This window comes from Rhodoplanes sp. (genome assembly GCF_013377085.1).
Lineage (GTDB): Bacteria > Pseudomonadota > Alphaproteobacteria > Rhizobiales > Xanthobacteraceae > Rhodoplanes.
The window spans coordinates 1-55246 of sequence record NZ_JACAAX010000026.1 but is presented as its reverse complement, the minus strand read 5'-3'; the positions used below and the strand labels follow the sequence as shown (position 1 = coordinate 55246).

Genomic DNA, 55246 nt, shown 5'->3' with positions numbered 1-55246 from the left:
CCGCCGAGCCGACCATCGAGCTGCTCGCAATGGGGCATTGGCCGGTGCAGAGCGCGCTGAAGCCAGTGCGCGAGGTTCTCGCCAAGTACGACGGCCGCGTGAAGGTCGTCGATCTCGACATCGAAAGCCCCGACGGCGAAAGGCGGGCGAAAGCCGTCGGATTGAAGGGACACATCCCGATCGTGATCCTGATCGCCGGCAGCAAGAGCTTCAAGCGGGCGGACGGCAAGACCATCGAGTTCGTCAACTTCCCGGCTTCGGCCGGCAATCCGATGGGCCTGAACGGCACCTGGAGCGTCGCCGATTTCGAGGTGGCGCTGCGTGCCGCCCTCGGCGAGAAGGCGGACTGACGATGTGCCGCCTCGTGCACTGGCGCTACCTGGCGAACGAGCTGACCTATCGCTGGCGGCGAACCGCGCTTCTGGTCGGCGGCATCGCGCTCGCGGCCACCCTCGTCGTCATGCTCGATGTCCTCGGGCGCTCCTTCGCCGACGTCGCGACCGTCCCGTTCCGCAGCCTCGGCGCAAACCTGATCGTGCAGCGCAACGCCGTCCAGACGTCCGTCCCGAAGCAGATGGGCATCATGCTGCCCTACTCGGCGCAGCCGATCACGCAGGAGGAAGCGACCCGGCTCGCCTCCGAGCCGGGCGTGTCACAAAGCGCCGGCTTCGTGCTGCTCTGGAATCTGGGTGCCGGCCGCTTCTATTCGATCAGCGGCATCCCGCTCGACCCGAATGCTCCCGCGCTCGGTCCGGGCCGGATACGGGAGTGGCTGATCAACGGCCGCCTGCCGGAGGCCGGCAAGCCGGAGATCCTCGTCGAGCGGCACTACGGCGCCTTCTACCGCCTCGATCCCGGCCGCACCGTCGAGATCGGCGGCAAGACCTTCACGGTCGTCGGCGTGATCGACATCAAGGAAGGCAGCCAGATCGCATCGAGCAACTTCTACATGGACATCGGCGAGGCCCGCACGCTCGCCGGGCTGCCCGAGGGGCTGGTCAATCAGGTCTTCCTCGACGTCGCCGACATTGCCGACACCGAGACGGTGAAACAGCGCATTGCCGGCTGGCTGCCGCACGCCTCGGTCGCCTCGCCCGGAACCATGCTGCAACTGTTCGGCGGGGTCTCGCAGACGATCGGCCGCTTCGGTCCGATTGCGGTCGGCGTCGGTGCGGCTGCTGCGCTGGCCTTGGGCGCCATGCTGGTGCTCGGCGTCGTCTCCGAGCGCCGGCGGGAGCTGGCGCTCCTGCGCGTGCTCGGCTGGAGCAGTGGCCAGGTGCGCCGCCAGATGGCCGTCGAGATGACGGCACAGGGGCTCCTGGCCGGGCTGGCCGCGCTCGTTCTCGTCGCGTTCGGCCTCGAGATGCTCGCCCGGGCCACGATCACCCTGCCGGCCAGCCTGGGCGGCGAGAACCCGGTCGATTTCGCGGCCGGTGGCTTTCGCGCCGCCAGCAGTGTCGTTCACTTGCCCGTCGGAACCCGCGTCTGGGACTGGATCTCACCGCCGATCATCGCGGCGGCGGCGTGCGGAGCATGGGGCTGGCTGTGGTCGGGCGGCACCACCAGTTCGAGCCTCTGGGCCGCCATCAAAACGTAGTGACCGGAGGCGCAAGCGCCCCTCACTGCGGGCGCAGCATGCCCCAGCCGATGCGCATCAGCGGCAGGCGGCCCTGCACGACGCGGGTGAAGGTCTGCGGGACCTCGGCCACCAGGTCGGGGAAGCGCGCCTTGATGTCGGGCGGCACCGTCGTCGAGGTGTCGGTGGTCGGCCACAGCACGATCGCGCCCTTGCGGCGCAGCTCGTCGCCGTTGATCCAGGGGGTGCGGTCGGGCGCCGCGTCGAAATAGAAGCTCGGCCGCGACGGCGCCGCGATGGCGACCAGGCTGGCCAGCCGCGGCTCGCCGGCGACGATCGCCAGCGGCTTGCCGGTGCGGCGCTCGAAGGTCTCGCCGAAGAATTTTCCGATCGCATTGGCCGGCTGGGAGATCGGCACGTCCGTCGTGGAGACGAACGGCAGGACCGCGACCGCGGCGGCGGCGATCACGGGCGGCGCCACCAGCAGGAGGCTCCAGGCGATGCTGGTGAGGCCCTGTCGCTGCAGCACGATGGTGTTGCCGGCCAGGACCACGATGGCGAGGCCGGACAGCACCACATAGGGCCCGAGCCCGCCGATCGGCCCGCGGTCGCCCATGAAGGCGCCGATCGTGATCGCGGCGAGCGGCAGTGCCGCGGCAAAGAACAGCACGAAACGGCGCTCCAGCCCGGTGATGGGTTTTCGCGCGAATGTCGGAGCCTTGTCCTTGGGCGGACGCAGGCCGACCGCGATCAAGGCGAGCAGCAGCGCACCCACATGGGCGAGCACCAGGCCGCCCAGGAGCTGGCCGCCCTGCAGCAGCGGATCGAGCGCCGCCACGCCGTAGCGCCCCGTCCACACGCCCCACATGCCCGACATGTCGACCCACAAAAGGTGCGGAAACACGATGACGCCGATCAGGAACAGCCCCACCCAGGGCTCGATGCCGAGCAGCATCTCGCGGCCGCGCCGGCTCGTCCCGGTGAAGATGGCGATGGCCGCGAGCAGGATCAGGCCCGCATACATGGTGAGCAGCAGCAGCGCGAGCCCGACCGCCAGGACATACCAGGCGCTGCGCCGTCCCTCCCCGATCACCCGCCAGTAATGCCGCAGCACGAAGACGGTGAGCGGCATCGCAAGAATGGGCGGCCCGAAATCCGGCGTCGGCACGGTGAGCGCGGCGATGCCGACCATCAGCAGCACCGCCATGGCGGCGTGCTGGGCACCGACGATGGCGCGGCCGAGCGTGAACACGCCCCAATAGGTCGAGATCACGCAGGCCTGCGAGAGCAGATAGACGCCGGCCGTCCCGGCGATCGCGAAGGCGATCTCGGCGAGCCAGCTCGCCAGCGGCGGCCCCCAATAGGAGCCGAGCTGGAACTCGTGGCCGACCGCGATCATCAGCGGCAGATTGCCGGGCGGCGCCGAGTAGAACAGCGTCGGCACCAGCCACCACAGCGTCGCCTGGACGAGCGCGGCCGTCCACACCACGAGGCGCGGATTGGCGCGGATCAGCTCGACGAACAGGGAGACGTGCAACATCGGCGGCAGTTCGTCGCGGTTCGGGCGTCGGGACGGGAGCGGAACGGGATCATGGGCGCCGTCCCCGCGGCGGCACCCTGGCGGCGGCCGTCCGGGGGCGCCGGCCGTGCTCAGCGTGGTAGCAAACCCCGCCCCGTCTAGGAAGCGATCCGGTGCACGCCGGATGCCGCATCGGCGTCCACGGGGCTTGCGCCAGGCTCTTAGGCGGTGGATTCGCCGCACACCGCCCGCACCGGCGCGAAGGAGCGGCGGTGATGCGGGGTCGCACCGAACTCGACCAGGGCCCGCTTGTGCGCGGGGACGCCGTAGCCCATGTGGCGTTCGAACCCATAGCCCGGACAGGCGGCACCGACCTGCTCCATCAGCCGGTCGCGCGTCACCTTGGCGACGATCGAGGCGGCCGCGATGGACAGCACCAGGGCGTCGCCGGAGACCACGGCCTCGCAGTCGCAGCCGGCATCGATGCGGTCGCAGCCGTCGACGAAGACGAGCTTCGGCGCGATCGGCAGCGCCCGGACGGCACGCGCCAGCGCCCACAGCGAGGCCTGGCGGATATTGTCGCGGTCGATGCGGGCGGTCGAGCCGAGCGCGATGCCGACCTCGGCCACGGCGCAGATGCGCTCATAGAGAACGGCGCGGCGCTCCGCCGTGAGCTTCTTGGAATCGTCGAGCCCACGCGGGATTCTCTTCGGGTCGAGGATCACGGCGGCGGCCACCACGGGTCCGGCCAGCGGCCCGCGGCCGGCCTCGTCGCAACCGGCGACCGGCCACAGCCCGCGTTTCAAGGCACGCCGTTCGCGCAAAAATGTCGGGCGCACCGGCTCCTCGGCAAGCGGCAGGCGCGGCGTGGCGGCGGGATCCGGACGGCGACTCATAGTGTGAGGGTGGTCGGAAAGAGCAATGGAGGCAACCGCCCGGACAGGACGGATTTGCCCTTTCGGGGGCGTCGCGCAGCCGGTCCGGCTGCCTTCGGCCCGCCCGATGACACGCTCCGCAGCAAGCCGGCGCAGGCCCGTCTCAGAACATCTCGAGCTGCTTCGACGCTTTTGCGGGCGGCGTAAAATGCTCGACCGTCAGGGCGGTGCGGCGAAGATTGAGGCCGAGCCGGTCGCAGGCCTTTTCGAAGCGGCGGCCCAGCATCCAGGCATAGGGGCCCGAGCCGGTCATGCGCTGGCCGAACTTGGCGTCGTAGTCCTTGCCGCCGCGCATCTGGCGGATCAGCGTGAAGACGTGGCGCTCGCGGTCGGGGAAATGCGTGACCAGCCATTCGCGGAACAGATCGCGCACCTCCAGCGGCAACCGCAGCAGCACGTAGCCGGCGCCTTCGACACCGGCCGCCGCGGCGGCATCGAGGATGCGCTCGATCTCGGCGTCGTTGATGGCCGGCACCACGGGCGCGACCATCACGGTCGCCGGGACGCCGGCCTCGGCGAGCGCCCGCAGGGCGGCGAGCCGGCGCGACGGCGTCGGCGCCCGCGGCTCCATGGTGCGCGCCAGCGCCGGATCGAGGGTCGTCACCGACACGGCGACGCGGACCAGCCGTCGCTCCGCCATGCGCGACAGAATGTCGAGATCGCGACGAATCAGGTCCGACTTGGTGACGATGCCGACCGGGTGGCCGGCCTTCTCCAGCACCTCGAGGATGCGCCGCATCAGGCCGGTCTTGCGCTCGATCGGCTGGTACGGGTCGGTGTTGGTGCCGATCGCGATGGTCTTCGGCACATAGCCGCGCATCGACAGCTCGCGCTCCAGAAGCTCGGGCGCGTCCGGCTTCATGAACAGCTTCGATTCGAAGTCGAGGCCGGGCGACAGGCCCAGATAGGCGTGGGTCGGCCGGGCGAAGCAGTAGACGCAGCCGTGCTCGCAGCCGCGATAGGGGTTGATCGAGCGGTCGAACGAGATGTCGGGCGACTCGTTCCTGGTGATCACCTTGCGGGCCGTGTCGGTCGCCACCGTGGTGGCGAAGGGCGGCAGCTCGTCGAGGCTCTGCCAGCCGTCGTCGAAGGCGACGCGGGCGACCGGCTCGAAGCGGCCGGTCTGGTTCGACACGGCGCCGCGGCCGCGCCGCCGATCCGGCGCGATCGGGGCTGTCGGCGGGGAGGCGGCGTCGGCGCCGAGACGGGGCTCGGTGGGGGCCGGGGCGGGCAGGCGGCGAAGGGCGGAGGTTGCGCTCATGAGCGGAATCTAGTCATCGGACACGAACAAAACAAGAACAATTAACCGTGATGTCGATCCCCCGCCGGGCGCGGAAATTCTCGCGATGCGATCGAGTTTTGGCTGCCGCATCACTATAGTGGCCGCGGGAAGGCAGGGCACGAGGTCATGCTGAGCGTCGTCATTCCGGCCCGCGATTGCGAGCGGCCGCTGGTTCGCACCCTTGCTGCGCTGGTCGGCGCGGCTGTGGCCGGCACGGTGCGCGAGGTGATCGTCGCCGAGGGCGGCTCCCAGGACGATACTGCGCAGGTCGCCGAGATCGCCGGCTGCACCGTGCTGGTCTCGACCGCGCCGCTCGGAGCGCGGCTGCGCGACGCGGTGGCGGCGGCGCGCAGCCCTTGGCTCTTGTTCCTGCGCCCCGGCACCATGCCGGACAGCGGCTGGATCGAGGAGACCACGCGGTTCGTCGAGGATGCCGAGCGGCGCGGCCGCATCGACACGGCCGCCGTTTTCCGGGCCGAGCCGTTGGGGCGCGCCGGGCCGTCGCTGGCCGGCCAGGCGCTGGCGCTGATGCGCGAGGCGGTCCGCCGCCGCCCGAGTCCCGACCAGGGGCTTCTGATCAACAAGCGGTTCTACGACTCGCTCGGCGGCCATCCGGACCAGGAGAACAGCGAGAGCGCCCTGCTGGGCCGGCTCGGCAGCCGCCGGCTGGTGCGGCTGCGCAGCGGGGTGATCTCCCCCGACGAGACGATCCTCTGATATTATTTGACTTGGTCAACTAATTGTCTGATCGTGACACCCGTTCGTATCGCTGCGTGTCGAGCGAGGTGACCATGACGACCAAGACGGCGACGACCGAGACGGCCCTGTCGGCTGCGCCCCCTTCGACAAATCCGCCCCCTGCCCGCCTCGATGCAGTGCGCCGCTTCAACCGGGCCTATACGCGCCGGATCGGCCTCCTGCAGGACGGGCTGGTCGACACGCCCTACTCGCTCACCGAGGCGCGGGTGCTCTACGAGCTCGCCCAAGTCCCCGAGAGGGGGCCCGGCACCACGGCAACCGCGATCGCGACCAGCCTCGGCCTCGACCACGGCTATCTCAGCCGCATCCTGAAGCGGTTCGAGAAGACCGGGCTGGTCGCAAAAAGCCCGTCGCCGCAGGACGGGCGGCAGAGCCTCCTCACCCTCAGCCCCGCGGGACTCGACGCCTTCCGGGACCTCGACCGCCGCTCCGCGGCGCAGGTCGCCGCCATGCTGGCGCCGCTGCCCGAGGCGGCGCAGCAGCGGCTGGTCGCGGCGATGCGCACCATCGAGACGACGATGGCGCCCGACGGCGGAGCCGCGGCCGTCGTGCTGCGCCCGCACCGCACCGGCGACATGGGCTTCGTGCTGGCGAGCCACGCCGCCGTCTACGGCGCCGAGCAGGGCTGGGGCGCGGCCTTCGAGGCGCTGGTCGCGGACATTCTCGCCGACTTCCTCCGCCGCTTCGATCCGTCGCGCGAAAATTGCTGGATCGCCGAGCGTGACGGCACCCCGGTCGGCAGCGTGTTCCTGGTCGACGGCGGCGACGAGATCGCCAAGCTGCGGCTCCTGCTCGTCGTGCCGGAGGCGCGCGGCCTTGGCCTCGGCCGCAAGCTGGTCGAGGCGTGCATCCGCTTCGCCCGCGAGCGGCGCTACCGAAAAATCTCGCTGTGGACCCAGAGCATTCTTGTGGAGGCGCGCGGCCTCTACGCGTCGCTCGGCTTCACCCTGGTGAAGCAGGAGCCGCATTGCGCGTTCGCACACGAGCTGTTGGGAGAAACCTGGGAGCTGGAGCTGGCGTAGCGGGAGGCCCTTCGACCCGTCATTCCGGGGCGCGGAACGGCAGGTCCGCGAGCCCGGAATCCATACGCCCGGTGTTGGTGGCTCACGAGAGGCAGGGGCTATGGGTTCCGGGCTCGGCGCTTTTGCGCCGCCCCGGAACGACAGCCTCTACGCCGTCGCGCCCTTGGACTTGGGGCGGCGCAGATGCTCGTCGAGGCGCGGCATGATCTCGACGAAGTTGCAGGGGCGGTAGCGGTAGTCGAGCTGGTGCACCAAAATGGCGTCCCAGGCGTCCTTGCAGGCGCCCGGCGAGCCCGGCAGGCAGAACACGTAGGTGGCGCGGGCGACGCCGGCGGTCGCCCGGGTCTGGATCGCCGAGGTGCCGATCTTCTGGAAGCTGACCAGCAGGAACAGGCTCGAGAAGGCGTCCATGCGCTTCTCGAACAGCGGCTCGACCGCTTCCGGCGTGACGTCGCGCCCGGTGAAGCCGGTGCCGCCCGTGGTGATCACCACGTCGATCTCGGGATCGGCGATCCAGGTTTCGACCCGGCTGCGGATCGCGGCGATGTCGTCGACCACGATGGCGCGCGCCGCCAGCGTGTGGCCGGCCGCCGTGATGCGCTCGACCAGCGTGGCGCCGGACTTGTCGTCCTCGGGCGTGCGGGTGTCCGACACCGTGAGCACCGCGATCTTGAGCGGGACGAACTGCCGCGAATCGTCGAGGCCGGCCATGCGTGTCTCCGTCGTGCCGGCCCGTCCGCGCCCGACGCTGACGGACCGGCGGCGCCACGATGGCGTGCGCCCTCACGGGCGTCAATCGCCGCGGTGGAAAAGCAGGCGCCGTCAGGCCGGCAGGCGCTCGCGCGGCTGGCCGTCGGCGTCGAAGGCGGTGACCCGGTCGTGCTCGTTGTCGATCAACAGCATGAGATCGAAATACCGGATGGTCGGATAGCCGCCGGTGCGGCGCTTCACGCCCTCGCGCCAAGCGTCGTCGTGCGCCCGCTGCGCCGCCTCGACGGACGGCCAGACATAGATGCCGCCGCCGGTGCCTTCGGCCTCGCCGATCCCCAGCATGAAGTGCTTGCGCACGAGCTCGCGGTTGGCGGTCCATTTCGGGATCGTGGTCTCGGCATCGGCGAGCACGCGGGCGCGGTCCCAACCCGCGGGCGACTCGAAGGTCACCAGCTCGATGATCATGTTTCGTCCTTTGCTTACAAATCTGCAGCCCGGAACGTGTTGCAGGCCGCGATGGTACCCTGCTTGAGCCCGGTCTCGAACCAGCGCTGGCGCTGCGCCGAGCTGCCATGCGTGAACGAGTCCGGCACCACCCGGCCGCGCGCCTGCATCTGCAGCCTGTCGTCGCCGATCGCCGCGGCGGTGCGCATCGCCGCCTCCACGTCGCCCGGCTCCAAAAGCTGCCACTGCTTGTCGGAGCGGTTGGCCCACACGCCGGCAAAGCAGTCGGCCTGCAGCTCGACCATCACCTGCAGGTGATTGGCATCGGCCTTGGACATGCCACGCTGGCGCTCCTGCACCTTGGGCAGGATGCCGAGCAGGTTCTGCACGTGGTGGCCGACCTCGTGGGTGATCACATAGGCCTGGGCGAACTGGCACGACCGCGACCCGGCGTCGCAGCCTTTGAAGCGGCGCTCGATATCGCGGAAGAACGAGGTGTCGAGATAGATCTTGCGGTCGGCCGGGCAATAGAACGGCCCCATCGCGGCCTGCGCCACACCGCCGCAAGCCTGGTTGGTGACCTCGTTGTAGAGCACCAGCACCGGCGCCCGGTAGGTCTGGCCCTCCTTGGCGAAGATGTCCTTCCACTGCACGTCGGCGCTGCCGAGCACCCGGGACACGAACTTGCCCATCTGGTCGTCGGGCGCGCCGGTCTGGCGCTGTTGGGTCGACTGCGGCGCCTCGCGCTGGCTGCCGCCGACCATCTCGGCGCCGCCGATCAAGATGCGGGGATCGATCCCGAGCGCCCAGCCGATCAGGCCCAGCACCACGATGGTGCCGATGCCCAGCCCGCCACCGCCCATGCCCATCGGCATGCCGAAGCCGCCCCCGCGACCGCCCCCGTCCTCGCCGCGACGATCCTCGATATTGTCGCTCTCAGGCAGGTTATCCAAGCGCATCGGTTTGCTCCGTCGCCTCGCGCGGCCGGCGGCCGCGGACTTTTTGGACATGCGCGGCACGCGGCCGCGGATCTCTCGGACATGCGCGTTGGTCGGGCGCGCCGGACAGCGGGTTCGGCCTGCGCGCGGCCGGCCGCGCCCGCGGGTGTCCGACGAGAATATGGTCCATGACAATTTGCGGCGCCAGTCCGCCCCGGGGATTAAGCCGATTTTTACCTTGGGCGGCGATGATCTGCGTGTCGGTTGAAGGTCTCGCGTCGCCGATCGCGTCGCTCAAGTACGAGTTCCGAGTCATGGGTGTTACGCGTCGCGGGGCGTCCGCCAGGACGCCCCGCTTAACTCTCGGGGCAACCCCATCGTTCCGTGTCGTGACGGGCGATTGCGTCGCCGAGATGTCGAAGCTCCCGGCCGCATCGGTGGACCTCGTGTTCGCCGACCCGCCGTACAATCTCCAGCTCCAGGGCGACCTCAAGCGCCCCGACGACTCCCGCGTCGACGCCGTCGACGACGCCTGGGACAAGTTCGAGAGCTTTTCCGCCTACGACGATTTCACCCGCGCCTGGCTCCTGGCGTGCCGCCGCGTGATGAAGCCGTCGGCGACCCTGTGGGTCATCGGCTCCTATCACAACATTTTCCGGGTCGGCGCGATCCTGCAGGATCTCGGCTTCTGGATCCTCAACGACGTGATCTGGCGCAAATCGAACCCGATGCCGAATTTCCGCGGGCGTCGCTTCACCAATGCGCATGAGACGATGATCTGGGCGGCCCGCGACCAGGGCGCCAAGGGCTACACGTTCAACTACGAGGCGCTCAAGGCCGGCAACGAGGACGTCCAGGTCCGCTCCGACTGGACGCTGTCGTTGTGCACCGGCGAGGAGCGCCTGAAGGACGGCGCCGGCAAGAAGCTGCATCCGACCCAGAAGCCGGAATCGCTGCTGGCCCGCGTGCTGCTCTCCTCCTCGCGTCCCGACGACCTGGTGCTCGACCCGTTCTGCGGCACCGGCACGACGGGCGCGGTGGCCAAGCGCCTCGGCCGGCGATTCGTCGGCTTCGAGCGCGATTCGGCTTACGCGGCGGCGGCGGAGGCCCGCATGGCCGGCATCCTGCCGCTGCCCGCCGCCTCGCTCGCATCCTTCCAGACGGCGCGCGAGGCGCCCCGCGTCCCCTTCGCGGCGCTGATCGAGCGCGGCATGGTGTCGCCCGGCACGACGCTCACCGATGCGAAGCGCCGCGTGAAGGCTTTGGTGCGCGCCGACGGCGCCGTCAGCTTCGGCGAGACGGTCGGCTCGATCCACCGCATCGGCGCGCTGGCCCAGGGCCTCGACGCCTGCAACGGCTGGACATTCTGGCACGTCGAAACCCCGAAGGGCCTCGCCCCGATCGACACGCTGCGCGCCGCGTTCAGGGCGGAGCAGGCCGTCGCGGCGGAGTAGGACGCGGCCGAGCCGGCCCCGTCATTTTATCCACCCCCGCTCCCTGGCGGTCTTCTCCCATCCCTCGCAATAGATCGTCGGCAGGTCCGGCAGATCCTCATGCGCCTGTATTCGCAGCCTCTCCGCGATGACACCGGGCACGATGTCGTCGACCGGAATCCAGTTCCACGGCTGGCCTCCCCGGGTGTGATCGAGCGATTCCTGATGGCTCATCCCCCCGTTCTTCTCCCAGATCCCGCGGTCGTCGAGGGCGAGTTCCCACGGCGCGTAATGATAATTCCGCCGCACCCTGCCCACACTCGGCTTTCGGAGAACCTGAAAGAAGTGCAAGCCGTGGCACAATTGTTTCGTGGCCCTCGGGTCATCGGCGATGCACGTGATGCCGCGCCGGCTGCACTCCACGTCGGTGAAGTCCGGATTGTGGGGAACGCAGACCGGCGCGTCGCGCGCCCGGCGCCGGACACAGCGTGTGCAGCCGTCGGACCAGTCCGTGCAATAGGGCGATTTCCAGTCCTTCGCCTCTACGTGTCGTGTCGGCTCGACCTCCGCCTGCGGGCGAATTACGATCGGCGGGCCTTTCCGGAACTGCTCAAATATGCCGGAGGAGGTATATAGGAACGACGTCGCGAGCTGGGGCGGAACCGCGGCGCGCTTCACGCCCGCCGTCTCGGCACGAGCCGCGGAGGACATCGCGCCGACGACAGCCCCGGCGAAGACAAACGCGACAACCGCGAGAACCGAGCCGAGCCGCATTGCGACCCCCATCAACGGGCAGAGCAAGCGGACCCTACTCTAACAGCGCGCGCACAGGGTCGCGATCATGGCGGCAGGTTCTCGGTATTTACGTTACCGTAGGATGGCGCCGAGCGGGCGGCGACGGTGGAGCACCTGAACGTTCCTGGTCACGCCGACCCTGTCGACACTAAATCACTTCGGCATCGACGCCCTTCTTGATGGTTCCGAGCGGCAGGAAGAGCGTCGTCGGTCGGCTCGTGAAGGGACGAAATCCCTGGTGCCGGCAGAACGCGGCGGCATTTTCGTCCTTTGCGTCGACGATCAGCGCGAACGCTTTTACGTCGCCCTTCAGAACGCGGAGAGCCGCATCGGCAAGGAGCACGCTGCCGAGACCTTTTCCGCGAAATCCACGGTCGACCGCGAGCCGGCCGACGAGCACCGTCGGGAGAACCGGGTAACGCGGGAGCCGCTTGAGAATCTCGGGCGGAAGATCGTCGGCGCGAACGCTCGAGGCGGCGAGGGTGTAATAGCCGGCCAACGTGCCGGTGCCTTCTTCGACAGCGACCAGACAACTTGCGACGAGCTTTTTGACGTCCTGAGACGCTCGTGTGCGAAGATATTGGTCGAGCGCATCGACGCCACAGGCAAAAGTCGATCTGTCGTGTGCCCCGAGCGGTTCGATAGTGAAGCGGACCATCACCGGGTCTTGGTGATCAGTTCACGGTGCCGGCGCAGCGACCGCCGAAGCGCGGGCGTCGGCTCGGGCGGATCGATAATCGCCTCGGCGAAGACGCGTTGGTCCTCCAGCGACAGCCGAATGATGTGGGCTTCCTCGATCGTCCGGTGAGCAGCGTCCTGCGCCGCGGCGACCACGAAGTCGCTGACACTGCGGCCCTGAATTTCGGCCGCTCGCTTCACGGCCGCCAAGCCGTCGGGCGAAATGCGCGCTTCCAGTCTTGAGGTGCGATTTTGTTCTCTGGCCATCGGGCAACCTCTCCTCCGCCAAAATGTACGTTCATTTACCGTACATTTCAAGAGATGCAGGCCCGACAGCGAAAATGCCTGACGGTGTGCTCGGTGCGCTGGCGCACGGGATCGACGCCTGCAACGGCTGGACTTTTTGGCACGTCGAGACCCCGAAGGGCCTCGCCCCCATCGACACCCTGCGGGCCGCGTTCCGGGCCGAGCAGGCCGTCGCGGCCGAGTAGGCCGGCGACGGAGAGACTCGTCCGCGGCGGCTGGCGCCGCGGACCGATCGTGACTAACGCCGCAGCGCCCGGAAAATCAGCTCTTCAGGTCGTCCGGCACCTTGCCGCCGTTCTCGGCGAGCTTCTGCATCACCTGCTTGTGGAGCCAGACGTTCATGTTGGCGGAATCGTCGAGGTTGCCGGAATAGCGCAGCTCCTTGGCGAGCTCCTTGCGAGCGGCCAGGCTGCTGTCCAGATCGAGCAGCTTCATCAGATCGACGATCGAGCGCCGCCAGTCGAGCTTCTCCTTGTTGTGCGCGGCGAGCTCGGTCAGAACCGCCGCCACGTCGACCGAAGGCTTCGTCCCTCCGGCCGTTGAAGCCGACGACGAGGACGTCGACGGCGCCGCCGAAGGCGACGACCCGGCCGGGGCCGCAGACGGTTCGGCCGCTTTGGCGTGGCCGAAGATGGTCGACATGATCGTGCCGAAGATGCTCATCGATCGCTCCCTGGTGAACTGGTCCCGAAACAACAACATGCCACACGTGTCGAAATCGAGACTCGACGTGCACGTCGTCTGCGCCGCCGCGAGACCTGGCATGCCGCGGTCCGGATCTGTCGATCATGACCGCAAGTGACCTCGCGTCGGCGCCTGCCGGGGCAGGAGGTTTCACATACCGCCGGGTTCAACGCCATGACCTCGGCGATCCGACAGGCCGCGGCCGATAACGAATGCGTGATGTCGTTCCGCTGAACAGGGCTAGTCGTATCCTCCCCGCACCCGGAATTCGGCGATCCGACGGGTCGGATTCGGCTCTGATCAGATCGTGATCGGCCGATTCGGAACACTGCGGCCCGGCCCGGATCCGAACCTGCCGCAAAATCATCGGCCGCATCCCGCGAATCCAGAGGGCATGGCGGCAATCATAATTTCGGCGCGGATATCGCGAACCCGTCGGGGTCTCGTTACGATCGGGCAGCCGTTCGCACGGCAACGGACAATCGGGAGGAGGACACTCATGGATGCGCGGAAACTCGCGGCCGAGGTGATCGGCACGTTCTGGCTCACCTTCGGCGGCTGCGGCAGCGCCGTCATCGCGGCCGGCTTCCCGGAGGTGGGCATCGGCCTGCTCGGGGTGTCCTTCGCGTTCGGCCTGACCGTGCTGACGATGGCCTATGCCGTCGGCCACGTCTCCGGATGCCACCTCAACCCCGCCGTCACGGTCGGGCTCGCGGCCGGCGGACGGTTCCCCGTCGGGCAGGTCGCACCCTACATCGTCGCGCAGGTCGTCGGCGCCGTCATCGGCGCTGGCGTCCTTTATGCGATCGCCAGCGGCACCGCCGATTTCAGCCTGGCGAAGGGCTTCGCCGCGAACGGATACGGCGATCACTCGCCCGGCAAGTACGGCTTGGTCTCCTGCCTGATCGCCGAGATCGTGCTGACCATGATGTTCCTCTTCATCATCATGGGATCGACCCACGGCAAGGCACCTGTCGGCGTCGCGCCGATCGCGATCGGGCTCGGTCTCACCCTCATCCATCTGATCAGCATTCCGGTCACCAACACGTCGGTCAATCCGGCGCGCAGCACGGGGCCGGCGCTGTTCGTCGGCGGCTGGGCGCTGGCGCAGCTCTGGCTGTTCTGGGTCGCGCCCCTGATCGGCGGCGCCGCCGGCGGGCTGCTGTACCGGTGGCTCAGCGCCGAGCCGTCGGCGCAGGTGACGGGAGACACGGCGCGCACAAGACCATGACGGTCGTCGCGTCGACCGGCGGACCGTCGAACCGCCCGCATCGGCGCGCAAGTGCACGGCGCACGCCGTGAACTCGCACGGCGGCCAAGGCCATCTCGAATCGACGTGACGAGCCGCGCCCGCCATGCGGACGCGGCTCGTCGGCCTCACTTCGCCGCCGTCACCTGGATCTCGATCTTCTTCTCCGGGCCCTGCAGCAGCGCCTCGATGCAGGCGCGCACCGGCGTGGCGCCGGGCACCACCCAGGCGTCCCACACGGAGTTCATCTCGTCGACGGTGCGGATGTCCGAGAGCCAGATGGTTGCGGCGAGCAGCTTCGACTTGTCGGTGCCGGCCTCGGCCAGCAGGGCGTCGATCACACCCAGAATTTCGCGCGTCTGCTCGGCGAGGCTTTGGCCCTTGGTCTTGTCGGCCGTGACGCCGCACAGATGGACGGTGTCGCCGTGGATCACGATCTTGCTCATGCGCGGGCCGACCTGCAGGCGCTTTATCGTCATCGTCGTCTCCGGTTTGTCTTGGTGGGATCGGGTTTCTGCGCGTGCGCAGGCGCATCGCCGGACGGCGCTTCGCCGGGTCGAAGATCGATGCCGGCGTGCGCGATCACCTTGCGCATCAGACTCGGGAAGGCTTCGCCGGCGAGATCCTTTCGCGCGATCCAGCGCATCCCTCCGGGCGCGGCGATGCGGTCGGCCACGTCGGCGACGAACACCAGAAGCTCCAGCGGGAAATGCGTGAACACATGCGTGACCACGCCGGGCACGCGCCGCCATTGTCTTCGCGCGACACCGAGATCGGGGGCGTGATCGAGCGACGTCGCCTCGTCGTGATCGCCGGACCATGCGCCGGTCGGCACCTCGGTCATGCCGCCGAGCAGGCCTTCTGCAACCCGCGTGCGCACCAGCACGGCGCCGTCGGCCCGCACGGCGACGAAGGCGGCGCCGCGACGCAAGAGTCCCTCGCGCTTCGGCGCCTTGACGGGAAACGTTTCGGGGTCGCCGCGGCGGCGCGCCAGACACGGCTCGGCCCACGGACACAGCACGCAGGCCGGCGCCTTCGGGGTGCAGATCGTCGCGCCGAGATCCATCAGTGCTTGAGCGAAGTCGCCCGGCCGGTCGGACGGCTCCAGCGCCTCGGCCAGCGCCGTCACCCGTGGCTTGGCGGCCGGCAGCATCTCCTCGACGGCGTGCACGCGGGTCAGCACCCGCTCGACATTGCCGTCGATCGGCACCACCGGCAGGTCGAAGGCGATCGAGGCGACGGCATTCGCCGTGTAGGCGCCGATGCCCGGCAGCGCCCGCAATTCCTCGACGCTGCGTGGAAAAACCCCGCCGTAGCGGTCCACCAGAACCTTGGCGCAGGCGTGCAGGTTGCGGGCGCGGGCGTAATAGCCGAGCCCGGCCCACAGGCGCAGCACCGAATCGAGCTCGGCCTCCGCGAGGTCGCGGACGGTCGGAAACGCCGCCGTGAACTTCTGGAAGTACGGCACCACCGCCTTGACGGTGGTCTGCTGCAGCATGATCTCGGACAGCCACACGGCATAAGGGTCGGCCTTCACGCCCGGCGGCGCCCGCCAGGGCAGCACGCGGCGGTGGCGGTCGTACCAGCCGAGCAGCGCGGCGGCGAGAGCGCCCGGCGAGGGCTCGGCGGCACGAGCTGCGCGACTTGTCTTTCGCCCGGGGGGTGGCGCTGCTACGGTCATGCCGTTCCTGTGACAGAGGCGCGCGCCATGAACAAGCCGGCCCGGTCCCGCCCGCGCCCCCTCGCCGACCTGATCGGCCCTTGCCTGTCGCCCGCCTTCGCACGGCGCGGCTTCGCCGCCACCGAGATCGTCACTCATTGGGACGACATCGTCGGGGCCGAGGTGGCGGCCATCGCCGAGCCGATGAAGATCGAATGGCCGCGCCGGCGCGACGGCGCCGAGCAGGAGCCCGCCACCCTGGTGCTGCGGGTCGAGGGCCCGGCCGCCATCGAGATCCAGCACATGGCCGGCGTCATCGTCGGCCGCATCAACCAGTTTTTCGGCTGGCCGGCGATCGGCCGGCTGGCGCTGCGCCAGGCTCCGCTGGTGCGGCAGGCGCGCAAAAAGCCCCGCCCGGGCCTCGATCCCGCCGCCGTGGCGGCTGCCGCGGCCGCCCTGCCCCCGTTCGCCGACGACGGGCTCAAGGCCGCCCTCGCCCGGCTCGGCGCCGCGGTCAAACGCCGCTGAGCCAGGGTCGCCGCATCGGGTGGCCCGAAGCCGCCCACAACCCGGGCGTTCAAGCGAATGTAAGCGTGGCAATATTGCCACAAATCGCGGCCAGATTGCCTCGGAGCCCTAAACCCGCTAGCCACGCTCGCGGCTGCGCCGACCCGTCGACGTCACGCAGACCGTCTCCGCAGCGACCAGAGCCGAAGAGGATGACCGTGCCCGTCACACGCCGCGAACTCGTCACCAGCGCCTCCTGCCTCGCCGTCGCCGCAGCGATCGGCGCCCCCGTCGCGGCCCGCGCCGACACGGTGGACGTGACGGAGCTGATGCAGCCGAGCAAGCTCGGCGACGTCACGATGGGCGATGCGAACGCCCCCGTCACCATCGTCGAATACGCGTCGATGACGTGCACGCACTGCGCGCACTTCACCCGCGACGTGATGCCGAAGATCAAGGAGCGCTACATCGACAGCGGCAAGGTCCGCTACATCCTGCGCGAGTTCCCGCTCGATCCGCTGGCCGCCGGCGCCTTCATGCTGGCCCGCTGCGCCGGCAACGACAAGTACTACCCGCTGGTCGAGATGCTGTTCCAGCAGTTCGACAAATGGGTGGTGCAGAACCCGATTCCGCCGCTCCTCGGCATCGCCAAGCAGGCCGGCTTCACCCAGCAGAGCTTCGAGGCCTGCCTGCAGAATCAGACCCTGCTGGACGGCATCGACGAGGTGCGCAAGCGCGGCTCGCAGACCTTCAAGATCGAATCGACGCCGACCTTCTTCGTCAACGGCGAGCGCGTCGTCGGCGCCCTGCCGCTCGACGAGTTCAGCAAGATCATCGACAAATATCTCAAGTCGTGACAACGCCTTGAGGCCGACCTGCGGATGTGGCCCGCCGTCCCGGAGACGGCGGGCCATCCGTTTCGGATAGCCCTGGCGGGGGACAAAGGTCTGGACAAGCCGGCCGCCCCTGTTGCCTTCGCGGCTGCGATCCATTCATTCTCCCGCGCGATGCGGCAGACCTCGACCAATCCGGGCCCGGGCCCGTTTGTGACGTGCCCGCGGGCGTTGCCGCCGCGCCGGGCCGCCGCTGCGCGTTCCGCCGCTGCGCGGGCCGCCGTTGCGCGGGCCGCGCCGGGAGCTCTCGGATCATGAAGTTCAAGCGACTGCGACTGATCGGCTTCAAGTCATTCGTGGAGCCGACCGACTTCGTCATCGAGCCTGGCCTGACCGGGGTGGTCGGGCCGAACGGCTGCGGCAAGTCGAACCTCGTCGAGGCGCTGCGCTGGGTGATGGGCGAGGCGTCGCACAAGGCGATGCGCGCCGCCGACATGAACGACGTGATCTTCTCGGGCAACCAGAAGCGCCCGGCCCGCAACACGGCCGAGGTGCAGATCCTGATCGACAACACGACCCGCACGGCGCCGGCCCAGTTCAACGGCGACGACACGCTCGAAGTGTCGCGCCGCATCGAGCGCGAGCAGGGCTCGGTCTACCGGGTCAACGGCCGCGAGGTGCGGGCCCGCGACGTGCAGATCCTGTTCGCCGACGCGTCCTCCGGCTCGCGCTCGCCAGCCCTCGTCCACCAGGGCCGCATCGGCGAGATCATCCAGGCCAAGCCGGAGCAGCGCCGCCGCGTGCTGGAGGAAGCCGCCGGCATCTCCGGCCTGCATGCGCGCCGCCACGAGGCGGAGCTGCGGCTGCGCGCCGCCGAGCAGAACCTGCTGCGCCTTGAGGACGTCATCGGCCAGCTCGTCCAGCAGATCGACTCGCTCAAGCGCCAGGCCCGCCAGGCGGTGCGCTACCGCGCGCTGTCGGGCCATGTCCGCAAGGCCGAGGCGACGCTGTTCCATGTCCGTCATCGGCAGGCGACCGACGAGGTCGCCGCCGCCGAGGCTGCCAAGAACACGGGCGCCAGCGAGGTCACGGCGCGCACCGCCCTGCAGGCCGAGACCGCGACCCGGCAGGCTCTCGCCGCCGCCGCGCTGCCGCCGCTGCGCGACGCCGAGGCCAGGGCCGCGGCCGCGCTGCAGCGACTCGTCTCGGCGCGCGACGCGCTGGAGCGCGAGGAGGCCCGCGCCAACGAGCGCATGGCCGAGCTCGGCCGCCGCATCGAGCAGATCGCCCGCGATCGCGACCGCGAGGCGCAACTGCTCGCCGACGCCGACGGCACCATCGAGCGGCTCGACGCCGAGCGCGAGACGCTGGCGACCGATCTCGAGGCCGCCGCCGAGCGCCGCGCCGAGATCGACGACCGGGTCGCCGAGGCGGATGCGGTCGTCGCCGCGACCGAGAAGCAGCTCGCCGAACTGACCGCGGCGCTGGCCGAGGTGACGGCCCGGCGCCGCCAGCTCGAAGGGGCCGTGCGGGCGCAGACCGAACGCGCCAGCCGCACCGAGACCGAGCTTTCGAGCGTCACGGCCGACCTCGACCGGATGATGGCGGAGGCCGCCGACGCGGTCGATCTCGACGCACTGGCCGAAGCCGTCGAGGCTGCCCATGCGGCGTCGAGCGAGGCCGAGGCAGCCTCGGTGCGCGCCGAAGCGGCGCATTCGGCGGCCCGGCAGGCCCTCGACGTCGCCCGCCAGCCGCTCGCCGAAGCCGAGCGCCGCGCCAACCGGCTGGAGACCGAGGCGAAGACGCTCGCCAAGGTGCTGCATGTCGACGCCAAGCAGCTCTGGCCGCCCGTCATCGACGCGCTCGAGGTCGACAAGGGCTACGAGACCGCGCTCGGCGCCGCGCTCGGCGACGATCTCGATGCGCCGGTCGAGCCGACCGCGCCGATCCGCTGGTCGCTGGCCGCCGGCGACGGTGCCGATCCGGCCCTGCCGGAAGGCGTCGAGGCGCTGGCGGCGCATGTCACGGCCGCCCCCGACGAGCTCCGTCGCCGCCTCGCCCAGATCGGCGTCGTCACCCGTGCCGATGGGCCGCAGCTCGCCGCCCTCCTCAAGCCCGGGCAGCGGCTCGTCTCGCTCGACGGCGATTTCTGGCGCTGGGACGGTTTTGCGGTCGCGGCGCATGCGCCGACCGGAGCGGCCCGCCGGCTCGCCGAACGCAACCGCCTCGCCGATGTCGAGGCCGAGCTGGCGCTCGCCCGTGCCGAGGTCGAGACCCGCCGGGAGGCCGTCGAGGCCGCCCGGGAGGAGGTCGCGGCCGCGGCGAGCCAAGAGACCGCCGCACGAGGCGCCCGCCGTGACCTGCAGCGCGCAGCAGACAGCACCCGCGACCGCCATGCCGCCGCCGAGCGCGAGCTCGGCCGGCTGACCGCCCGCCGGGCTGGGCTGGTCGAGGCGCAGTCGCGACTCGCCGCCACCCGCGACGAGGCCCGCGCCGCCGCCGAGGAGGCCGCCGCAACCCTCGAGGAGCTCGACCCGACCGACCGGATGGAGGCCGATCTCGGCGATCTGCGCACCCGCGCCGGAGTCGAGCGCGCCGCCCAGGCCGAGGCCCGCGCCGCCGCCCAGGCGCTCGCCCGCGAGATCGACCTGACCACCCGCCGGCTCACCACCGTCACGGGCGACATCACGGCGTGGCGCACCCGCAAGGGGAGCGCCGGTGCCCAGATCGAGACGCTGGCGGCCCGCCTGGCCGAGACCGAGCAGGAGCGCGAGACGCTCGCCGACGCGCCCGCGCAGTTCGCCCTCAAGCGGCGCTCGCTGATCGGCGAGGTCGAGGAGGCCGAGGCCGAACGCCGCGCCGCCGCCGACGCGCTCGCGACCGCCGAGACCGACCAGAAGGACGCCGACAAGGCCGCCAACGCGGCGCGTGACGCCATGGCAGACGCCCGCGAGCAGGCGGTGCGCGCCGAGGAACGCCACGAGGCCGCCAAGCGCCGGCTCGCCGACGTCGCCCGCGAGATCCACGACGTGCTGGAGGTCGAGCCCTCGGCCCTGCTGGGGCTCGCCGAGCTCGCCCCCGAGGCCGCGCTGCCCGACCTCGCCGAGGTCGAGGAGAAGCTCGACCGGCTGCGGCGCGAGCGCGAGCGGCTCGGCGCCGTCAATCTGCGCGCCGACGAGGAGTTGCGCGAGGTCGAGCAGCAGCACACCACGCTGACCTCCGAGCGCGACGATCTGATCTCCGCCATCAAGCGGCTGCGCCAGGGCATCCAGAGCCTCAACAAGGAGGCGCGCGACCGCCTGATCGCCTCGTTCGAGGTGGTCAACGAGCACTTCAAGCGGCTGTTCTCGACCCTGTTCGGCGGCGGCACGGCCGAGCTGCAGCTCACCGACAGCGAAGACCCGCTGGAGGCCGGCCTCGACATCCTGGCCAAGCCCCCGGGCAAGAAGCCGGCGACACTGTCACTCCTGTCCGGCGGCGAGCAGGCCCTGACGGCGCTCGCCCTGATCTTCGCCGTGTTCCTCACCAATCCGGCGCCGATCTGCGTGCTGGACGAGGTCGATGCGCCGCTCGACGATCACAATGTCGATCGCTTCTGCGATCTCCTCATCGAGATGACCAAGTCGACCGACACCCGCTTCGTGATCATCACCCACAACCCGATCACGATGGCGCGGATGAACCGGCTGTTCGGCGTCACCATGGCGGAGCGCGGCGTGTCCCAGCTCGTCTCGGTCGACCTCGAGTCGGCTGAGAAGATCATCGAGCAGCAGGTGGCGTAAGCGCAGGCGGAAGCCCGCGACGCGCTCGATCGTCATCGTCCGCGCCGGCGGATGATCAAAAATCCGCGACCGCCGCGGTCTCGATCGCGCCGCCGAGCGATGTGGACGCCGCCTTCGCCGACCTGACGCCAAGCTTACATCGCAATGCAGCGAGGCCTTTGCTCGCCTCGCATTCACGCATCGAAATGACAGCGCCGGAACCGGCTCGTTCAGTGGCGGTTCACCTGAGCGTGTCAGACTGCGATAGGGGCGAGGCGACAAGAACCCTCGGAGAACAACAGACGATGCGTTTCTGGCAAAACAGGCTGCGCGGTGGCTTCGCGTTTGCGGCAGCGATCGCGGCCATGGTGATGTTTCTCGGCGGCGCTCCGGCGGAAGCTCAACGCATGGGCGGCGGCGGCTTCCGCGGCGGCGGTGGCGGTTTCCACGGTGGCGGCGGCTTCCGCGGCGGCGGTTTCGGTGGCGGTGGCTTCCGGGGCGGTAGCTTCGGTGGCGGCGGCTTCCGGGGCGGCTTCGTGCCACAGCGGATGGGCGGCGGCTTCGTCGGCGGCCAGCGCTTCTACGGCGGCGGCGCCCGCTTCGTCGGTGGTCCCCGCTTCGTCGGTGGCCAACGCTTTGTCGGTGGCCAACGCTTCTATCGGGGCGGCTTCTACGGTCCCGGCTGGCGGCGACCCTATTGGGGCGGCGGCTGGCGCTATCGGCGTCCGTGGGTCGGCCCGGCCTTCGTCGGTGCCGGCATCATCGGAGCCGGCTATTACGGCTCGTGCTGGCGCTGGCAGCCGACCCCATGGGGCTGGCGTCGCGTCAATGTCTGCGGCGTCCCGACCTACTCGTATTACGGCGGCGGCTACCCCTGGGGGTGGTGAGCCGGAAGAAGCAGGTACTGACCTGGACCTACGAGAGCCCTTCGGGGCTCTCTCTTTTTGCCCGCAGGGCTGCGCCTGAAATTCGGGCACCGAACCTTGAACCGGGCACCGCGATCGGCCGACCAAGCCTGTGTCGTCCCGGCCCGGGTGCGAGCCGTTTCGAAAGAAACGTCGCCCGCCCGCTCCTCCGCTATACTGGCCGACGTTTTCCAGCCGTGCGTCGGTCCGCGACGCCCGGTGCGCCCTTCCTGGAGCCCGCTTTCTGGAGCCCGCCCATGTCCACTACCGCCTGGATCGTCCTCGGAGCGATCGTCGTGCTCGTCCTGTGGGTCGTGACGGTCTACAACGGCCTGGTCGCGATGCGGCAGCGCGTCGGACAGTCCTTCGCCGACGTCGACGTGCAGCTCAAGCAGCGGCACGACCTGATCCCCAACCTGGTAGAGACCGTGAAGGGCTACGCCACGCACGAGCGCGGCACCCTCGAGGCCGTCGTCGCAGCCCGCAACCAGGCGATCTCGGCACAGGCCCAGGGACCGAGCCAGCAGGTCGCCGCCGAGAACCAGCTCACCGGGGCGCTGCGCCAGCTCTTCGCGCTGTCGGAGGCCTATCCCGACCTCAAGGCCAACCAGAACTTCCAGCAACTGCAGACCGAGCTGTCCGACATCGAGAACAAGCTCGCCGCGAGCCGCCGCTTCTTCAACAACGCGGTGAGCGAGTACAACACCGGCATCCAGCAGTTCCCGGCCGCGCTGTTCGCCGCCTCCTTCGGCTTCCACCCGCAGACCTTCTTCGACGTCGGCGAGGAGCGAAAGACGCTCGAGCAGGCTCCGCAGGTGAAGTTCTGATCCTGTCATTCCGGGGCGCGGGCGCCAGCCCGCGAGCCCGGAATCCATATTCACAGACAGGGATTATGGGTTCCGGGCTCGCCGCTTCGCGGCGCCCCGGAACGACGAGGCAAGAAGCGCCATGGCCTACGGGCTCTACTCCCATATCCAGTCGAACCGGCGCCGCTCGGTCGTCCTGCTGATCGGGCTGTTCGGGCTCGTCTACGTGTTGGTCTTTGCCGGCGCGCTGGCGGCCGAGGCGCTGACGGTCGACGCCTCGCTGCCCTGGCTGCTGGCCAAGGCGCGCGCCGATTTCGTCAAGGCCGTCCCCTTCGCCACCATCGGCACCGCGATCTGGATCGCCATCGCCTGGCGCTTCCACCAGGCCATGATCGACGCCGTGACCGGGGGCCACGACGTCACCCGGCAGGAGCAGCCGCGGCTCTACAATCTTCTGGAAAACCTTTGCATCTCGCGCGGCATCCCGATGCCGAAGCTGAAGATCGTCGAGGACGACGCCCTCAACGCCTTCGCCACCGGGCTGAACGAGAAACAGTATTCCGTCACGGTGACGACCGGCCTGCTGGACCGGCTGGACGACGCCGAGATCGAGGCGGTGCTGGGCCACGAGCTGACCCATATCCGCAACGGTGACGTGCGCCTGATGGTGATCGCCGTGATCATCGCCGGGGTGATCTCGTTCGTCGCCGAGCTGGTGTTCCGCATCGGCCTCAACACCCGCTGGAGCTCCTCACGGTCGAGCAGCGACAGCGACCGCGGCAAGGGCGGCGGCGCGGCGGCGCTCGCCATCGCGGTCGCGCTGCTGGCGGTCGCCTGGCTGTTGTCGTCGGTGATCCGCTTCGCCCTGTCGCGCTCGCGCGAGTTTCTGGCCGACGCCGGCTCCGTCGAGCTGACCAAGAACCCCGACGCCATGATCTCGGCGCTGCGCAAGATCGAGGGCCGCGGCGAGCTGCCGGGCGCCACCTCGGCCGTGATGGAGCTGTGCGTCGACAATCCCCGCTCGGGCTTTGCCGACGTGTTCGCCACCCACCCCTCGGTCGACAGCCGGGTGGCGGCGCTGGTCAAGTTCGCCGGCGGCCACGACCCCGGCCCGATCGCCCTGCCGCCGCTCGACGACGGCGCCGGCGAGGCCGATCAAGCCGGCGGACCGGAGGACGGCGCCGGCCCGCGTCACGGCCCCTGGGGCGACGCACCCGGGCCGGCGCCGCCGCCCGGCGCCCCGCAGCCGCCGCCCTCGCCCTTCCCGCTGCCGGGCCAGAACCCGGGCCAAAACCCCTTCCCGATCCCCGGCCCGTGGGGACCGCGGCGCTGAGCCGGCCGTGGCTCCGGCCGACGCGCGATTTTGCCGCCACCGTCGTGTCGCTGTTGCCGAATCCCTGGCACACTGCGGTCGTTGCGCATGCGCGCGCGGGCGCGCTGGCGTAACCTTGCGCCACTGATTCGTTCTCATTGCGGAAGGATCGACATGGCGAGCCCAGCCGTCGTGCTGGTGGGGGCAGACAAGGGCGGCGTGGGCAAGACGACGGTCGCCCGCACGCTGCTCGACTACCTGCTGGCCCGCAAGCTGCCGACCCGCGCCTTCGACACCGAGTCCCCCAAGGGGACGCTGAAGCGCTTCCACCCCGACGTCACCGAGATCGTCGACATCACCACGGTCGCCGACCAGATGCGCATCTTCGACTCGCTGTCGGACGCGCAGGTGACCGTGATCGACGTGCGGGCCGGGCTGCTGACCCCGACGCTCAAGGCGCTGCGCGACATCGGCTTCACCGACGCCGCCCGCAAGGGCCAGATCAGCCTGACGCTGTTCCACATCCTCGGACCGTCGATCTCGTCGCTCGAGGAGATCGCCGAGACGGCCGAGAGCGTCACCGGCACGCGCTACCACCTGGTGAAGAACTTCATCAACAACACGTCCTTCTTCGAGTGGGACCAGGCCACCTACGAGAACTATTTCAGCCGCCTGCAGGGGGTGGCCGAGATCACCATCCCCAAGCTCAACGAGATGGCGGCCGAGCAGGTCGAGCTCGCCTCGGTGCCGTTCCTCACCTTCGTGGCCAACAAGACCTCCAAGGGCGAGTCCGCCGCCTATTCCTTCGTGCTGCGCGGCTATGTCCGCCATTGGCTGAGCCACGTGTGGGCCGAGTACGACCGCATCAAGCTGTCCGACCACCTCGGGCCGCGCGACGTGGTGCCGCTGCGCGCCGGCCAGCAGGGCTGACGACCGCCGGAAAATCCTCGCCTCACCCCAAGACCCTGCCGGCTGTTTCCCGGTGGAGAACGCCGCCCGCGGGGCCGCCCCGCGCGGCCCACGGCTTGCATCGCTGCCCAGCGGCCGCAATAACACCCCGCGACCGCGCCGGCGTCGGGGCGGAGCCGGAGCCGGAGCCGACACAGCCGCGATGCACGATTTCCTCTACAACCTCGTCCGCCCAGCCCTGCGGCTCATCGATCCCGAGCAGGCGCACCGGCTCGCCATCGTCACGCTCAAGCGCGGCTTGCTGCGGCCGACCGCGGCCGCGGACGACCCGATCCTCGCAACCCGGGTGTGGGATCTCGACTTCCCCAACCCGATCGGCCTGGGCGCCGGCTTCGACAAGCATGCCGAGGTGATCGACGCGATGTTCGGCTTCGGCTTCGGGTTCGTCGAGGCCGGCACCGTGACGCCGCAGCCGCAGCCGGGCAACACCGGGCAGCGCCTGTTCCGGCTCGACGAGGACGAGGCGGTGATCAACCGGTTCGGCTTCAACAGCGAGGGGCTCGACGCCTTCGCCGAGCGCCTGAAGGCGCGCCACGCCGCCGGCGCCCATCCGCGGCGCGGCATCGTCGGCGCCAATATCGGCAAGAACCGCACGACCGAGGACGCCGCCGCCGACTACGAGACCTGCATCGCCGCGGTCGCGCCGCTCTGCGATTACGTCGTCGTCAACGTCTCCTCGCCCAACACGCCCGGGCTGCGCGGCCTGCAGGCGCGCGCCCCGATCGAGGCGCTGGTCGGCCGCGTGCTGATCGCCCGCAACCGCGCCGCGGAGGGATTGCGGCGGCCGCCGCCACTGCTCCTGAAAGTCGGCCCCGATCTCGACGAGGACCAGATCCGCGACATCGCCGAGGTGGTGGTCGACACCGGTGTCGACGGGCTGATCGTCGGCAACACCACGGTGACGCGGCCACCGAGCCTGCGCAGCCCCTGGCGCGACGCCGAGGGTGGCCTCTCGGGCCGCCCCCTGATGGGGCTGGCGACCGAGTGCCTGCGATCGATGTACCGCCACACCGACGGAAAGGTGCCGATCATCGGCTGCGGCGGCGTCTCCAGCGGCGAGGACGCCTATGCGAAGATCCGCGCCGGCGCCGCGCTGGTGCAGCTCTACTCGGCGCTGGTGTTCAACGGCCCCGGCTTCGCCGTCACCATCAAGCGCGACCTCGCCGCCCTCTTGCGCCGCGACGGCTTTGCCAGCGTCGCCGACGCGGTCGGGGCCGACCACCGCTGAGCCGGGCGGCCTGCTTCCATCCTCACCGCGGCGGGGTGCCGTTGGCTGAAAGGACCTCGCCGGCCAGATAGAGCGAGCCGGTGATCAGGACACGGGGCGGCGGGTCGAGGTCGAGCGCACCGATGCGGGCGAGCGCCTCGTCGAGGCCGACGCAGGTATCGGCCGGCAGGCCGAGGCCGCGTGCCGTCGCGACAATGTCTTCCGGCGGCAATCCCTTGTCCTGGTGGATCGGCACCGCGATCAGGCGCAGCGCGAGACCGACGAAGTTTTGGAGGAAGCCGGCAACGTCCTTGGTGGACAGCATGCCGACCACCAGCACCAGCGGGCGCGACACGCGCTCTTCCAGGTCGCCGAGCGCCGCCGCGACGGCACGGCCGCCCTCGGCATTGTGGCCGCCGTCGAGCCACAGCTCGCAGCCGGCCGGTGCGGCGGACACCAGCGCGCCGGCGGTGAGGCGCTGCATGCGGGCCGGCCACTCGGCCTTGACGAGCCCCTGCTCGAAGGCCGCGACCGGCAGGCCGAGCCCGGCCACCCGCAGCGCCGCGATCGCCGTGCCGGCATTGTCGAACTGATGGCGTCCGAACAGCCGCGGCGCCGGCAGGTCGATCAGCCCGTCGGTATCCTGAAAGACCAGGCGGCCGCGCTCCTCCGCCGCCACCCAGTCCTGGCCGGCGACATGCAGGGCGGCGCCGACCGCCTCGCCGCGCTCGATCAGCACATCGCGGGCGACGTCGATCTGGCGGGCGATCACGGCCGGCACGGCGCGCTTGAAGATGCCGGCCTTCTCGAATGCGATCTTCGCAATGGTGTCGCCGAGGAACTCGACGTGATCGAGCGACACCGGCGTCACCACGCTGGCGAGCGGCCGCTCCACCACATTGGTGGCGTCGAGCCGGCCGCCGAGCCCGACCTCGAGCAGCAGCACGTCGGCCGGATGACGCGCGAACAGCATGAAGGCCGCCGCGGTCTCGATCTCGAACACCGTGATGGGCGCGCCGGCATTGCGCTGCTCGCAGAATTCGAGAACCTCGGAGAGCTCATCGTCGGAGACCAGCGTGCCGCCATCGGGGCCGGCGAGGCGGAAGCGCTCGGCGAGCCGCACCAGATTGGGCGAGGTGTAGACGTGGACGCGCCGCCCGGCGGCCTCCAGCATGGCCCGCATGAAGGCGACCGTGGAGCCTTTGCCGTTGGTGCCGGCGACGTGGATCACGGGCGGCAGCCGCCGCTCCGGATGATCGAGCGCGTCGAGCAGCCGCCACATGCGGTCGAGCGTGAGATCGATGCGGCGCGGATGCAGGGCGAGGAGTCGCGCCAGAATCGCGTCGACCGGGGCGGTCATGCGGCCGGCCACGACGTCTGACTCGTCATGCCCGCGCTCGTCGCGGGCATCCCCGGTTTTCTGCTCGACGGCGCGAAGGCGTGGATGGCCGGGACGAGCCCGGCCATGACGGCTGTGGAGAGGTCGGCATGCATCGCGATCGGCATCATGCGCCGCCAGCCGATCGTCGGCGCGTCCCTCACGTGACGGGCTCGGGCGGCTGCACAGGCTGCTCGGTGACGGCCGGCAGATTGGTGGGCGGCTCGGGCGCCGGTGACTTGGTGAGCAGCCGGCACAGGCGCGCGATGGTCGGGCGCAGCTCGTGGCGGTGCACCACCATGTCGACCATGCCGTGGGCCTTGAGATACTCGGCCTTCTGGAAGCCGTCCGGCAGCCGCTCGCGGATGGTCTGCTCGATCACGCGCGGGCCGGCGAAGCCGATCAGCGCGCCCGGCTCGGCGATGTGGACGTCGCCCAGCATCGCATAGGACGCCGTGACGCCGCCGGTGGTCGGATTGGTGAGCACGACGATGTAGGGCTTCTTGGCCTCGCGCAGCCGTTGCACCGCGACCGTGGTGCGCGGCATCTGCATCAGCGAGAGAATCCCTTCCTGCATGCGCGCGCCGCCCGAGGAGACGAACAGCACGAAGGGCGTCTGCTTGCCGATCGCGGTCTCGATGCCCGTGATGATCGCCTCGCCGGCCGCCATGCCGAGCGAGCCGCCCATGAACTCGAACTCCTGCACGCCGATCACCACGGGCATGGCTTCGAGCTTGCCGAAGCCCAGCTTGACGGCATCGGTGAGGCCGGTCTTGGCGCGGGCGTCCTTGAGACGGTCGGTGTAGCGCCGCGCATCGCGGAACTTCAGCGGATCGATCGGCACGGGCGGCACGCCGACATCGAACCAGGTCTCGTTGTCGAACATCGACTTGAGGCGCGCCGTCGCGCTCATGCGCATGTGATAGTTCGAGCCGGGAATGACGAACTGGTTCGACTCGACGTCCTTGTAGAAGACGAGCTGCCCGGTCTCGGGGCACTTGATCCAGAGATTTTCCGGCACCTCGCGGCGATTGAGGAAACCGCGGATTTTCGGGCGGACGACGTTGGAGATCCAGTTCATGGCAGGCCTGTGTTTGCTCGGCGGCTCACTCGGCGGCAGGACGCTGGGCACGGCGCACGCCGGCGGCGAGCTCACGCACCAGACGCTCGGCCGCCTCGACGGTCGCGGACGTCGCGGCGTCGTTTGCGTCGAGGCTTCCCTTGATGGCGGCGACCAGCGCCGAGCCGACCACCACGGCATCGGCGCCGGCGGCGATGGCGGCGGCATCGTCGGCGCTGCGCACGCCGAAGCCGACCGCGACCGGCAGCGGCGTCTTGGCCTTGATGGCGGCGACGGCGCGGCCGACCGCGGCGAAGTCGGGCGCCGCCGTGCCGGTGACACCGGTGATCGACACGTAATAGACGAAGCCGGACGTGTTGGAGAGGACGGCCGGCAGCCGGGCAGCATCGGTCGTCGGCGTGATCAGCCGCACGAAGCTGATGCCGGCCTTCAGGGCCGGCACGCACAGCTCGTCGTCCTCCTCGGGCGGCAGATCGACGACGATCAGCCCGTCGACGCCGGCGTCCTTCGCCTCGATAAGGAAGCGCTCGACGCCGTGGACGTAGATCGGGTTGAAGTAGCCCATCAAAACGATCGGGGTCGCGTCGTCGGTGGCGCGAAACTCGCGCACCATCGCGAGCGTCTTCACCAGCGTCTGCCCGTGCGCGAGGGCGCGTTGCGACGACGCCTGGATGGTCGGCCCGTCCGACATCGGATCGGAGAACGGCATGCCGAGCTCGATCACGTCGGCGCCGGCGCCGGGCAGCGCCTCGAGGATCGCCAGCGAGGTTTTGGGATCGGGATCGCCGGCCGAGACGAACGTCACGAGGCCGGCACGGCCCTCGCGCTTCAGCGCCGCGAAGCGGGTGTCGATGCGGGTGGTCACAGCTTGCCCCCGAGATGGCGGGCGACGGCGTCCAGATCCTTGTCGCCGCGGCCGGAGAGGTTGATCACCATCAGGTGGTCCTTCGGCAACTTGGGCGCCAGCTCCATCGCCTTGGCGATCGCGTGCGCCGGCTCCAGCGCCGGGATGATGCCTTCCAGGCGCGAGCACAGCTTGAAGGCGTCGAGCGCCTCGGTGTCGGTCGCCGAGAGATACTTGACCCGGCCGATGTCGGCGAGCCAGGCGTGCTCCGGCCCGACGCCCGGATAATCGAGGCCGGCCGAGATCGAATGCGCCTCGTCGATCTGGCCGTCGACGTCCATCAGCAGATAGGTGCGATTGCCGTGCAGAACGCCCGGCCGTCCGCCCGTGATCGAGGCCGCGTGCTGGCCGCTGGCGATGCCGTGCCCGGCCGCCTCGACCCCGAAAATCTCGACCGACGCGTCGTCGAGGAACGGGTGGAACAGGCCCATCGCGTTGGAGCCGCCGCCGATGCAGGCGATCAGCGAGTCCGGCAGGCGGCCTTCGGCCTCCTGCATCTGGGCCTTCGCCTCGATGCCGATCACCGACTGGAAGTCGCGCACCATCATCGGATAGGGGTGCGGGCCGGCGACCGTGCCGATGCAGTAGAAGGTCGTCGCGACATTGGTGACCCAGTCGCGCAGCGCCTCGTTCATGGCGTCCTTGAGGGTGCTCGACCCGGACGTGACGGGCACCACCTCGGCGCCGAGCGCCCGCATGCGCAGCACGTTGGGCTGCTGCCTCTCGATGTCGACGGCACCCATATAGACGATGCAGTCGAGGCCGAACTTGGCGCACAGGGTCGCGGTGGCGACGCCGTGCATGCCGGCGCCGGTCTCGGCGATGATGCGCTTCTTGCCCATGCGGTTGGCCAGCATGATCTGGCCGAGCACGTTGTTCACCTTGTGGGCGCCGGTGTGGTTGAGATCCTCGCGCTTGAGATAGATCTTGGCGCCGCCGAGATGGGCGGTCAGGCGCTCGGCGAAATAGAGCGGCGACGGCCGGCCCACATAGGTGGCGAGATAGCCGTCCATGGTGCGCTTGAATTCGGGATCGACCCGGGCGGCCGCGTAGGCGCGCTCCAGCTCCAGCACCAGCGGCATCAGCGTCTCGGCGACGAAGCGGCCGCCATAGAGGCCGAAATGGCCGCGCTCGTCGGGTCCGGTCCGGAACGAGTTGGGTTGTTGGACGATGCTCATGCGGGTCCTGGCGCGTCTCGGTTGGGCCGGCGGGCTGCGGGGTACGGACGCCCGCGGACCGCGCAGGCAGACCGTCGCCCGCGCAAGAGTCGCGCGGCCGTCATGGTCGGCCCCTTGCTAGCACCAAGCCGCCGGTTAGGGGAGAGGCAAGGCCGTCGCGCCGGCCCAGGCGGCCCGGGCGGCCTGGACGAAATCGGCGATCTTTCGGGGGTCCTTCTCGCCCGGCGCCCGCTCGACCCCGGACGAGACGTCGACGGCCGGCGCCCGGGTGATCCGCAGGGCCTCGGCGACATTCTGTGGGTCGAGCCCGCCGGACAGCATGTAGGACAGGCCCGGATCGAGGTTTTGCAGGAGCCGCCAGTCGAAGGCTTTTCCCAGGCCGCCCGGCCGGGTGGCGCCCTTCGGGGCACGTGCGTCGAACAGGATCCGGTCGGCGACCGCCGCATAGCCCGGAACGGCAGCGAGATCCGCCGCCTCGGCGACGGCAAGTGCCTTGATGACCGGCCGACCGAACCGCGCCCGCACGGCCGCAACCCGCTCGGGGCTCTCCTTGCCGTGCAGTTGCAGCAGGTCCGGCGCCAGGACCTCGACGATCTCGGAGAGGAGAGCGTCGGTGGCATCGACCGTGAGGGCGACGGTCAGGAGCTTGCCCTTGGCACGCGTCACAAGGTCCCGCCCGCCCGCCGGGTCGAGGTGCCGGGGCGACGGCGGAAACACCACGAAGCCGGCCATGTCGGCCCCGGCCGCGATCGTCGCGTCCAGCGCCTCGTGGGTCTTCAGCCCGCAGATTTTGACCAGGAGGGTCATGGTGATGGCGTCACGAGCCGATCTCGGGTCTGCGTCATGGCCGGGCTCGTCCCGGCCATCCACGTCTATGTTCTCGGCGTTCTCTGCAAGACGTGGATGCCCGCGACGCGCGCGGGCATGACGGGCCAGTGGGTGGAACGCTTAAAGGGGCTCTGCAAGAACGGGAAAATCTTCGACCTCCCGCCCCCTCAATCCGCTCACGAGGACGATGCCGACCGTGCAGCCGAGTCGATCACTGAGATCGACCTCCGCCTGGGCCAGATCGAGAAGGCTCAGGCCAGGGCGCTTCTCGGCGAGCAGCTCGATCGCATCGGAATCGAAGACATGACCGATGCTCCCGGCCGGAAGGATGCCGACGAACCTGATCGGGACCCTCTCCTCGATCGCTCTCGCATGACGCCGAAGCGCCTCGCGACTGCCTTCCCCCGCCTCACGCAGCCGGGCGCTGCAGGGCGCGGGGCGGCCAGCGGCGGCCCTCGTCCTCGGCGTCGGCGAGGCGCTGCTTGAGCTCGACATTCTCGGCCCGGGCGGAGCCGAGCTCCCACTCGGCGCGACGGGCGGCGCGGCGCCACTTGCCCTGGCCGAGCCAGGCCGCGACCCCGCCGACGAAGACGCCGCCGGCGACGAGGCCGAACACCAGCACGAACAGCGGCACCTGCACGGCGTTGGTGAGATCGCCGGCGCTGAACGGGTCGAGCGAGATCGGCACGCCGTGCCGGTTGACCAGCGCGAGCGCCACGATGGCGATCATCAACGGCACGAGAATCAGGACGGCGATGATTTTACGGATCATTTGAAAACACTTTCGGTCAATCGGCGGGCCCTCAGGCCTGCGGTTCGGGGCGATTCAGCCGCTCGCGCATCTCCTTGCCGGTCTTGAAGAACGGCACGCATTTCTGGTCGACATCGACATGCTGCCCGGTGCGCGGGTTGCGCCCCGTGCGGGCCGGTCGCTCCTTGACCGAGAAGGCGCCGAAGCCGCGCAGCTCGACGCGATCGCCGCGGGCGAGCGCCGCCGTGATCTCGTTGAGGATCGCGTTGACGATGTTCTCGACGTCCCGCTGGTAAAGATGCGGGTTCTGCGCCGCTATGCGCTGGACCAGTTCCGATTTGATCATCTGTCGTTTCCGCCGATCAGCGACGAGATCACAAACCCACCTGCGATCACAGTGCCACCTGCGACATACTCTGATCGAGCCCGCCGATCCACCGTTTCGGATCGAGGTCTCGCGATCGAGTCGCCGCCGAAGGCGCCCGGTGGCCGTCCGGCTGTCGAGCCGTCGCTCAGTCCGACGCCGCAGGGTGCCAAAGCGCCAGCAGACCGTCAAGATTAAGGCGTTCTAAAGATTGGATTGTCCCCGTGTCCGCGAGGGTCCGGGCGATCCGGCCGAGCCCGACCGCCTCGAGCACCGCCGCGCTACCGAGGTGGATGAACGACAGGTCGCCGAACTGGGCCTTGAGATCCCAGTCCTTGACGGGCAGCTTGGCGTCGATCCCCTTGGCCTTGGCGAGCCACTCGACCGCCTGCTCCTCGGTCCCGATCTCGTCGACCAGCTTGAACTCGATGCCCTGGCGGCCCGTGAACACGCGGCCGTCCGTCACCTTGGCCAGGAGCTCGCCGTCGATGCTGCGGCGCTCGCGCACCATGGCCCGGAACCAATCGTAGGAGTCGGCGACCAGGGAGGCGATCGCAGCCCGCACCTCGGGGCTGGTCGGCTCGAAGCCGTTGGGCGCCGCCTTGAGGGGCGAGGACTTCACCTCCTCGACCTTGACCCCGATGGTCTTCAGGAGGTCGGTGACGTTCGGATATTGGAACAGCACCCCGATCGAGCCGACGATCGAGTTGCCCTGCGCCACGATGTGCTCGCCCGCCATGGCGGCGATGTAGCCGCCCGAGGCGGCCATGCCGTCGACCACGATGACGGTCGGCTTCTTGGCGGCGAGCCGGCGCAGCGCCGTATGGAGCTGCTCGGAGCCGGCCGTGGTGCCGCCGGGGCTGTCGATATGGACGATCACGGCGCGGGCGGCCCGCGACTTGCCGAGCCGGTCCAGCGCCTCGACCCGCTCCTGATCGTTGCGGATGATGCCGCGGATACCGATCCGGGCGATCTGGGCCGAAACCGGCTCGCCGAAGCCGAGCTCGGAGCGTCCCCGCAGGGCGGCCCCCACGGCGACGATGCCGACCACCGCGACCAGCACGGCCAGCACGCGCCAGAAGGTCAGCTTGCGCCGCATGCGGCGACGGTCGACGAGGGAATCGGCGTCGAGCGACATCGGTCGGCTCCTCGGCAGCAGGGCGGTCCGGCATCCGCCCGGGGGTATCCGCCATCGGCCACGAATCCGGCGGTGAAAAGGCAAACCGGCCGCTTTCGCGGCCGGTTCCTACACGTTCGGCTGAACGGCCCGGGGCACGCCCGGGCCGGGCGGGCCGTCAGTCCTTCTTCTCGTTGGCGCGCTTGAGCGCGGTGCCGAGAATGTCGCCGAGCGTCGCGCCGGAGTCGGACGAGCCGTACTGGGCGATCGCCTCCTTCTCCTCGGCCACCTCGAGCGCCTTGATGGACACCTGCACCTTGTGCGACTTGCGGTCGAACTGGGTGACGCGGGCATCCACCTTCTGGCCGACCGCAAAGCGGTCGGGGCGCTGCTCGGAGCGGTCGCGCGCGAGCTCGTTGCGCTTGATGAAGGCGACGAGGTCGGTGCCGACGATCTTCACGTCGATGCCGCCTTCCTTCACCTCGACCACCTCGCCCGTCACCACGGCGCCCTTGCGGACGTCGCCGGCCTCGGCGAAGGGGTCGCCCTCGAGCTGCTTGATGCCGAGCGAGATGCGCTCCTTCTCGACGTCGACGTCGAGCACCTGGGCGCGGACCTGGTCGCCCTTCTTGAACTCCTCGATGACCTGTTCGCCCGGACGCTTCCAGTCGAGGTCGGAGAGATGGACCATGCCGTCCACGTCGCCGTCGAGCCCGAGGAACAGGCCGAACTCGGTCTTGTTCTTGACCTCGCCCTCGACCACCGAGCCGGGCGGGTACTTCTCGACGAAGACCTCCCACGGGTTGCGCATGGTCTGCTTGAGGCCGAGCGAGATGCGCCGCTTGACCGGATCGACCTCGAGCACCTGCACCTCGACCTCCTGGGAGGTGGAGACGATCTTGCCCGGGTGGACGTTCTTCTTGGTCCACGACATCTCGGAGACGTGGATGAGGCCCTCGATGCCCGGCTCGAGCTCGACGAACGCACCGTAGTCCGTGATGTTGGTGACGCGGCCGTTGAGCCGCGTGTGGACCGGGTACTTCGCCTCGATGCCCTGCCACGGATCGGCCTGAAGCTGCTTCATGCCGAGCGAGATGCGGTGGGTCTCGTGGTTGATCTTGATGATCTTGACCTTGACCTGCTGGCCGATGTTCAAGACCTCGGACGGGTGATTCACCCGCCGCCAGGCGATGTCGGTCACGTGCAGCAGGCCGTCGATGCCGCCGAGGTCGACGAACGCACCGTAATCGGTGATGTTCTTGACCACGCCGTCGATCACCTGCCCCTCTTCGAGGTTCTGGACGAGCTCCTGACGCTGCTCGGCGCGGGTCTCTTCCAGCACGGTGCGGCGCGACACCACGATGTTGCCGCGGCGCCGATCCATCTTGAGGATCTGGAACTGCTGCGGAACGTTCATCAGCGGGGTGACGTCGCGGATCGGGCGGATGTCCACCTGGCTACGGGGCAGGAACGCCACGGCGCCGTCGAGGTCGACCGTGAAGCCGCCCTTGACCTGGTTGAAGATGACGCCCGAGACCTTCTCGTTGTTCTGGAAGGCGCGCTCGAGCTTGCCCCAGCTCTCCTCGCGCCGCGCCTTGTCGCGCGACAGCACCGCCTCGCCGAGCGCGTTCTCGACGCGCTCCAGATAGACTTCGACGATGTCGCCGACCTTGATCTCGTTCTGCCGTCCGGGTGTCGCGAACTCTTTGACCGGAACCCGACCTTCGGTCTTCAGCCCGACGTCGATGACCGCGAGGTCCTTCTCGATCGCGACGACTGTTCCCTTGATGACGGTGCCTTCGTGCAGGTTGCCCTGGGTGAAGGATTCCTCGAGCATGGCCGCGAAGTCTTCGCGCATAGGCGGTACGGCGGCGTGCGTGGCGTGAGCGGTCTGAGCCATGAATTCTCCTGACGGGACAGCCGGCGGGCTGGTGTTGACGAAACGTCCGTTGACCGCTCGGGCCGAAGGCCCCGTAGCCTTCGGCTGCCGCCGCAAAGCGGCGGGCCGGCCCGATCAACCGAGCGGTCGGGACGAGTGCTGGGCCCGGGTGCCGCAGCCGACCAAGGGGCTGCGGGAGCCGGATCGGTCCCGGCAAAGGGAGGCGATCCGTTAAAACGCCCGACACCGCCCTGGTCCGGAGAACGGCTCCGGACAGGTCGGGTCTCGTGCGTTTCGCTCAGGCGGCTTCGAGGTTGTCGGCAGCCCGGACTGCCGCGTCTATACCGTATCGGCCGGGTCGCGGGCAAGGGCGCGAAGGCCGTCGCAATCCGCCGCGAAGGCGTTAAATTGCGAGGCGAAGCCCGGCGTCGGCGGCAGTGCGGACAGGCGTCCCACCCCTGGGCACCGGCGGGACAGCCGGGAACCGGCGAGCCACAACCAAAGAGAGAGTGGTTCGAATATGACCATCCTGAAGGTGCGCCACGTGACGACCTACCGGTACGGCCGGCCGGTCGCCTTCGGTGAGCATCGGATGATGTTCCGCCCGCGCGACTCCTATGACCAGCGCCTGCTCGGCTCGTCGCTGCGCATCATGCCGAAACCGAGCGGCCTGCGCTGGGTCCACGACGCCTTCGGCAACGCCGTCGCGCTCGCCCGCTTCGACGCCATGGCCGACGAGCTGACCTTCGAGAGCCGCATCGAGGTCGACCACTTCCCCGATCCGATCGGGTTCGAGAGCGAGGACTTCGCCAAAACCTACCCGTTCTCCTATGCGGAGGACGAGCTGCCCGACCTGGCGCCCTTCATGGCCCGCCAGCATCCCGATCCCGAGGGCGAGCTGGCACGGTGGGCGCGACGCTTTCTCGGACCCGGCCAGGAGACCGCGACGGGCCGGCTGCTGATGACGCTGACCACTGCGGTCGGCGAGAGCTTCGCCTACAACCGCCGCACCGAGACCGGCACCCAGGGGCCGCTCACCACGCTGCGTCTCGGACGGGGCACCTGCCGCGACTTCGCGCTGTTCATGATCGAGGCAGTGCGCTCGCTCGGCCTCGCGGCGCGCTTCGTGTCGGGCTATCTCTACGTCCCGACCCACGACGGAACGAGCCATCTCGGCGGCGGCTCGACCCATGCCTGGTGCCAAGTCTACATCCCGGGCGCCGGCTGGGTGGAGTTCGACCCGACCAACGGCATCATCGGCAATCGCGACCTGATCCGGGTCGCGGTCGCCCGTACGCCGGCCCAGGCGGTGCCGCTGAGCGGCACATTCCGGGGCACCCCGACCGACGAGCGCGGCATGACGGTCGACGTCCAGGTCACCTCGGAGGACGGCCCGGGAGATTGAGCCCCCCTGGAACTTCGGCGGTGTCCAGGGATTGGCATCCGGCTTGCTTTTCCTCGGTTGGACGACCGCGACGACCCCCGAAACCGGAGACCGCACCGCGTGAAAATCCGTGCCGGCTACGACATCGCCTTCGACTGCCCGCAGCCGACCCCGATGATCCTCATGCTCTCGGTGCATCCATCGCGCGAGGGCGACCTGCTCGGCCCGCAGGGCATGACGTTCGAACCGCCGCTCGCCCCGCGGACCTATTTCGACCAGTTCGGCAATGTCTGCACCCGCATCACGGCGCCGGCCGGACGGGTGCGGATGACGGCCGATTTCGTCGTGCGCGACTCGGGCGACCCCGACGAGGTCGCGCCCTCTGCGCCGCAAATCCCCGTCCAGGACCTCCCTGCCGACACGCTCGTCTATCTGCTCGGCAGCCGCTATTGCGACACCGAGCACCTAGCCGAGGAAGCGTGGTCGCGCTTCGGCACCGCACCGCTGGGCTGGGGCCGGGTCCAGGCGATCTGCGACTACGTCAACGATCACCTCACCTTCGGCTACTCGCATGCGCGCGCCACCCGCACGGCGGCCGAGGGCAATGCCGAGCAGCGCGGCGTCTGCCGCGACTTCGCCCATCTCGCCATCACGTTCTGCCGCTGCATGAACATCCCGGCGCGCTACTGCACCGGCTATCTGGGCGACATCGGCGTGCCGCCGGACCCGCAGCCGATGGATTTTTCCGCGTGGTTCGAGGCGTATCTGGGCGGCCGCTGGTACACGTTCGACGCCCGCCACAACGCCCCGCGGATCGGCCGCATCCTGATGGCGCGCGGCCGCGACGCCACCGACGTCGCGCTCTCGACCTCGTTCGGACGGGCGGATCTCGCCGGATTCACGGTGATCACCGAAGAGGTGGAGTAGGCGCGGGCCGCGGCCCTCGTAGCCCGGGTCGAGTGCAACGAGACCCGGGATCTTTCCCGGATGCGCTGGGCGCATCCGGGCTACGGGGTCCGCTTCGCCTCGACGATGGCGATGGCGGCGGCGACCGAGCCCTCCACGTCCAGCTCCGTGGTGTCGAGCACATGGGCGTCCACGGCCGCCACCAGCGGCGCCACCGCCCGGCCGGAATCGCGCTCGTCGCGCCGCCGGATGTCTTCGAGCACCTCGGCCTCGTCGACGGTCACGCCGCGGCCCGAAAACTCCAGCCAGCGGCGGTGCGCCCGCGCCTCCGGCGAGGCCGTGACGAAGATCTTCACGTCGGCATGCGGGCAGATCACCGTGCCGATGTCGCGCCCGTCCAGCACGGCGCCGGGCGGCACCGCGGCGAACTCCTGCTGCAGGTTGAACAGCGCCGCCCGCACCTCCGGAAACGCCGAGACGATCGACGAGCCCTCGCCGACCGCCTGACTCTTGAGCGCGGCCTCGTCGAAGCCGGCCGGGTCGATGGCCATCGCCGCCGCGGCGGCGCGGACGCGATCCTGCGGCGGATGGCCGGCCGACATCACGGCATGGGCGACCGCCCGGTAGAGAAGGCCGGTGTCGAGATGGCGGAGCCCGTAATGGGCCGCGAGGCGCTTGCCGAGCGTGCCCTTGCCGGAGGCCGCCGGCCCGTCGATGGCGATGATCATGTGCTTCGCTGCGTGTCGGCCTGACGGCCGGTTCGGGGCGGCAGCCTATTCCATGACGGGCGGACTTCTGCAATATCCCCGGCGCCCCGGCCGCAGCGGCCGGGCACGCGGGGAGAACCTTCATGGACGCAGCCCAGCGACGCCTCGACAGCCTCAAGCAGCTCCTCGCCCATGCGCGCGAGCGGCTCGCCATCGACCTGGGCTTCCGGCTGTGGGACGGCTCGCGGGTGCCGGCCGACTATCCCGACGGCGCGCTGGCGGTCGCCCTCGCCGACGAGGGCGTGATCGCCGCGCTGATCCGGCGGCCGAAGCTCGACACGCTGGCCAATCTGTGGGCGGCGGGGCGCATCGCGCTGGTCGACGGCACCATCTTCGACCTGGTGAAGCAACGCCCGCGGGTGCGCACCAAGGATTTTCTCAAGACCCTCGACAAGCCATTGACGCTCAGGACCGCGGCGAAATTCCTGTTCGTGTCGCGCGGCGGCCCATGGCCGCTGGAGGCACAGCCGAGCGAACGGCCGAGCAGCGGCGCCCCGTCCGAGAACAAGCAGAACATCGCCTATCACTACGACGTGTCGAACGCCTTCTACGCGCTCTGGCTCGACCGCGAGATGGTCTACACCTGCGGCTACTGCACCGACTGGGACAACGACGTCGACACCATCCAGCGCGACAAGCTGGAGCACATCTGCCGCAAGCTGCGGCTGAAGCCGGGGGACCGGCTGCTCGACGTCGGCTGCGGCTGGGGGGCGCTGTCGTGCTATGCGGCGCAGCACTACGGCGTCACGGCGCACGGCGTCACCCTGTCCGAGCAGCAGGTCGCCTGGGGCCAGGAGAAGGCGCGCCGCCTCGGGCTCGAGGATCGCGTCAAGATCGAGCTGCGCGACTATTCGACGGTCGACGGGCAGTACGACAAGGTCGCGGCGATCGGCATCCAGGAGCATATCGGGATCGACAACTACCCGACCTATTACGACACGGTGCAGCGCGTGCTGGCGCCGGGCGGGCTGTTCCTGCATCACGCCATCACAAGGCCGGCCAAGCGCGACGACAAGACCTTCCGCCGCAAGCGGCCCGAGTTCGCGCTGCTGACCAAGTACATCTTCCCGGGCGGCGAGCTCGACCACATCGGCAACACCGTGACGATGCTGGAGCGGCACGGCTTCGAGGTGCACGACGTCGAGCAGCTCCGCGAGCACTACTGGCGGACCTGCCGGCTGTGGCACGACCGCCTGCTCGCCAACGAGGCGGCCGCGGTGGCCGAGGTCGGCGCCGTCAAGACTCGGATGTGGATCGCGTACCTCGCCGCCTGCGCCATCGCCTTCGAGCGCAACACGGTCGGCCTCTACCAGACGCTTGCCTCCAAGCGCCGCCGCGGCCCCGCCGGCCTGCCGCCGACCCGGGCGGATATTTATCGCGATGCGGCCACGACCGCGTCCCCGAACGGCGGCGGGCGGGCCGTGCCGTCGCCGGTGCGATCGGGCGTCCGGCCGCGGTGAGCCGTGTAGCGACCCGTAGCCCGGGTTGAGTGCAACGAAACCCGGGTCTTCCCGGATGCGCTTCGCGCATCCAGGCTACAGGCCCGCTCTACCCGATGTCGGCGCCGAGCCCCCGCATGGTCTCGACGAAGCCGGGAAAGCTCGTCGCGATGAAGGCGGCGTCGTCGACTGCGACCGGCTTTTCGGTCGCCAGCCCCATCACCAGGGCCGACATGGCGATGCGGTGATCCATATGGGTGGCGACGAGGCCGCCGCCCGGCGGCAATCCGCGTCCCGCGCCCTGCCCCTCGACGATCATGTCGTCGCCCTGGATGTCCACCGCGACGCCGTTGGCGCGCAAAAGGTCGGCCGTGGCGGCGAGCCGGTCCGATTCCTTCACCCGCAGCTCCTTCAGGCCGCGCATCACCGTCGTGCCGCGGGCAAACGCCGCAGCGACCGCCAGCACCGGGTACTCGTCGATCATGGCGGGCGCGCGGTCCGGCGGCACCTCGACGCCGGAGAGCGCGGAGGCGCGTACCCGCAGATCCGCCATCGCCTCGCCGCCGTCCTGGCGGGCCCCGACCTCCTCGATTCGCGCGCCCATCTCGCGCAGCGTGGCGATCAGGCCGGTGCGCAACGGATTGGTCATCACGTTTGCCAGAAAAACATCCGAACCAGGCACCAGCAGAGCGGCGACCAGCGGGAAGGCCGCCGAGGACGGGTCGGACGGCACCACCACGGACGCGGCGCGCAGCTCCGGCCGGCCGACCAGGGTGATGCGGCGGCCGTGCGGCCCCTCCTGCACGACGGTCACGTCGGCCCCGAAATGCGCCAGCATTTTTTCCGTGTGGTCGCGGGTGGCTTCGGTCTCCACCACGACCGTATGGCCGGGTGCCGAGAGGCCGGCGAGCAGCACGGCGGACTTCACCTGGGCGGACGGCACCGGCGTCGCGTACTCGATCGGGATCGGATCGCGGGCGCCGGCGAGCATCACGGGCAGGCGGTCGCCCTCGACGGCCTGCACGACCGTCGCGCCCATGCGCAGCAGCGGCTCGAGGATGCGCCGCATCGGCCGCCGCCGCAGCGAGGCGTCGCCGTCGAACATGGCTGTCACGGGCGCGCCGGCGACCGCGCCCATCACCAGCCGGCAGCCCGTGCCGGAATTGCCGAAGTCGAGCGTCTCGGGCGGCGCCGCGAAGCCGCCGACCCCGACCCCCTCGACGGTCCAGGCGCCCGGGCCGGTGCGCGTCACGGTGGCACCGAGCAGCCGCATCGCCTGCGCGGTGGCGAGCACGTCCTCGCCCTCGAGGAGCCCCATCACGGTGGTGCGACCGACCGCCAGGGCCCCCAGAATCAGGGCCCGGTGCGAGATCGACTTGTCGCCCGGCACGCGGATACGCCCGGCGAGCGGGCGGGCGCCGCGGGCGGTCAGCGGCATGACGTGTCCGGCGGTCGACGACATGGCAGTGCCCCGTTCGCGGAAGAACCGGTTCGAAAACGGGGATGTCCTTATCGGGGATCAGCGCCGGCGCCCATCGGAATCTTAGGCGACCTCTTCCACTCGGCCCGGCACCGCCCCATATGGCGCGCTGTGCCGGGATGGCGGTGATGTCCCCGAGACGGCCCCGCGCCAATCGAATTGGACGCCGGCCGCCTGTGCCGACGCTATTGACACCGGACCAGCAAGTCGCCAAGGGGATGGTCCGTTTTTCCGAACGATGCTGCAAGGATTTCCGACCGTGGCAAAACCCGAGCTCGGTACGAAACGTCTCTGCGCCTCCTGTGGCGCAAAGTTCTACGACCTCGCCAAGGATCCGATCACCTGCCCGAAATGCGGCACCGTGTACGAGGTCGTGGTTCCCGTGGCGCCGCGCGGCGGCCGCTCCGAGGCGGCGGCGAGCCGGCATGTGGTGCAGGAAGCTGAGCTGCCCGAGACCAACGAAGCCGAGTTCGTCTCGCTCGAGGAGGCCGATGCGGAGGCCTCGGGCGGCAAGAAGACCGCGGGCGGCGAGGATATCGCCGACGTCGAGGACGATGTCGAGATCGACGAGAGCCTGGACGACGCCGCCTTCATCGCCGAGGACGAGGAAGAGGACACCGACGTGGCGGAAATCCTCGGTGGCGACATCGAGGACGAGGAGGAGACTTGAGATCGTCCGCAAAGTGTGGTTTCAGGGCGGGCCTGATCGCGCCGGGCCTTGAACCGGACGGTCGCAAAGCCTAGAGAACGTCCGGCACGGAGTCCCAAGACCGTGCCGCGTGTGGGGCCATAGCTCAGTTGGGAGAGCGCTTGAATGGCATTCAAGAGGTCAGGGGTTCGACTCCCCTTGGCTCCACCAATTTCCTGAGTCTCTGAATTCCTGGAATGGGATAACGGTTTCTGCGCCGGGCTGCGGACGCGCCGCGGCGGATCGGACGCGCCACGACCGTCGGCCTGCCGCTCACGCGCGGCCGCTCCCCTTCCCTCCTCTCGAGGTCCCTGCGATTCGCGGCCCCACGTTCCTGTCCGGCGGTATTCCCGTTGCGCCCGCGGTCCGGCCATGCACAATCGCCGCGTCCGACCCGCAATGCCCTTCAAACAAAAAATTCGTCTCTGGGGAGAGAAACGCATGACCACCCGAATCCCGAATTGCGTCCGCACCACCGGCCTGGCGCTCGCGGTCGCCGGCGCCGCGGCGACCGCGGCGCACGCCCAGTCGTCCCCCGCACCCGCCCCTGCCCCGTCGGCGCCAGCGCCGTCGGCTGCCGCCCCGGCGGCGGCCGGGCCGGCGCCCGGCGGCCGGATGATCACCCAGGGGCTGGCCAAGGTGACGGTCGAGAATTTCTACAAATGTCCCGTGACGGTCTCGAATCACCGGGTCAGCGCGGTCGGAACCATCACGGCGACCGACGGCACCGTGATCACGGTGCCGGCCGAGGTCCAGTACGGGAAGGGACCGATCGCCGCCGACCTCTATAACGAGTGCACCCAGGTGACGCCGGCGACCGCCAAGGATGTCGACGCCTCCAAGGTGCCGGCCGTCGAGGTCGATCCCGACGGCGAGGTCGTCACCGGCTATGTGGTCGCCGACAATTATTTCGAACTCTACGTCAACGGCAAGCTGATCGCGGTCGACCACACGCCGTACACGCCGTTCAACTCCGCCATCGTGAAGTTCAAGGTCAAGAAGCCCTACACGATGGCGTTTCTGCTGGTCGACTGGGACGAGCAGCTCGGCATCGGCATGGAGCTGTTCGGCGGCAATCCGCGCCATCCCGGCGACGGCGGGCTGATCGCCCGCTTCTCCGACGGCACCGTGACGGACTCGACCTGGAAGGCGCAGACCTTCTACATCGCCCCGCTCAACACGCCCGACGAGGTGGTGGAGATGGGCAACGTGCACGACACCACCAAGCTCGGCCGCGTCCACCCGGTCGCCAAGAAGCCGCCCTGCGCCGACTCCTGCTACGCCGTCCACTACAAGATTCCGGACGGCTGGCAGGGCAAGGCGTTCGACGATTCCAAGTGGCCGCGTGCCTACGAGTACACCGACACGGACATCGGCGTGACGGCGCTGCCGGCCTACACGCGCTATCCCGAGCTGTTCGAGGGCGCCCGCTGGATCTGGTCGTCGAACCTGGTGTTCGACAATCTGGTGATCGCCCGCAAGACGGTGCGCTGAGCCCACATCGCCGACGCCGCGGCGGACGTTTCCCCGCCGCGGCGCCGACCCCACCGACCAAAGGACAAACCCACGCATGTCGGACAAGCCGTATCCGGTGATCGCCGTCGAGGAGCACTACTGGGACGCCGAGATGGCGGCGCTGTTCACCGGATCGGAGGCGGCACGGCCCGGCCCGCTGGCCGACAAGCTCGGCGAGCTCGGGGCGCGGCGGATCGCCGAGATGGACGCCGCCGGCATCGACATCCAGGTGCTCTCGCACGGCGCGCCCTCGGCCCAGAAGATGGGGGCCGACGTCGCCGTGACGCTGACCCGACGTGTCAACGACCGCCTGCACGCGGCGATCCACGCCCACCCCGGCCGCTTCGCCGGCTTTGCGGCGCTGCCGACCGCCGATCCGGTCGCCGCCGCCGACGAGCTCGAGCGCTGCGTCGAGAAGCTCGGCTTCAAGGGGGCCATGCTGCACGGCATGGCGCACGGCGTCTTCCTCGACGACAAGCGGTTCTGGCCGATCTACGAGCGCGCCGCGCTGCTCGGCGTGCCGATCTACCTGCATCCATCGCTGCCGCATCCGGCCGTGACGTCGGCCTATTACGACGACTACGCGGCCGACTTCCCGACCGTCGTGCGGCCCGCCTGGGGATTCACGGTGGAAACCGCGACGACGGCGCTACGGCTGATCCTGAGCGGCGCGTTCGACGCCTATCCGGGCCTGCAGGTCGTCCTCGGCCATCTCGGCGAGACGCTGCCGTTCCTGCTGTGGCGGATCGAGAGCTCGCTCGCCCGGCCGGGCCAGAAGCGCATCGCCTTCCGCGAGATCTTCAGCCACAACATCTCGGTGACGACGAGCGGCTTTTTCTCCACGCCGGCCCTGATGTGCTGCGTGATGGAGCTCGGGGTCGAGCGCATCCTGTTCGCCGTGGACTGGCCCTTCGTCGACAACCGCCCCGCGGTCGACTGGATGGCGGGCGTGCCGCTGTGCGAGGCCGACAAGCAGAAGATCCTCGGCGGCAACGCCAAGCGGCTGTTGCGGATGTAGGGCAGCAGCCCCTAAAGGCAGCCGGCGTCCCAAGCCCGCACGTTCCCGCGCCGGCGGAAATGTTCGGCAATCGCAGGGCTGCCGGCAGAATTCTGGAGCGTCACGGCGAGACCGTGGCCCTCACGGCTTCAGGTAGGACAGAACGACCGCCTCGATATGTCGGCCGCGGGCATCGAGGCTGTCGGGATCGTCCATGCTGCGGCCGAAGATGGTGGCGAGCGTGTAGCGGTTGGACAGGTAGAAGAACCCCAACGACGCGATGGTGATGTAGAGCTGCACGGGGTCGATGCCGGGCCGGATCAGCCCTATGGCGGCGCCACGATCGAGCTGATGCGACAGCGTCGCGACCAAGGGGAAGTGCAGGTCGCGGATGCGCGCGGACTGGCGGAGATAGCGGGCGCGGTGCAGATTCTCGGTGCCGAGCAGGCTCAAGAATTCCGGGTGCTGGATGAAGTAGCGCCAGGTGAAGCGCACCAATTCGCGGATCGCCTCGATCGGATCGCGGTCGCCGAGATGGAGGTCGCCCTCGGCCTGCCGGATCGCCGAATAGGTCTCCTCCAGGACGGCGAGATAGAGACCCTCCTTGCCGCCGAAATAGTGATAGATCATCCGCTTGTTGACGCCCGACCGCTTGGCGATCGTGTCGACGCGGGCGCCGTTGAGGCCCTTGCCGTTGAACTCCTCGGTGGCGGCGTCGAGGATGGCGGCGCGGGTGCGCACCGGGTCGCGGGGGCCGGTGGGCCGCTTCGGCGAAATGCTCTTGCTCAGGGTCGCTTCCATAGCCTCGTCCGCGGAGGAGCAGCACCGCCGCCCGACGACCATACAGCATTGTTCGCACCTGCGGCAGACACCCGGGCCACGCGGATCACACCTGCAGCCAGCGCTGGCGCACGGTCGGGTCGGCGGCAAGCGCCGCCGACGAGCCCGACCACACCACATGGCCCTTCTCCAGCACGACATGGCGGTCGGCGAGCTTGGTCATCGCATCGAGGTGCTTGTCGACCAGCAGGATGGCCTGGCCCTCGCCCCTCAGGCGCTTGAGGCACGCCCAGATCTCGGCGCGGATCAGCGGCGCCAGCCCCTCGGTCGCCTCGTCCAGGATCAGGAGCTTGGGATTGGTCATCAGCGCGCGGCCGATCGCCAGCATCTGCTGCTCGCCGCCGGAGAGCTGGCTGCCGAGATGGCCACGCCGCTCGGCGAGCCGCGGGAAGAACGCGTAGACCCGGTCGAGCGTCCAACGCTCGCCGAAGCGGGCCGCGGCGGTCGCCACCAGGTTCTCGCGCACCGTGAGAGTCGGAAACACCTGCCGGCCCTCCGGCACCAGCCCGAGGCCGAGCTGGGCGATCCGGTAGGACGGCAGGCCGGTCAGCGCTCGGCCGTCGAACACCAGCGTGCCGCCGGTCGGCCGCACCAGCCCCATCAGGGCCCGGATCGTGGTGGTCTTGCCCATGCCGTTGCGGCCCAGCAGGGTCACCACCTCGCCGGTCCCGATGGCGAAGCCGATGTCGAACAGCACCGGGGTCTCCCCGTATCCCGCCTGCAGGTTCTCGATCGTCAGCATGGGCCTTCTCCGGTCGTCCCGGGGCGGCGCGACAGCGCCGAGCCCGGGACCCATACGCCCTGTCTGTCGTGAGCCACCGGCGCCGGGGCTATGGATTCCGGGCTCGCGAACCTGCGGTTCGCGCCCCGGAATGACGGTGAATGGCGCTCCCTCATCGCGCCGTCACTCCAGCTCGTCGCCGAGATACGCAGCGACCACCTGCGGATCCTCGCGCACCTCGTCGGGCGTCCCGCTGATCATGATCCGGCCGTAGATCAGCACCGAGATGCGGTCGGCGAGCGCGAACACGGCGGTCATGTCGTGCTCGACCAGCATCATGGCGAAGCGGCCCTTGAGGCGGCGCAGCACGCCGATCAGCCGCGCCGTCTCCTCGCGGCCGGTGCCGGCCATCGGCTCGTCGAGCAGCAAGAGCTTCGGCTCGGTGACCAGCGCCATCGCCAGCTCGAGCGCCCGCTTCTCGCCGTGGGCGAGATGGCCGGCCGGGACTTCGGCGCGGTCGGCGAGACCGACCTCGGCGAGCGCGGCGAGCGCCGGCTCGTTCAGGGCCGTCTCGCCGGCAGCGTCCCCGAAGAAGCGGAAGCTCGAGCCGGAGCGCGCCTGCACGGCGAGCGCGACGTTCTCCAGCGCCGAGAAGCCGGGCAGCACCGAGGTGATCTGGAACGAGCGGGCGAGCCCGAGCCGGGCGCGCTCGGGCGGCCCGAGACGGGTGATGTCGCGGCCGCCGAACAGGATCGTGCCCGAGTCGGGCATGAGCACGCCCGAGATCTGGTTGATCAGCGTCGTCTTGCCGGCCCCGTTCGGGCCGATGATGGCATGCAGCTCGCCGGGCGCCACCGAAAACGTGACGTTGTCGCTGACCACCAGGCCGCCGAACTGCTTGCGCACGTCTCTGAGAGCGAGCACCGGCTCAGCCACGGCCGAACCTCCGGGCAACGGCACGGCCGAGCGCGGCCGCGATGCCGATCAGGCCGCCACGCACGAACACCACGACCAGCACCAGCAGCGGCCCAAAAATCATCTTCCAGTGCTCGGTGAAACCGGCCAGCCACTCCTCCAGCAGCAGGAACGCCGCGGCGCCGACGATCGCGCCGTGCAGCGTGCCGATGCCGCCGAGCAGCACCATGATGATCAGCTCGCCGGAGCGCTGCCAGGACATGTAGGCGGGGCTGACGAACTCGGTCGCGTTGGCGAGCAGGAAGCCGGCGAGCCCGCTCAGCATGCCGGCGATCACATAGGCGACGAGCTGGAAGCGGTAGACCCGGAAGCCCAGCGTGGTCATCCGCAAGGCGTTCTCTTTGGTGCCGCGCAAGACCCGGCCGAAGCGCGAGGCGACCAGCGAGCGGCACAGCGCGTAGCTGGCGATCAGCACGGCGAGGACGACATAGTAGAAGACCAGCGGCCGACCGAACAGCGCCAGTCCGGCGAGCGTGTTGCGGTCCGCCAGCGTCAGGCCGTCGTCGCCGCCATAGGGGGCGAGCGAGCTCGCCGTGAAGAACGCCATCTGGCCGAAGGCGAGCGTGATCATGATGAAGTAGACGCCCTTGGTGCGCAGGCAGACGATGCCGGTCAAGAGCGCGAACAGGCCCGCGGCGGTCATCGCCACCGGCAGCGCGACGAGCGCGTCGGTGATGCCGTGCGAGGAGAGAATCCCGACCGCATAGGCGCCGATCCCGACAAAGGCCGCCTGCCCGAACGTCACCAGCGCCGCATAGCCGATCAGCAGATCGACCGAAAGGGCGGCGACCGAGAAGATCATCACCCTGGTGAACAGGTCGAGCACGTAGCCGGCCGATGCGGCGAGCGCCGCGAGCGGCAGGATCGCCAGCGCGACGAACAGCAGGGCCGGCAGCGCCAGGCTGCGGAGACGTGACCGGGGTGGCGAGGTCACCGGTGCGGACGGGGACGCCGACGGCGCTTTCATCTCAGCGGCCCTTGGCCGGGAACAGCCCGGTCGGCCGCACATACAGGACCACGGCCATCAGCAGATAGATCAGCATGGAGGCGAGCGCCGGCCCGACCGTGCGGGCCGTCGACGACGCCATGAACAGGCGCAGAATGTCGACCGAGAACGAGCGGCCGAGCGTGTCGACGAGGCCGATCAGCAGGGCCGCCACGAAGGCGCCGCGGATCGAGCCGATGCCGCCGATCACGATCACCACGAAGGCGAGGATCAGGATGGTGTCGCCCATGCCGGGCTCGACCGAGAGAATGGGAGCGATCATGATGCCGGCGAAGCCGGCCAGCATGGCGCCGAAGCCGAACACCAGCGAGAACAGCCGCCGGATGTCGACGCCGAGCGCACCGACCATCTCGGCATTGGTGGCCCCGGCTCGCACCAGCATGCCGATGCGGGTGCGCGAGACCAGCACATAGAGCAGCAGCGCGACGGCGAGGCCGCTGCCGATGATCACCAGCCGCCACACCGGGTAGAGGAGCCCCGGCGCCAGCGCCACCGAGCCGGACAGCGCCTCGGGCACCGGCAGCGACAGCGGCGCCGCGCCCCAGACGAGCTTCACGGCGCTGTTGAGGAACAGGATGATGCCGAAGGTCGCGATCACGTGGTCGAGGTGGTCGCGCCCGTAGAGATGGCGGAACACCAAGACCTCGAGCAGCAGGCCGAAGACCAGCGCCGCCGCAAGCGCCAGCACGAGCGCCGCGAAAAAGCTGCCGGTCAGCCCGTAGAAGGCGACCGCCAGATAGGCGCCCAGCATGTATTGCACGCCGTGCGCCAGATTGATGAAGTCCATCACCCCGAACACCAGCGTCAGCCCGGCGGCGATCAGGAACAGCAGCACGCCGAGCTGCAGCCCGTTGAGGATCTGGACGATCAGGAGCGTGGTGGACATGGATTATTCGGATCGTGCGAGGCGCCTTTTCACCTCCCCCTGGAGGGGGAGGTCGCCGGTCCGCGCGACAGCGCAGAGCGGTGGGCGGGGGTGATCGGCGAAGCCGGCGCTCGGGGCTTCACCCCACCCCGGTGCGCGCTATCGCGCGCCCCGACCCTCCCGTCGCGGCGAAGCCGCGAAACCCAGGGGAGGGTGGGAGCAAGGCCTTCGCCTCACTTCATCTTGCAGTCCTTGACGTAGGGGTCGGCGTAGTCGTCGAACACCTTCCTGACGATCTCGGTCTGGTACTTGCCGTCCGGCCGCTTGGCGACCTTGGTCAGGTAGAAGTCCTGGATCGGATAGTTGTTGGTGTTGTACTTGAAGCTGCCGCGCAGCGAGACGAAGTCGGCCTTCTTCAGCGCGGCCCGCAGGGCGTCGCGGTCCTTGGTGTCGCCCTTGGTCGCGGTGAGCGCGCTGTCGATCAACAGGGCCGCGTCGTAGGCCTGGAACGCATAGGTCGCCGGCACGGCGCCGAACTCCTGCTCGTAGGCGGCGACGAAGGCCTTGTTTTGCGGGTTGTCGAGGTTCGGGGCCCAGTTGGAGCCGGCAAAGAAGCCGAGCGCGGCGTCCTGCTGGGCCGGCAGGGTCGACTCGTCCACCGTGAAGGTCGAGTAGACCGGGATGGTGTCGGCGAGGCCGGCCTGGCGGTACTGCTTCACGAAGTTGACGCCCATGCCACCGGGAAGAAACACGAAGACGACCTGGGGTTTCGCGGCGGCGATTTTCGACAGCTCGGCCGAATAGTCGAGCTGGTTGAGCGGCACGTAGACCTCATCGAGGATCTCGCCTTTGAAATACCGCTTGAAGCCGGCCAGCGAATCCTTTCCGGCTTGGTAGTTTGGCGCCATGATGAAGGCGGTCTTCATGCCGGAGTCCTGGGCATACTTGCCCGAGATCTCGTGCATCTGGTCGTTCTGGTAGGACGTGATGAACAAATTGGGGTTGCAGTCCCGCCCGGCATAGTTCGAGGTGCCGGCGTTCGGGCTGATCAGGATCGTCCCGCCCTCGGTGACCGGCTTCACGATCGCCTGCAGGATGTTCGAGAACACCGGCCCGACCACGAAGTCGACCTTGTCGCGCTCGACCATGGCCTTGACCTTGCCGACCGCGATGTCGGGCTTGAGCTCGTCGTCCTGGACCAGCACCTCGACCTCGCGGCCGCCGAGCTTGCCGCCCTTCTGCTTCACGGCGAGCTGGAAGCCGTTGCGGATCTGCTGGCCGAGCACGGCCGGCGGACCCGACAGGGTGGCGATCAGGCCCACCTTGAGCTTCTCTTGTGCCTGGGCGCCCGACGCGGCGAGCGCCAGCGCGGCCGCCGCGGTGGCGAGCATGGAAACGGTTTTGGTCATCGCAACTACTCCTCCGAGAACCCGAAATCCGTGGGGGGTGCAGTCAGACCGCGAGATAAGCCGTCCCGAAGCGCGCCATTCAAGCAAAAAATGCAGGCGCCGACGGAGGATCGGCCGTTCGTAAGGTCCCTCGTCTTGCACCCGGGATTGGAAAAGCGCAGTTTCCGGCCCGGAGCATCGACCCGGCCCGCGCGGGGCCGGAGGGGGACTATTGCATGATCGAGCCGTATAATGCGGTCGGGCTGATCCCGACATTCTGGGGCATTCGCCGCCGCGACGACATCAAGAACAACATCGACCACCTGAAGAGCCTGACCAAGGCCGCCTTCTGGCTGTCCAACCTCGATATTCCCGTGCGCCTCCTCGCCATTCCCGAGGGCGCCCTGATGGGCTTCAACGACGAGGTGCTGGACGTCGACCACGCCGACTTCGCCAACACCTGCTGCATCGACATTCCGGGCCCCGAGACCGACGAGATCGGCAAGCTCGCGCGGGAGTGGAACGTCTACATCATGGCGCAGGCCAAGGCGCGGCATCCCGACTGGAAGGACCGTTTCTTCAACATCGGCTTCATCGTCGATCCGGACGGCGCCGTCATCCTGCAGCACTACAAGCTCGGCGCCCTGCTGCCGGTCGAGCGCTCGGTGTCGCCGCACGACATTTACGACTGGTGGATCGAGAAATACGGCCGCACGCTCGACGCCTTCTGGCCCGTGGCCGACACCAAGATCGGCCGGCTCGGCATCATGATGGCGATGGAGGGCAGCTATCCGGAGAACGGCCGCGGGCTCGCCATGAACGGCGCCGAGGTGGTCTACCGGGCGTCGCTGCCCGCCCCGTTCACCGAGAACGACTTCTTCGAGATCACCAACCGCGCGCGGGCGCTGGAAAACAACATGTACATCGTGGCGCCGAACATCGGCAGCTACCACCTGCATCCCGAGGGCAAGGTCGGCATCGATGCCGGCGGCGGCCAGTCGATGATCGTCGACTATCGCGGCCAGATCGTCGGCAAGCAGCGCGACACCAACGGCTCGACCTTCGTGTCCGGCGTCGTCAACATCGAGGCGCTGCGCCACCACCGCGAGAGCTCGCAGGTGACCAACTGGCTCAAGGACGTGCGCACCGAGCTCGCCCAGATCATCTACGAGAAGCCCGTCTATCCGAAGAACATGTACATGGACAAGATTCCCGGCAAGCACGCCGAGTACAAGCGCGACGTGATCGACAAGCAGGTCGCCCTGATGCAGGAGCGCGACATCTGGAAGAAGCCGTCGCGGTGAGCATCGCGCTTTCTACGAGAGACCGGCCATCGATCCGGTCATTCCGGGGCGCCGCGCAGCGGCGAGCCCGGAATCCATACTCACACGCAGGGGTTATGGATTCCGGATAGCCGACCTGCGGTCGGCTTCCGGAATGACGGACGAAGGCTCCAGCCGGATCAGATAAAAGTCGAGATAATGAAAGACCGACGATGACCGACACCTACAAGTTTCTGCTGCCCGAGAACCGCATTCCGCGGGCCTGGTACAACATCGCAGCCGACCTGCCGGTGCCGCTGCCGCCCGTCCTGCATCCCGGCACGGGCAAGCCGATCGGCCCCGACGATCTCGCCGCCATCTTCCCGATGGAGCTGATCAGGCAGGAAGTGACGACCGAGCGCGAGATCGAGATCCCGGAGCCGGTGCGCGAGATCTACAAGCTGTGGCGGCCGGCGCCGCTGCACCGCGCCGTGCGGCTCGAGCGCGCGCTCGATACCCCGGCCCGCATCTTCTACAAATACGAGGGCGTCAGCCCGGCCGGCAGCCACAAGCCGAACACCGCGGTGGCACAGGCCTTCTACAACCGCGAGGCCGGCATCCGGAAGCTGTCGACCGAGACCGGCGCCGGCCAATGGGGCTCCTCGCTCGCCTTCGCGGGCTCGATCTTCGGCCTCGAGGTGAAGGTCTACATGGTCCGGGTCAGCTACCAGCAGAAGCCCTATCGGCGAGCCCTGATGGAGACCTACGGAGCGACCTGCATCCCCAGCCCGTCGACCGAGACGGCCGCCGGCCGCGCCGTGCTGGCGGAGCATCCGGACTCGCCCGGCAGCCTCGGCATCGCCATCTCGGAGGCGGTCGAGGTCGCGGCCCAGAACGCCGACACCAATTACGCGCTCGGCAGCGTGCTCAACCACGTGGCGCTGCACCAGACCGTGATCGGCATCGAGGCGATCGAGCAGATGGAGATGGCGGGCTTCTGGCCCGACGTGGTGATCGGCTGCGCCGGCGGCGGCTCCAACTTCGCCGGCATCGCGTTCCCGTTCCTCGGCAAGAAGCTGCGCGAGGGGAAGGACGTGCGCGTCGTCGCCGTCGAGCCGGCGGCCTGCCCGACGCTGACCCGCGGCACCTACGCCTACGATTTCGGCGACATCGCGCACCTCACCCCGCTGATGAAGATGCACACGCTCGGCTCGGCTTTCGTGCCGCCCGGCTTCCACGCCGGCGGCCTGCGCTATCACGGCATGTCGCCGCTGGTCAGCCACGCCAAGGAGCTCGGGCTGGTCGAGGCGCGCGCCGTTTATCAGAACCCGTGCTTCGAGGCCGGGCTCCTGTTCGCCCGCAGCGAAGGCATCGTCCCGGCGCCGGAGTCGACCCACGCGGTGCGGGCCGCCATCGACGAGGCGCTCGCCGCCAAGGCCGAGGGCAAGCCGCGCACCATCCTGTTCAATCTGTCGGGTCACGGCCATTTCGACATGCAGGCCTACATGGACTATGCGGCCGGTAAGCTGGAGGACCGCGACTACGACGCCGCCGCCCTCCAGGCCTCGCTCGACGCCCTGCCGCAGGTCGAGCCGGCGTGACGCATGGCGGTTGCGGGGCGCTTTCGGGGCGGCCCCGTCTTCGGCCGGCGCGGGTGCTGGTGGGCGCGGTTCGGACGCCCGCCGGCCCGCGGCGAGATGGTGGCGAGCGGAACGAACCGCGGACGAATTCGGAAATTCAATTAATTGTCAGCCGGACCAGCGGCTTGAACGGGGCGCCCGCGCGCCCCCCAAGGTCGTTTCGGTACCAGGGTACACGCCGCCAGCGCTATCCGGCTTGAAACATGAAGCGAATTGGGCCATATAAGTCGCGAGCGGATGACCGACCCCCGGTTGGTCCCCCCTGGGCCGCGTGAACGAATCCAATAACGGTTTCGGCCCGATCCGCCACCCGAAGGCAGCCCAGACCACGCGGGATGTCCCGTTCATCCGCTGCACGCGGCGCGCTACGGCTGCGCCCGGGCCCTATAGTAGAACAGAAAGCCACCCTTTGAACTCCTTCCAAGGATTTGGACTCGCCGAGCCCATCGCTCGTGCGCTCGTAGACGAACAATACATCACCCCCACCCCGATCCAGGCCCAAACGGTGCCGCTCGTCCTCGCCGGACGCGACGTGGTCGGGATCGCCCAGACGGGCACCGGCAAGACCGCCGCCTTCGCGCTGCCGATCCTCCATCGCCTCTTCACCGACCGCAAACCGCCCGTGCGCAAGAGCTGCCGGGTGCTGGTGCTGAGCCCGACCCGTGAGCTGTCCGGCCAGATCCTCGACAGCTTCCGGGCCTACGGCCGCCATATGCAGATCAGCTCGGACCTCGCCATCGGCGGCGTCTCGATGGGCCGCCAGGTGCGGGCCATGCTGAACGGCCTCGACGTCCTCGTCGCCACGCCCGGCCGGCTCCTCGACCTCGTGCACAGCAATGCGTTGAAGCTCGACAAGGTCGACGTGCTGGTGCTCGACGAAGCCGACCGCATGCTCGACATGGGCTTCATCCACGACATTCGGAAGATCGTGTCGAAGCTGCCGAAGGACCGCCAGACGCTGTTCTTCTCGGCCACCATGCCGCAGGCGATCGCCGAGCTTGCCTCGCTGATGCTGCGCGATCCGGCCCGCGTCGCCGTGACGCCGGCGGCCTCCACGGTCGATCGCATCGACCAGCGCATCGTTCATGTCGACAAGGCCGCCAAGCCGACGATCCTGGCCGAGATCCTGAAGAGCGAGACGCTCGACCGCTGCCTCGTCTTCACCCGCACCAAGCACGGCGCCGACAAGGTCGTCCGCAGCCTCGCCAAGAGCGGCATCGACGCCGAGGCGATCCACGGCAACAAGTCGCAGAACCAGCGCGAGCGCGTGCTGGCGGCGTTCCGCACCGGCGAGGTGCGCATCCTGATCGCGACCGACATCGCGGCGCGCGGCATCGACGTCGAGGGCATCTCCCACGTCGTCAACTACGACCTCCCGAACATCCCGGAGAGCTACGTGCACCGCATCGGCCGCACCGCGCGGGCCGGGGCGGACGGCATCGCCATCTCGTTCTGCGATGCGGAGGAGATGCCGTTCCTGCGCGACATCGAGAAGCTGATCCGCCGCGCCATCCCGTCGACCGACCGCCGCACCGGCGGCCACAGCCGCCCGCTGCCCGCGGGCCACAAGACCCCGGCGGGCCGACCGGCGCCGCGCCAGGC

General features: G+C 69.3%; 54 protein-coding genes, 1 tRNA gene and 1 pseudogene (1 of these 56 cut by a window edge). 26 read left to right on the top strand and 30 right to left on the bottom strand.

Annotation, left to right across the window (positions count from 1 at the left end; translation table 11 throughout):
- Both HXX10_RS18025 and HXX10_RS18020 read left to right on the top strand, forming a co-directional pair.
- A protein-coding gene (locus tag HXX10_RS18025) for a hypothetical protein (RefSeq protein ID WP_296524181.1) crosses the window boundary here: on the top strand, nt 1-350 show its 3' portion. 73 nt of this gene lie to the left of the window's left edge; the window shows 350 of its 423 coding nt (coding positions 74-423); its start codon lies off the left edge, out of view; its stop codon occupies nt 348-350.
- A gap of 2 nt (nt 351-352) precedes the next feature.
- On the top strand, nt 353-1597 hold the full coding sequence (locus HXX10_RS18020; RefSeq protein WP_296524180.1) for an ABC transporter permease: 1245 nt from the start codon (nt 353-355) through the stop codon (nt 1595-1597).
- 22 nt (nt 1598-1619) lie between these two features.
- Here HXX10_RS18020 and HXX10_RS18015 read toward each other — a convergent pair whose 3' ends face one another.
- The 3 genes from HXX10_RS18015 to HXX10_RS18005 all read right to left on the bottom strand — a co-directional run bounded on the left by HXX10_RS18015 (nt 1620) and on the right by HXX10_RS18005 (nt 5291).
- Nucleotides 1620-3116: a glycosyltransferase family 39 protein gene (locus tag HXX10_RS18015; protein ID WP_296524179.1), complete on the bottom strand. Its 1497-nt coding sequence runs from the start codon at nt 3114-3116 to the stop codon at nt 1620-1622.
- Nucleotides 3117-3316: 200 nt separating this feature from the next.
- Complete coding sequence (locus HXX10_RS18010) at nt 3317-3991, bottom strand: ribonuclease HII (RefSeq protein WP_296524178.1); 675 nt, start codon at nt 3989-3991, stop codon at nt 3317-3319.
- Nucleotides 3992-4133: 142 nt separating this feature from the next.
- On the bottom strand, nt 4134-5291 hold the full coding sequence (locus HXX10_RS18005; RefSeq protein ID WP_296524177.1) for a PA0069 family radical SAM protein: 1158 nt from the start codon (nt 5289-5291) through the stop codon (nt 4134-4136).
- 147 nt (nt 5292-5438) lie between these two features.
- Between HXX10_RS18005 and HXX10_RS18000 the strand changes: the two genes are divergently transcribed.
- Together HXX10_RS18000 and HXX10_RS17995 are read left to right on the top strand one after the other, a co-directional pair.
- Nucleotides 5439-6029: a glycosyltransferase gene (locus HXX10_RS18000; RefSeq protein ID WP_296524176.1), complete on the top strand. Its 591-nt coding sequence runs from the start codon at nt 5439-5441 to the stop codon at nt 6027-6029.
- 74 nt (nt 6030-6103) lie between these two features.
- Nucleotides 6104-7093: a helix-turn-helix domain-containing GNAT family N-acetyltransferase gene (locus HXX10_RS17995; RefSeq protein ID WP_296524175.1), complete on the top strand. Its 990-nt coding sequence runs from the start codon at nt 6104-6106 to the stop codon at nt 7091-7093.
- A gap of 147 nt (nt 7094-7240) precedes the next feature.
- Here HXX10_RS17995 and moaB read toward each other — a convergent pair whose 3' ends face one another.
- The 4 genes from moaB to HXX10_RS17975 form a co-directional block, all read right to left on the bottom strand.
- Nucleotides 7241-7804, bottom strand: coding sequence for a molybdenum cofactor biosynthesis protein B (moaB, locus tag HXX10_RS17990; RefSeq protein WP_296524174.1), 564 nt, complete (start codon nt 7802-7804; stop codon nt 7241-7243).
- A 111-nt stretch (nt 7805-7915) separates the two neighbouring features.
- On the bottom strand, nt 7916-8269 hold the full coding sequence (locus HXX10_RS17985) for a hypothetical protein (protein WP_296524173.1): 354 nt from the start codon (nt 8267-8269) through the stop codon (nt 7916-7918).
- Between the two features lie 14 nt (nt 8270-8283).
- Nucleotides 8284-9207 (bottom strand): neutral zinc metallopeptidase, encoded by a 924-nt coding sequence (locus HXX10_RS17980; RefSeq protein WP_296524172.1) that lies wholly within the window; start codon nt 9205-9207, stop codon nt 8284-8286.
- Nucleotides 9194-9484: a hypothetical protein gene (locus tag HXX10_RS17975; protein WP_296524171.1), complete on the bottom strand. Its 291-nt coding sequence runs from the start codon at nt 9482-9484 to the stop codon at nt 9194-9196. The genes HXX10_RS17980 and HXX10_RS17975 overlap by 14 nt, the downstream gene beginning before the upstream one ends.
- Before the next feature lie 16 nt (nt 9485-9500).
- Between HXX10_RS17975 and HXX10_RS17970 the strand changes: the two genes are divergently transcribed.
- Complete coding sequence (locus tag HXX10_RS17970; RefSeq protein WP_296524170.1) at nt 9501-10640, top strand: site-specific DNA-methyltransferase; 1140 nt, start codon at nt 9501-9503, stop codon at nt 10638-10640.
- Between the two features lie 21 nt (nt 10641-10661).
- Here the strand turns inward: HXX10_RS17970 and HXX10_RS17965 are convergent, their stop codons facing one another.
- From HXX10_RS17965 to HXX10_RS17955, 3 genes are all read right to left on the bottom strand, one after another.
- On the bottom strand, nt 10662-11393 hold the full coding sequence (locus HXX10_RS17965; RefSeq protein WP_296524169.1) for a hypothetical protein: 732 nt from the start codon (nt 11391-11393) through the stop codon (nt 10662-10664).
- 169 nt (nt 11394-11562) lie between these two features.
- A complete protein-coding gene (locus HXX10_RS17960) occupies nt 11563-12072 on the bottom strand; it encodes a GNAT family N-acetyltransferase (RefSeq protein ID WP_367141997.1) in 510 nt (169 codons plus the stop codon).
- Nucleotides 12072-12359: a DUF1778 domain-containing protein gene (locus HXX10_RS17955; RefSeq protein ID WP_296524167.1), complete on the bottom strand. Its 288-nt coding sequence runs from the start codon at nt 12357-12359 to the stop codon at nt 12072-12074. Before HXX10_RS17955 ends, HXX10_RS17960 begins: the two co-directional genes overlap by 1 nt.
- 89 nt (nt 12360-12448) lie before the next feature.
- Between HXX10_RS17955 and HXX10_RS17950 the strand changes: the two are divergent.
- A pseudogene (locus HXX10_RS17950) lies at nt 12449-12583 on the top strand (modification methylase); the annotation flags it as partial.
- Between the two features lie 76 nt (nt 12584-12659).
- Here HXX10_RS17950 and HXX10_RS17945 read toward each other — a convergent pair.
- Complete coding sequence (locus HXX10_RS17945) at nt 12660-13061, bottom strand: DUF3597 domain-containing protein (RefSeq protein WP_296524166.1); 402 nt, start codon at nt 13059-13061, stop codon at nt 12660-12662.
- 520 nt (nt 13062-13581) lie between these two features.
- Between HXX10_RS17945 and aqpZ the strand changes: the two genes are divergently transcribed.
- Nucleotides 13582-14313, top strand: coding sequence for an aquaporin Z (aqpZ, locus tag HXX10_RS17940; protein WP_296524165.1), 732 nt, complete (start codon nt 13582-13584; stop codon nt 14311-14313).
- Between the two features lie 146 nt (nt 14314-14459).
- Here the strand turns inward: aqpZ and HXX10_RS17935 are convergent, their stop codons facing one another.
- Nucleotides 14460-14810, bottom strand: a complete 351-nt coding sequence (locus HXX10_RS17935; RefSeq protein ID WP_296524164.1) for a RidA family protein — start codon at nt 14808-14810, stop codon at nt 14460-14462.
- Nucleotides 14807-16012, bottom strand: coding sequence for an A/G-specific adenine glycosylase (gene mutY, locus HXX10_RS17930; RefSeq protein ID WP_296524163.1), 1206 nt, complete (start codon nt 16010-16012; stop codon nt 14807-14809). The genes HXX10_RS17935 and mutY overlap by 4 nt, the downstream gene beginning before the upstream one ends.
- Nucleotides 16013-16039: 27 nt before the next feature.
- Here mutY and HXX10_RS17925 point away from each other — a divergent pair, with 27 nt between their 5' ends.
- The 8 genes from HXX10_RS17925 (at nt 16040) to HXX10_RS17890 (ending at nt 26312) form a co-directional block, all read left to right on the top strand.
- The gene (locus tag HXX10_RS17925; protein ID WP_296524162.1) at nt 16040-16519 is read left to right on the top strand and encodes a DUF721 domain-containing protein; all 480 of its coding nucleotides are present in this window, start codon (nt 16040-16042) and stop codon (nt 16517-16519) included.
- Nucleotides 16520-16710: 191 nt separating this feature from the next.
- Nucleotides 16711-17355 carry a DsbA family protein gene (locus HXX10_RS17920; protein WP_296524161.1) on the top strand — a complete coding sequence of 215 codons (645 nt, stop codon included), beginning with the start codon at nt 16711-16713 and terminating at the stop codon, nt 17353-17355.
- Between the two features lie 290 nt (nt 17356-17645).
- A complete protein-coding gene (smc, locus tag HXX10_RS17915) occupies nt 17646-21113 on the top strand; it encodes a chromosome segregation protein SMC (protein WP_296524160.1) in 3468 nt (1155 codons plus the stop codon).
- A gap of 284 nt (nt 21114-21397) precedes the next feature.
- The gene (locus HXX10_RS17910; protein WP_296524159.1) at nt 21398-21979 is read left to right on the top strand and encodes a hypothetical protein; all 582 of its coding nucleotides are present in this window, start codon (nt 21398-21400) and stop codon (nt 21977-21979) included.
- Between the two features lie 275 nt (nt 21980-22254).
- Entirely contained in the window at nt 22255-22824 is a 570-nt protein-coding gene (locus HXX10_RS17905) for a LemA family protein (RefSeq protein ID WP_296524158.1), read from the top strand.
- Nucleotides 22825-22945: 121 nt separating this feature from the next.
- Nucleotides 22946-24136, top strand: coding sequence for a M48 family metallopeptidase (locus HXX10_RS17900; RefSeq protein ID WP_296524157.1), 1191 nt, complete (start codon nt 22946-22948; stop codon nt 24134-24136).
- A 153-nt stretch (nt 24137-24289) separates the two neighbouring features.
- On the top strand, nt 24290-25045 hold the full coding sequence (locus HXX10_RS17895; RefSeq protein WP_296524156.1) for a hypothetical protein: 756 nt from the start codon (nt 24290-24292) through the stop codon (nt 25043-25045).
- 181 nt (nt 25046-25226) lie between these two features.
- Nucleotides 25227-26312, top strand: coding sequence for a quinone-dependent dihydroorotate dehydrogenase (locus HXX10_RS17890; protein ID WP_296524155.1), 1086 nt, complete (start codon nt 25227-25229; stop codon nt 26310-26312).
- Between the two features lie 22 nt (nt 26313-26334).
- Here HXX10_RS17890 and HXX10_RS17885 read toward each other — a convergent pair whose 3' ends face one another.
- A complete protein-coding gene (locus HXX10_RS17885; RefSeq protein WP_296524154.1) occupies nt 26335-27651 on the bottom strand; it encodes a folylpolyglutamate synthase/dihydrofolate synthase family protein in 1317 nt (438 codons plus the stop codon).
- A gap of 27 nt (nt 27652-27678) precedes the next feature.
- On the opposite strand from HXX10_RS17885, the gene HXX10_RS17880 reads away from it, so the two are divergent.
- A complete protein-coding gene (locus HXX10_RS17880) occupies nt 27679-27837 on the top strand; it encodes a hypothetical protein (protein ID WP_296524153.1) in 159 nt (52 codons plus the stop codon).
- Here the strand turns inward: HXX10_RS17880 and accD are convergent.
- The 8 genes from accD to rpsA form a co-directional block, all read right to left on the bottom strand.
- Nucleotides 27830-28750, bottom strand: coding sequence for an acetyl-CoA carboxylase, carboxyltransferase subunit beta (gene accD, locus HXX10_RS17875; RefSeq protein WP_296524152.1), 921 nt, complete (start codon nt 28748-28750; stop codon nt 27830-27832). The genes HXX10_RS17880 and accD overlap by 8 nt on opposite strands.
- Before the next feature lie 25 nt (nt 28751-28775).
- The gene (trpA, locus tag HXX10_RS17870) at nt 28776-29615 is read right to left on the bottom strand and encodes a tryptophan synthase subunit alpha (RefSeq protein WP_296524151.1); all 840 of its coding nucleotides are present in this window, start codon (nt 29613-29615) and stop codon (nt 28776-28778) included.
- Entirely contained in the window at nt 29612-30832 is a 1221-nt protein-coding gene (gene trpB, locus HXX10_RS17865; RefSeq protein WP_296524150.1) for a tryptophan synthase subunit beta, read from the bottom strand. The genes trpA and trpB overlap by 4 nt, the downstream gene beginning before the upstream one ends.
- A 135-nt stretch (nt 30833-30967) precedes the next feature.
- Nucleotides 30968-31639: a phosphoribosylanthranilate isomerase gene (locus tag HXX10_RS17860; RefSeq protein ID WP_296524149.1), complete on the bottom strand. Its 672-nt coding sequence runs from the start codon at nt 31637-31639 to the stop codon at nt 30968-30970.
- A gap of 430 nt (nt 31640-32069) precedes the next feature.
- On the bottom strand, nt 32070-32432 hold the full coding sequence (locus HXX10_RS17855) for a DUF1049 domain-containing protein (protein WP_296524148.1): 363 nt from the start codon (nt 32430-32432) through the stop codon (nt 32070-32072).
- Nucleotides 32433-32463: 31 nt separating this feature from the next.
- A complete protein-coding gene (locus HXX10_RS17850; RefSeq protein ID WP_296524147.1) occupies nt 32464-32757 on the bottom strand; it encodes an integration host factor subunit beta in 294 nt (97 codons plus the stop codon).
- 166 nt (nt 32758-32923) lie between these two features.
- Nucleotides 32924-33913 carry a signal peptide peptidase SppA gene (sppA, locus tag HXX10_RS17845; RefSeq protein WP_296524146.1) on the bottom strand — a complete coding sequence of 330 codons (990 nt, stop codon included), beginning with the start codon at nt 33911-33913 and terminating at the stop codon, nt 32924-32926.
- A 157-nt stretch (nt 33914-34070) separates the two neighbouring features.
- A complete protein-coding gene (gene rpsA, locus HXX10_RS17840) occupies nt 34071-35792 on the bottom strand; it encodes a 30S ribosomal protein S1 (protein ID WP_296524145.1) in 1722 nt (573 codons plus the stop codon).
- Between the two features lie 499 nt (nt 35793-36291).
- Here rpsA and HXX10_RS17835 point away from each other — a divergent pair, with 499 nt between their 5' ends.
- On the top strand, nt 36292-37176 hold the full coding sequence (locus HXX10_RS17835; RefSeq protein ID WP_296524144.1) for a transglutaminase family protein: 885 nt from the start codon (nt 36292-36294) through the stop codon (nt 37174-37176).
- A 99-nt stretch (nt 37177-37275) separates the two neighbouring features.
- Complete coding sequence (locus tag HXX10_RS17830) at nt 37276-38082, top strand: transglutaminase family protein (protein ID WP_296524143.1); 807 nt, start codon at nt 37276-37278, stop codon at nt 38080-38082.
- An 80-nt stretch (nt 38083-38162) separates the two neighbouring features.
- Here HXX10_RS17830 and cmk read toward each other — a convergent pair whose 3' ends face one another.
- A complete protein-coding gene (gene cmk / locus HXX10_RS17825) occupies nt 38163-38789 on the bottom strand; it encodes a (d)CMP kinase (protein WP_296524142.1) in 627 nt (208 codons plus the stop codon).
- Between the two features lie 122 nt (nt 38790-38911).
- On the opposite strand from cmk, the gene HXX10_RS17820 reads away from it, so the two are divergent.
- Nucleotides 38912-40288, top strand: a complete 1377-nt coding sequence (locus HXX10_RS17820; RefSeq protein WP_296524141.1) for a cyclopropane-fatty-acyl-phospholipid synthase family protein — start codon at nt 38912-38914, stop codon at nt 40286-40288.
- Between the two features lie 88 nt (nt 40289-40376).
- Here the strand turns inward: HXX10_RS17820 and aroA are convergent, their stop codons facing one another.
- A complete protein-coding gene (aroA, locus tag HXX10_RS17815) occupies nt 40377-41705 on the bottom strand; it encodes a 3-phosphoshikimate 1-carboxyvinyltransferase (RefSeq protein ID WP_296524140.1) in 1329 nt (442 codons plus the stop codon).
- 301 nt (nt 41706-42006) lie between these two features.
- On the opposite strand from aroA, the gene HXX10_RS17810 reads away from it, so the two are divergent.
- From HXX10_RS17810 to HXX10_RS17795, 4 genes are all read left to right on the top strand, one after another.
- Nucleotides 42007-42417 carry a TIGR02300 family protein gene (locus HXX10_RS17810; RefSeq protein WP_296524139.1) on the top strand — a complete coding sequence of 137 codons (411 nt, stop codon included), beginning with the start codon at nt 42007-42009 and terminating at the stop codon, nt 42415-42417.
- Nucleotides 42418-42530: 113 nt separating this feature from the next.
- Nucleotides 42531-42606, top strand: a tRNA-Ala gene (locus HXX10_RS17805).
- A gap of 270 nt (nt 42607-42876) precedes the next feature.
- Nucleotides 42877-43929 carry a hypothetical protein gene (locus tag HXX10_RS17800; RefSeq protein ID WP_296524138.1) on the top strand — a complete coding sequence of 351 codons (1053 nt, stop codon included), beginning with the start codon at nt 42877-42879 and terminating at the stop codon, nt 43927-43929.
- Between the two features lie 76 nt (nt 43930-44005).
- Nucleotides 44006-44968 (top strand): amidohydrolase family protein, encoded by a 963-nt coding sequence (locus HXX10_RS17795; RefSeq protein ID WP_296524137.1) that lies wholly within the window; start codon nt 44006-44008, stop codon nt 44966-44968.
- 120 nt (nt 44969-45088) lie between these two features.
- On the opposite strand, the gene HXX10_RS17790 is transcribed toward HXX10_RS17795, so the two are convergent.
- From HXX10_RS17790 to HXX10_RS17765, 6 genes are all read right to left on the bottom strand, one after another.
- Complete coding sequence (locus HXX10_RS17790) at nt 45089-45748, bottom strand: TetR/AcrR family transcriptional regulator (RefSeq protein WP_296524136.1); 660 nt, start codon at nt 45746-45748, stop codon at nt 45089-45091.
- An 85-nt stretch (nt 45749-45833) separates the two neighbouring features.
- A complete protein-coding gene (locus HXX10_RS17785; RefSeq protein ID WP_296524135.1) occupies nt 45834-46529 on the bottom strand; it encodes an ABC transporter ATP-binding protein in 696 nt (231 codons plus the stop codon).
- A gap of 162 nt (nt 46530-46691) precedes the next feature.
- Nucleotides 46692-47444: an ABC transporter ATP-binding protein gene (locus tag HXX10_RS17780; protein WP_296524134.1), complete on the bottom strand. Its 753-nt coding sequence runs from the start codon at nt 47442-47444 to the stop codon at nt 46692-46694.
- The gene (locus HXX10_RS17775; protein ID WP_296524133.1) at nt 47437-48417 is read right to left on the bottom strand and encodes a branched-chain amino acid ABC transporter permease; all 981 of its coding nucleotides are present in this window, start codon (nt 48415-48417) and stop codon (nt 47437-47439) included. The genes HXX10_RS17780 and HXX10_RS17775 overlap by 8 nt, the downstream gene beginning before the upstream one ends.
- Nucleotides 48418-48451: 34 nt before the next feature.
- Nucleotides 48452-49375: a branched-chain amino acid ABC transporter permease gene (locus tag HXX10_RS17770; protein ID WP_296524132.1), complete on the bottom strand. Its 924-nt coding sequence runs from the start codon at nt 49373-49375 to the stop codon at nt 48452-48454.
- Nucleotides 49376-49587: 212 nt separating this feature from the next.
- Nucleotides 49588-50745 carry an ABC transporter substrate-binding protein gene (locus HXX10_RS17765; protein ID WP_296524206.1) on the bottom strand — a complete coding sequence of 386 codons (1158 nt, stop codon included), beginning with the start codon at nt 50743-50745 and terminating at the stop codon, nt 49588-49590.
- Nucleotides 50746-50978: 233 nt separating this feature from the next.
- On the opposite strand from HXX10_RS17765, the gene HXX10_RS17760 reads away from it, so the two are divergent.
- The 3 genes from HXX10_RS17760 to HXX10_RS17750 form a co-directional block, all read left to right on the top strand.
- Complete coding sequence (locus tag HXX10_RS17760) at nt 50979-52046, top strand: nitrilase-related carbon-nitrogen hydrolase (protein ID WP_296524131.1); 1068 nt, start codon at nt 50979-50981, stop codon at nt 52044-52046.
- Between the two features lie 191 nt (nt 52047-52237).
- Complete coding sequence (locus HXX10_RS17755) at nt 52238-53605, top strand: TrpB-like pyridoxal phosphate-dependent enzyme (protein ID WP_296524130.1); 1368 nt, start codon at nt 52238-52240, stop codon at nt 53603-53605.
- Between the two features lie 448 nt (nt 53606-54053).
- On the top strand, nt 54054-55246 hold a 1193-nt coding region (locus tag HXX10_RS17750; protein ID WP_296524129.1), incomplete at its 3' end, for a DEAD/DEAH box helicase.

Excerpts from the sequence above, each read along its gene's own strand:
- HXX10_RS18020 (WP_296524180.1), top strand. The coding sequence starts at position 353 with ATGTGCCGCCTCGTGCACTGGCGCTACCTGGCGAACGAGCTGACCTAT.
- HXX10_RS18015 (WP_296524179.1), bottom strand. The coding sequence starts at position 3,116 with ATGTTGCACGTCTCCCTGTTCGTCGAGCTGATCCGCGCCAATCCGCGC.
- HXX10_RS18010 (WP_296524178.1), bottom strand. The coding sequence starts at position 3,991 with ATGAGTCGCCGTCCGGATCCCGCCGCCACGCCGCGCCTGCCGCTTGCC.
- HXX10_RS18005 (WP_296524177.1), bottom strand. The coding sequence starts at position 5,291 with ATGAGCGCAACCTCCGCCCTTCGCCGCCTGCCCGCCCCGGCCCCCACC.
- HXX10_RS18000 (WP_296524176.1), top strand. The coding sequence starts at position 5,439 with ATGCTGAGCGTCGTCATTCCGGCCCGCGATTGCGAGCGGCCGCTGGTT.
- HXX10_RS17995 (WP_296524175.1), top strand. The coding sequence starts at position 6,104 with ATGACGACCAAGACGGCGACGACCGAGACGGCCCTGTCGGCTGCGCCC.
- moaB (WP_296524174.1), bottom strand. The coding sequence starts at position 7,804 with ATGGCCGGCCTCGACGATTCGCGGCAGTTCGTCCCGCTCAAGATCGCG.
- HXX10_RS17985 (WP_296524173.1), bottom strand. The coding sequence starts at position 8,269 with ATGATCATCGAGCTGGTGACCTTCGAGTCGCCCGCGGGTTGGGACCGC.
- HXX10_RS17980 (WP_296524172.1), bottom strand. The coding sequence starts at position 9,207 with ATGCGCTTGGATAACCTGCCTGAGAGCGACAATATCGAGGATCGTCGC.
- HXX10_RS17970 (WP_296524170.1), top strand. The coding sequence starts at position 9,501 with ATGGGTGTTACGCGTCGCGGGGCGTCCGCCAGGACGCCCCGCTTAACT.
- HXX10_RS17965 (WP_296524169.1), bottom strand. The coding sequence starts at position 11,393 with ATGCGGCTCGGCTCGGTTCTCGCGGTTGTCGCGTTTGTCTTCGCCGGG.
- HXX10_RS17960 (WP_367141997.1), bottom strand. The coding sequence starts at position 12,072 with ATGGTCCGCTTCACTATCGAACCGCTCGGGGCACACGACAGATCGACT.
- HXX10_RS17955 (WP_296524167.1), bottom strand. The coding sequence starts at position 12,359 with ATGGCCAGAGAACAAAATCGCACCTCAAGACTGGAAGCGCGCATTTCG.
- HXX10_RS17945 (WP_296524166.1), bottom strand. The coding sequence starts at position 13,061 with ATGAGCATCTTCGGCACGATCATGTCGACCATCTTCGGCCACGCCAAA.
- aqpZ (WP_296524165.1), top strand. The coding sequence starts at position 13,582 with ATGGATGCGCGGAAACTCGCGGCCGAGGTGATCGGCACGTTCTGGCTC.
- HXX10_RS17935 (WP_296524164.1), bottom strand. The coding sequence starts at position 14,810 with ATGACGATAAAGCGCCTGCAGGTCGGCCCGCGCATGAGCAAGATCGTG.
- mutY (WP_296524163.1), bottom strand. The coding sequence starts at position 16,012 with ATGACCGTAGCAGCGCCACCCCCCGGGCGAAAGACAAGTCGCGCAGCT.
- HXX10_RS17925 (WP_296524162.1), top strand. The coding sequence starts at position 16,040 with ATGAACAAGCCGGCCCGGTCCCGCCCGCGCCCCCTCGCCGACCTGATC.
- HXX10_RS17920 (WP_296524161.1), top strand. The coding sequence starts at position 16,711 with ATGACCGTGCCCGTCACACGCCGCGAACTCGTCACCAGCGCCTCCTGC.
- smc (WP_296524160.1), top strand. The coding sequence starts at position 17,646 with ATGAAGTTCAAGCGACTGCGACTGATCGGCTTCAAGTCATTCGTGGAG.
- HXX10_RS17910 (WP_296524159.1), top strand. The coding sequence starts at position 21,398 with ATGCGTTTCTGGCAAAACAGGCTGCGCGGTGGCTTCGCGTTTGCGGCA.
- HXX10_RS17905 (WP_296524158.1), top strand. The coding sequence starts at position 22,255 with ATGTCCACTACCGCCTGGATCGTCCTCGGAGCGATCGTCGTGCTCGTC.
- HXX10_RS17900 (WP_296524157.1), top strand. The coding sequence starts at position 22,946 with ATGGCCTACGGGCTCTACTCCCATATCCAGTCGAACCGGCGCCGCTCG.
- HXX10_RS17895 (WP_296524156.1), top strand. The coding sequence starts at position 24,290 with ATGGCGAGCCCAGCCGTCGTGCTGGTGGGGGCAGACAAGGGCGGCGTG.
- HXX10_RS17890 (WP_296524155.1), top strand. The coding sequence starts at position 25,227 with ATGCACGATTTCCTCTACAACCTCGTCCGCCCAGCCCTGCGGCTCATC.
- HXX10_RS17885 (WP_296524154.1), bottom strand. The coding sequence starts at position 27,651 with ATGACCGCCCCGGTCGACGCGATTCTGGCGCGACTCCTCGCCCTGCAT.
- HXX10_RS17880 (WP_296524153.1), top strand. The coding sequence starts at position 27,679 with ATGCCCGCGCTCGTCGCGGGCATCCCCGGTTTTCTGCTCGACGGCGCG.
- accD (WP_296524152.1), bottom strand. The coding sequence starts at position 28,750 with ATGAACTGGATCTCCAACGTCGTCCGCCCGAAAATCCGCGGTTTCCTC.
- trpB (WP_296524150.1), bottom strand. The coding sequence starts at position 30,832 with ATGAGCATCGTCCAACAACCCAACTCGTTCCGGACCGGACCCGACGAG.
- HXX10_RS17860 (WP_296524149.1), bottom strand. The coding sequence starts at position 31,639 with ATGACCCTCCTGGTCAAAATCTGCGGGCTGAAGACCCACGAGGCGCTG.
- HXX10_RS17855 (WP_296524148.1), bottom strand. The coding sequence starts at position 32,432 with ATGATCCGTAAAATCATCGCCGTCCTGATTCTCGTGCCGTTGATGATC.
- HXX10_RS17850 (WP_296524147.1), bottom strand. The coding sequence starts at position 32,757 with ATGATCAAATCGGAACTGGTCCAGCGCATAGCGGCGCAGAACCCGCAT.
- sppA (WP_296524146.1), bottom strand. The coding sequence starts at position 33,913 with ATGTCGCTCGACGCCGATTCCCTCGTCGACCGTCGCCGCATGCGGCGC.
- rpsA (WP_296524145.1), bottom strand. The coding sequence starts at position 35,792 with ATGGCTCAGACCGCTCACGCCACGCACGCCGCCGTACCGCCTATGCGC.
- HXX10_RS17835 (WP_296524144.1), top strand. The coding sequence starts at position 36,292 with ATGACCATCCTGAAGGTGCGCCACGTGACGACCTACCGGTACGGCCGG.
- cmk (WP_296524142.1), bottom strand. The coding sequence starts at position 38,789 with ATGATCATCGCCATCGACGGGCCGGCGGCCTCCGGCAAGGGCACGCTC.
- HXX10_RS17820 (WP_296524141.1), top strand. The coding sequence starts at position 38,912 with ATGGACGCAGCCCAGCGACGCCTCGACAGCCTCAAGCAGCTCCTCGCC.
- aroA (WP_296524140.1), bottom strand. The coding sequence starts at position 41,705 with ATGCCGCTGACCGCCCGCGGCGCCCGCCCGCTCGCCGGGCGTATCCGC.
- HXX10_RS17800 (WP_296524138.1), top strand. The coding sequence starts at position 42,877 with ATGACCACCCGAATCCCGAATTGCGTCCGCACCACCGGCCTGGCGCTC.
- HXX10_RS17795 (WP_296524137.1), top strand. The coding sequence starts at position 44,006 with ATGTCGGACAAGCCGTATCCGGTGATCGCCGTCGAGGAGCACTACTGG.
- HXX10_RS17790 (WP_296524136.1), bottom strand. The coding sequence starts at position 45,748 with ATGGAAGCGACCCTGAGCAAGAGCATTTCGCCGAAGCGGCCCACCGGC.
- HXX10_RS17785 (WP_296524135.1), bottom strand. The coding sequence starts at position 46,529 with ATGCTGACGATCGAGAACCTGCAGGCGGGATACGGGGAGACCCCGGTG.
- HXX10_RS17770 (WP_296524132.1), bottom strand. The coding sequence starts at position 49,375 with ATGTCCACCACGCTCCTGATCGTCCAGATCCTCAACGGGCTGCAGCTC.
- HXX10_RS17765 (WP_296524206.1), bottom strand. The coding sequence starts at position 50,745 with ATGCTCGCCACCGCGGCGGCCGCGCTGGCGCTCGCCGCGTCGGGCGCC.
- HXX10_RS17760 (WP_296524131.1), top strand. The coding sequence starts at position 50,979 with ATGATCGAGCCGTATAATGCGGTCGGGCTGATCCCGACATTCTGGGGC.
- HXX10_RS17755 (WP_296524130.1), top strand. The coding sequence starts at position 52,238 with ATGACCGACACCTACAAGTTTCTGCTGCCCGAGAACCGCATTCCGCGG.